At 67.8% G+C, this 45,071-nt stretch carries 48 protein-coding genes, 2 tRNA genes and 1 pseudogene (1 of these 51 only partly in view); 28 read left to right on the top strand and 23 right to left on the bottom strand.

Annotated features, from left to right (window positions below):
• The 6 genes and pseudogenes from NFU04_RS02035 to NFU04_RS02010 all read right to left on the bottom strand — a co-directional run.
• A pseudogene (locus NFU04_RS02035) lies at positions 1-296 on the bottom strand (electron transport complex subunit RsxC); the annotation flags it as partial.
• The gene (rsxB, locus tag NFU04_RS02030; RefSeq protein ID WP_251307868.1) at positions 293-871 is read right to left on the bottom strand and encodes an electron transport complex subunit RsxB; all 579 of its coding nucleotides are present in this window, start codon (positions 869-871) and stop codon (positions 293-295) included. The pseudogene NFU04_RS02035 and the gene rsxB, both read right to left, overlap by 4 nt.
• On the bottom strand, positions 871-1,455 hold the full coding sequence (gene rsxA / locus NFU04_RS02025) for an electron transport complex subunit RsxA (protein ID WP_251307860.1): 585 nt from the start codon (positions 1,453-1,455) through the stop codon (positions 871-873). Before rsxA ends, rsxB begins: the two co-directional genes overlap by 1 nt.
• A 43-nt stretch (positions 1,456-1,498) precedes the next feature.
• Positions 1,499-3,541, bottom strand: a complete 2,043-nt coding sequence (gene metG / locus NFU04_RS02020) for a methionine--tRNA ligase (RefSeq protein ID WP_251307859.1) — start codon at positions 3,539-3,541, stop codon at positions 1,499-1,501.
• 186 nt (positions 3,542-3,727) lie between these two features.
• Positions 3,728-5,197: a tRNA uracil 4-sulfurtransferase ThiI gene (gene thiI / locus NFU04_RS02015; protein ID WP_251307858.1), complete on the bottom strand. Its 1,470-nt coding sequence runs from the start codon at positions 5,195-5,197 to the stop codon at positions 3,728-3,730.
• 98 nt (positions 5,198-5,295) lie between these two features.
• The gene (locus NFU04_RS02010) at positions 5,296-5,760 is read right to left on the bottom strand and encodes an aminoacyl-tRNA deacylase (protein WP_251307857.1); all 465 of its coding nucleotides are present in this window, start codon (positions 5,758-5,760) and stop codon (positions 5,296-5,298) included.
• A gap of 139 nt (positions 5,761-5,899) precedes the next feature.
• Between NFU04_RS02010 and NFU04_RS02005 the strand changes: the two genes are divergently transcribed.
• Positions 5,900-6,229 (top strand): hypothetical protein, encoded by a 330-nt coding sequence (locus NFU04_RS02005; protein ID WP_251307856.1) that lies wholly within the window; start codon positions 5,900-5,902, stop codon positions 6,227-6,229.
• On the opposite strand, the gene NFU04_RS02000 is transcribed toward NFU04_RS02005, so the two are convergent.
• Together NFU04_RS02000 and NFU04_RS01995 are read right to left on the bottom strand one after the other, a co-directional pair.
• Positions 6,166-9,249 (bottom strand): transglycosylase domain-containing protein, encoded by a 3,084-nt coding sequence (locus NFU04_RS02000; RefSeq protein ID WP_251307855.1) that lies wholly within the window; start codon positions 9,247-9,249, stop codon positions 6,166-6,168. The genes NFU04_RS02005 and NFU04_RS02000 overlap by 64 nt on opposite strands.
• Positions 9,250-9,366: 117 nt before the next feature.
• A complete protein-coding gene (locus NFU04_RS01995) occupies positions 9,367-9,765 on the bottom strand; it encodes a ketosteroid isomerase-related protein (RefSeq protein WP_251307854.1) in 399 nt (132 codons plus the stop codon).
• 147 nt (positions 9,766-9,912) lie between these two features.
• On the opposite strand from NFU04_RS01995, the gene NFU04_RS01990 reads away from it, so the two are divergent.
• Together NFU04_RS01990 and NFU04_RS01985 are read left to right on the top strand one after the other, a co-directional pair.
• Complete coding sequence (locus tag NFU04_RS01990) at positions 9,913-10,122, top strand: DUF6494 family protein (RefSeq protein ID WP_251307853.1); 210 nt, start codon at positions 9,913-9,915, stop codon at positions 10,120-10,122.
• 110 nt (positions 10,123-10,232) lie between these two features.
• Positions 10,233-10,763: a DUF1269 domain-containing protein gene (locus NFU04_RS01985; protein ID WP_251307852.1), complete on the top strand. Its 531-nt coding sequence runs from the start codon at positions 10,233-10,235 to the stop codon at positions 10,761-10,763.
• Positions 10,764-10,782: 19 nt separating this feature from the next.
• On the opposite strand, the gene NFU04_RS01980 is transcribed toward NFU04_RS01985, so the two are convergent.
• The 3 genes from NFU04_RS01980 to NFU04_RS01970 form a co-directional block, all read right to left on the bottom strand.
• Positions 10,783-11,682: a YihY/virulence factor BrkB family protein gene (locus NFU04_RS01980; RefSeq protein WP_251307851.1), complete on the bottom strand. Its 900-nt coding sequence runs from the start codon at positions 11,680-11,682 to the stop codon at positions 10,783-10,785.
• Between the two features lie 78 nt (positions 11,683-11,760).
• Positions 11,761-12,726: a methylenetetrahydrofolate reductase gene (locus NFU04_RS01975; protein WP_251307850.1), complete on the bottom strand. Its 966-nt coding sequence runs from the start codon at positions 12,724-12,726 to the stop codon at positions 11,761-11,763.
• The gene (locus NFU04_RS01970) at positions 12,723-14,072 is read right to left on the bottom strand and encodes a glycine cleavage T C-terminal barrel domain-containing protein (RefSeq protein ID WP_251307849.1); all 1,350 of its coding nucleotides are present in this window, start codon (positions 14,070-14,072) and stop codon (positions 12,723-12,725) included. The genes NFU04_RS01975 and NFU04_RS01970 overlap by 4 nt, the downstream gene beginning before the upstream one ends.
• A gap of 162 nt (positions 14,073-14,234) precedes the next feature.
• Between NFU04_RS01970 and NFU04_RS01965 the strand changes: the two genes are divergently transcribed.
• Positions 14,235-14,663, top strand: coding sequence for a GFA family protein (locus tag NFU04_RS01965; protein ID WP_251307848.1), 429 nt, complete (start codon positions 14,235-14,237; stop codon positions 14,661-14,663).
• A gap of 38 nt (positions 14,664-14,701) precedes the next feature.
• Here NFU04_RS01965 and NFU04_RS01960 read toward each other — a convergent pair whose 3' ends face one another.
• A complete protein-coding gene (locus NFU04_RS01960) occupies positions 14,702-15,337 on the bottom strand; it encodes a phosphoribosyltransferase (protein WP_251307847.1) in 636 nt (211 codons plus the stop codon).
• 170 nt (positions 15,338-15,507) lie between these two features.
• Between NFU04_RS01960 and apbC the strand changes: the two genes are divergently transcribed.
• Both apbC and dcd read left to right on the top strand, forming a co-directional pair.
• On the top strand, positions 15,508-16,308 hold the full coding sequence (gene apbC, locus NFU04_RS01955; protein WP_251307867.1) for an iron-sulfur cluster carrier protein ApbC: 801 nt from the start codon (positions 15,508-15,510) through the stop codon (positions 16,306-16,308).
• Positions 16,309-16,389: 81 nt separating this feature from the next.
• Positions 16,390-16,956, top strand: coding sequence for a dCTP deaminase (dcd, locus tag NFU04_RS01950; RefSeq protein ID WP_146804000.1), 567 nt, complete (start codon positions 16,390-16,392; stop codon positions 16,954-16,956).
• Between the two features lie 108 nt (positions 16,957-17,064).
• Here the strand turns inward: dcd and purN are convergent, their stop codons facing one another.
• Together purN and purM are read right to left on the bottom strand one after the other, a co-directional pair.
• The gene (gene purN / locus NFU04_RS01945) at positions 17,065-17,796 is read right to left on the bottom strand and encodes a phosphoribosylglycinamide formyltransferase (protein ID WP_251307846.1); all 732 of its coding nucleotides are present in this window, start codon (positions 17,794-17,796) and stop codon (positions 17,065-17,067) included.
• Positions 17,793-18,875 (bottom strand): phosphoribosylformylglycinamidine cyclo-ligase, encoded by a 1,083-nt coding sequence (purM, locus tag NFU04_RS01940; protein ID WP_251307845.1) that lies wholly within the window; start codon positions 18,873-18,875, stop codon positions 17,793-17,795. Before purM ends, purN begins: the two co-directional genes overlap by 4 nt.
• A 127-nt stretch (positions 18,876-19,002) precedes the next feature.
• On the opposite strand from purM, the gene NFU04_RS01935 reads away from it, so the two are divergent.
• Together NFU04_RS01935 and hda are read left to right on the top strand one after the other, a co-directional pair.
• Positions 19,003-20,079: an AI-2E family transporter gene (locus NFU04_RS01935; RefSeq protein ID WP_251307844.1), complete on the top strand. Its 1,077-nt coding sequence runs from the start codon at positions 19,003-19,005 to the stop codon at positions 20,077-20,079.
• On the top strand, positions 20,076-20,777 hold the full coding sequence (gene hda, locus NFU04_RS01930) for a DnaA regulatory inactivator Hda (RefSeq protein ID WP_251307843.1): 702 nt from the start codon (positions 20,076-20,078) through the stop codon (positions 20,775-20,777). Before NFU04_RS01935 ends, hda begins: the two co-directional genes overlap by 4 nt.
• A 3-nt stretch (positions 20,778-20,780) precedes the next feature.
• Here the strand turns inward: hda and ehuB are convergent, their stop codons facing one another.
• Positions 20,781-21,650, bottom strand: a complete 870-nt coding sequence (ehuB, locus tag NFU04_RS01925; RefSeq protein WP_251307842.1) for an ectoine/hydroxyectoine ABC transporter substrate-binding protein EhuB — start codon at positions 21,648-21,650, stop codon at positions 20,781-20,783.
• Positions 21,651-21,744: 94 nt separating this feature from the next.
• Positions 21,745-22,278 carry a carboxypeptidase-like regulatory domain-containing protein gene (locus NFU04_RS01920; protein WP_251307841.1) on the bottom strand — a complete coding sequence of 178 codons (534 nt, stop codon included), beginning with the start codon at positions 22,276-22,278 and terminating at the stop codon, positions 21,745-21,747.
• Between the two features lie 172 nt (positions 22,279-22,450).
• On the opposite strand from NFU04_RS01920, the gene NFU04_RS01915 reads away from it, so the two are divergent.
• On the top strand, positions 22,451-23,833 hold the full coding sequence (locus tag NFU04_RS01915) for a class II fumarate hydratase (protein ID WP_251307840.1): 1,383 nt from the start codon (positions 22,451-22,453) through the stop codon (positions 23,831-23,833).
• Between the two features lie 8 nt (positions 23,834-23,841).
• Here the strand turns inward: NFU04_RS01915 and NFU04_RS01910 are convergent, their stop codons facing one another.
• Positions 23,842-24,648, bottom strand: a complete 807-nt coding sequence (locus NFU04_RS01910; RefSeq protein WP_251307839.1) for a DeoR/GlpR family transcriptional regulator — start codon at positions 24,646-24,648, stop codon at positions 23,842-23,844.
• A gap of 221 nt (positions 24,649-24,869) precedes the next feature.
• Between NFU04_RS01910 and NFU04_RS01905 the strand changes: the two genes are divergently transcribed.
• A tRNA-Val gene (locus tag NFU04_RS01905) sits at positions 24,870-24,946 on the top strand.
• A gap of 17 nt (positions 24,947-24,963) precedes the next feature.
• Positions 24,964-25,040 (top strand) — tRNA-Val (locus NFU04_RS01900).
• 214 nt (positions 25,041-25,254) lie between these two features.
• On the opposite strand, the gene NFU04_RS01895 is transcribed toward NFU04_RS01900, so the two are convergent.
• From NFU04_RS01895 to NFU04_RS01880, 4 genes are all read right to left on the bottom strand, one after another.
• Positions 25,255-25,716 carry a GAF domain-containing protein gene (locus tag NFU04_RS01895; RefSeq protein WP_459382057.1) on the bottom strand — a complete coding sequence of 154 codons (462 nt, stop codon included), beginning with the start codon at positions 25,714-25,716 and terminating at the stop codon, positions 25,255-25,257.
• 66 nt (positions 25,717-25,782) lie between these two features.
• A complete protein-coding gene (locus tag NFU04_RS01890; RefSeq protein WP_251307837.1) occupies positions 25,783-26,604 on the bottom strand; it encodes a MetQ/NlpA family ABC transporter substrate-binding protein in 822 nt (273 codons plus the stop codon).
• A 50-nt stretch (positions 26,605-26,654) separates the two neighbouring features.
• A complete protein-coding gene (locus NFU04_RS01885; RefSeq protein WP_251307836.1) occupies positions 26,655-27,308 on the bottom strand; it encodes a methionine ABC transporter permease in 654 nt (217 codons plus the stop codon).
• A complete protein-coding gene (locus NFU04_RS01880; protein ID WP_251307866.1) occupies positions 27,289-28,332 on the bottom strand; it encodes a methionine ABC transporter ATP-binding protein in 1,044 nt (347 codons plus the stop codon). Before NFU04_RS01880 ends, NFU04_RS01885 begins: the two co-directional genes overlap by 20 nt.
• Positions 28,333-28,876: 544 nt before the next feature.
• Here NFU04_RS01880 and NFU04_RS01875 point away from each other — a divergent pair.
• The 7 genes from NFU04_RS01875 (at position 28,877) to NFU04_RS01845 (ending at position 34,914) form a co-directional block, all read left to right on the top strand.
• Positions 28,877-29,509, top strand: coding sequence for a riboflavin synthase subunit alpha (locus NFU04_RS01875; protein WP_251307835.1), 633 nt, complete (start codon positions 28,877-28,879; stop codon positions 29,507-29,509).
• Positions 29,510-29,707: 198 nt separating this feature from the next.
• Positions 29,708-31,012, top strand: a complete 1,305-nt coding sequence (locus NFU04_RS01870) for an NCS2 family permease (protein ID WP_251307834.1) — start codon at positions 29,708-29,710, stop codon at positions 31,010-31,012.
• A gap of 8 nt (positions 31,013-31,020) precedes the next feature.
• Positions 31,021-31,566 carry an adenine phosphoribosyltransferase gene (locus NFU04_RS01865; protein ID WP_146804383.1) on the top strand — a complete coding sequence of 182 codons (546 nt, stop codon included), beginning with the start codon at positions 31,021-31,023 and terminating at the stop codon, positions 31,564-31,566.
• A gap of 36 nt (positions 31,567-31,602) precedes the next feature.
• Positions 31,603-32,094 carry a xanthine phosphoribosyltransferase gene (gene gpt / locus NFU04_RS01860; protein ID WP_251307833.1) on the top strand — a complete coding sequence of 164 codons (492 nt, stop codon included), beginning with the start codon at positions 31,603-31,605 and terminating at the stop codon, positions 32,092-32,094.
• 73 nt (positions 32,095-32,167) lie between these two features.
• Positions 32,168-32,872: a uracil-DNA glycosylase gene (ung, locus tag NFU04_RS01855; protein WP_251307832.1), complete on the top strand. Its 705-nt coding sequence runs from the start codon at positions 32,168-32,170 to the stop codon at positions 32,870-32,872.
• Between the two features lie 95 nt (positions 32,873-32,967).
• Positions 32,968-33,597 (top strand): uracil phosphoribosyltransferase, encoded by a 630-nt coding sequence (gene upp / locus NFU04_RS01850; protein WP_251307831.1) that lies wholly within the window; start codon positions 32,968-32,970, stop codon positions 33,595-33,597.
• Positions 33,598-33,672: 75 nt separating this feature from the next.
• Positions 33,673-34,914, top strand: a complete 1,242-nt coding sequence (locus NFU04_RS01845; protein ID WP_251307830.1) for a uracil-xanthine permease family protein — start codon at positions 33,673-33,675, stop codon at positions 34,912-34,914.
• 266 nt (positions 34,915-35,180) lie between these two features.
• Here NFU04_RS01845 and NFU04_RS01840 read toward each other — a convergent pair whose 3' ends face one another.
• Positions 35,181-35,762: a cupin domain-containing protein gene (locus tag NFU04_RS01840; protein WP_251307829.1), complete on the bottom strand. Its 582-nt coding sequence runs from the start codon at positions 35,760-35,762 to the stop codon at positions 35,181-35,183.
• A 235-nt stretch (positions 35,763-35,997) separates the two neighbouring features.
• Between NFU04_RS01840 and mobA the strand changes: the two genes are divergently transcribed.
• The 7 genes from mobA (at position 35,998) to NFU04_RS01805 (ending at position 41,194) form a co-directional block, all read left to right on the top strand.
• Positions 35,998-36,636 (top strand): molybdenum cofactor guanylyltransferase MobA, encoded by a 639-nt coding sequence (gene mobA / locus NFU04_RS01835; protein WP_251307828.1) that lies wholly within the window; start codon positions 35,998-36,000, stop codon positions 36,634-36,636.
• Positions 36,623-37,204 carry a molybdopterin-guanine dinucleotide biosynthesis protein B gene (gene mobB, locus NFU04_RS01830; protein ID WP_251307827.1) on the top strand — a complete coding sequence of 194 codons (582 nt, stop codon included), beginning with the start codon at positions 36,623-36,625 and terminating at the stop codon, positions 37,202-37,204. The genes mobA and mobB overlap by 14 nt, the downstream gene beginning before the upstream one ends.
• Positions 37,201-38,448, top strand: coding sequence for a molybdopterin molybdotransferase MoeA (gene moeA / locus NFU04_RS01825; protein ID WP_251307826.1), 1,248 nt, complete (start codon positions 37,201-37,203; stop codon positions 38,446-38,448). The genes mobB and moeA overlap by 4 nt, the downstream gene beginning before the upstream one ends.
• 13 nt (positions 38,449-38,461) lie before the next feature.
• Positions 38,462-39,262 (top strand): cyclic pyranopterin monophosphate synthase MoaC, encoded by an 801-nt coding sequence (moaC, locus tag NFU04_RS01820; RefSeq protein ID WP_251307825.1) that lies wholly within the window; start codon positions 38,462-38,464, stop codon positions 39,260-39,262.
• A gap of 2 nt (positions 39,263-39,264) precedes the next feature.
• Positions 39,265-39,720, top strand: a complete 456-nt coding sequence (moaE, locus tag NFU04_RS01815) for a molybdopterin synthase catalytic subunit MoaE (RefSeq protein ID WP_251307865.1) — start codon at positions 39,265-39,267, stop codon at positions 39,718-39,720.
• On the top strand, positions 39,717-40,709 hold the full coding sequence (gene moaA / locus NFU04_RS01810) for a GTP 3',8-cyclase MoaA (protein WP_251307824.1): 993 nt from the start codon (positions 39,717-39,719) through the stop codon (positions 40,707-40,709). Before moaE ends, moaA begins: the two co-directional genes overlap by 4 nt.
• A 197-nt stretch (positions 40,710-40,906) precedes the next feature.
• Positions 40,907-41,194: an H-NS family histone-like protein gene (locus NFU04_RS01805; RefSeq protein ID WP_251307823.1), complete on the top strand. Its 288-nt coding sequence runs from the start codon at positions 40,907-40,909 to the stop codon at positions 41,192-41,194.
• A gap of 69 nt (positions 41,195-41,263) precedes the next feature.
• Here the strand turns inward: NFU04_RS01805 and NFU04_RS01800 are convergent, their stop codons facing one another.
• On the bottom strand, positions 41,264-42,847 hold the full coding sequence (locus NFU04_RS01800) for a ribonuclease J (RefSeq protein WP_251307864.1): 1,584 nt from the start codon (positions 42,845-42,847) through the stop codon (positions 41,264-41,266).
• A gap of 233 nt (positions 42,848-43,080) precedes the next feature.
• Between NFU04_RS01800 and purU the strand changes: the two genes are divergently transcribed.
• From purU to NFU04_RS01785, 3 genes are all read left to right on the top strand, one after another.
• The gene (purU, locus tag NFU04_RS01795) at positions 43,081-43,935 is read left to right on the top strand and encodes a formyltetrahydrofolate deformylase (protein ID WP_251307822.1); all 855 of its coding nucleotides are present in this window, start codon (positions 43,081-43,083) and stop codon (positions 43,933-43,935) included.
• A 9-nt stretch (positions 43,936-43,944) separates the two neighbouring features.
• Positions 43,945-44,616, top strand: coding sequence for an energy-coupling factor ABC transporter permease (locus tag NFU04_RS01790; RefSeq protein ID WP_251307821.1), 672 nt, complete (start codon positions 43,945-43,947; stop codon positions 44,614-44,616).
• 250 nt (positions 44,617-44,866) lie between these two features.
• Positions 44,867-45,071, top strand: the 5' end (the start) of a protein-coding gene (locus NFU04_RS01785) for a TMEM165/GDT1 family protein (RefSeq protein WP_251307820.1). 380 nt of this gene lie beyond the right edge of the window; the window shows 205 of its 585 coding nt (coding positions 1-205); its start codon is at positions 44,867-44,869; its stop codon lies off the right edge, out of view.

The raw sequence follows: 45,071 nt of genomic DNA, 5'->3' as shown, positions 1-45,071 counted from the left end.
TCACCGCCCCCTGCCTGGTGATCGAGGGCGACGGGGCGCGGCTCGATGGCGCGGACGATGCCGCTGATGCTGGCGTGCAGGGCGGCGGAGACCCGGCCCTGGGGGCGGGCGATCACCTGGCCGGTGCGCACCCGCTCGCCGACTGCCACGCAGGGCTCGGCGGGCTGACCGCGGTGCTGGGTCAGGGGTAGCACGACGACGCGGGGCAGCGGCGCCTCGCGTAGCGGTTCCCGGGTGCTCCGGGCCTTGCGGGTGGGCGGATGGATACCGCCGGGAAAGTCGAAACGACGGCTCATCTGGATGCGGCTCCGGCAATGCTCGGCGGATCATGGCGGTCGCTGGCGATCAACTCGGGGCGTGGCCAGTGCCAGGCATCCGGCTCCCGGGGGCGCAACTCGATGCAGTCCACCGGGCAGGGCTCCAGGCAGAGGTCGCAGCCGGTGCACTCCTCGGCGATCACCGTATGCATCTGCCGGGCGGCGCCGAGGATGGCATCCACCGGGCAGGCCTGGATGCACTTGGTGCAGCCGATGCACTCGGCCTCGCGGATATAGGCCACCCGGGGCACATCCTGGGCCTCGCCGTCCAGGGGCTCGGGCTCGCGCCCCAGCAGGTCGGCCAGGGCGGCGATGGTGGGTTCGCCCCCGGGAGGGCACTTGTTGATCGCCTCGCCCCGGCCGATCGCCTCGGCATAGGGGCGGCAGCCCGGGTAGCCGCACTGGCCGCACTGGGTCTGGGGCAGCAGGGCGTCGATCTTCTCGACGACGGGGTCGCCCTCGACCTTGAAGCGCTCGGCGGCGAAGCCCAGCAGGGCGCCGAAGGCCAGCGCCAGGCCGAGCAGGACCAGAATGGCGGTGAACACGTCCGACATCATTGCCCTTGCACCAGCCCGGCGAAGCCCATAAAGGCCAGCGACATCAGGCTGGCGCTGATCATGGCGATGGCCGCGCCGCGAAAGGGGCGCGGCACGTCGGCCAGGGCCAGGCGCTCGCGCAGGGCGGCGAAGAGCACCAGCACCAGGGAGAAGCCCAGGGCCGCGCCCAGGCCATAGAGGCCGGCCTCGATCAGGCTCGACTCGCGGCGCACCGAGAGCAGCGCCACCCCCAGCACCGCGCAGTTGGTGGTGATCAGCGGCAGGAAGATGCCCAGCACCTGATGCAGCAAGGGGCTGGTCTTCTTGACCATCAGCTCGGTGAACTGCACCACGGCGGCGATCACCAGGATAAAGGCGATGATGCGCAGGTACTCGAGCCCCAGGGGCGCCAGCAACTGGTGATAGACCAGGTGGCTGGCCAGGGCCGAGAGGGTCAGCACGAAGGTGGTCGCCGCGGCCATGCCGAAGGCCGACTCCAGCTTGCTGGAGACGCCCATGAAGGGGCACAGGCCGAGGAACTGCACCAGCACGAAGTTGTTGACCAGGGCGGTGCTCACCAGGATCAGCAGGAAGTCGCTCATTAGCCTCCCCGGGGCAGCGCCCGGCGCCGCCCGCTACGTGGTCTTAACGGACTCGCTGACCCGGCTCGGCACCGGAATCCGGCGACAGCAGGTAGATGCCGTCGTCGTCGCCGGCGGCCAGCACCATGCCCTCGGAGACGCCGAAGCGCATCTTGCGCGGCGCCAGGTTGGCCACCATCACGGTGAGGCGACCCTCCAGGGCCTCCGGGGCGTAGGCGGAGCGGATGCCGGCGAAGACGGTGCGGCTCTCGCCGCCCAGGTCGAGGGTCAGTTGCAACAGTTTGTCGGCCTTCTCCACGTACTCCGCCTTGGCGATGCGGGCGATGCGCAGGTCCACCTTGGCGAAGTCGTCGAAGGCGATCTCGGGGGCGATGGGGTCGTCGGCCAGGGGACCCTTGGGGGTCTCCTTGAGTTTCTGTTCTTCCACCAGGTCCTCCTTAGATGCCGCCATCATGGCATCGATCTTGTCGCGCTCGACGCGGGTCATCAGCGGTTTGAACTTGGCGATCTCGTGATCCAGCAGCACCGACCGACGGCTCTCCCAAGCGAGGCTGTCGAGCTTCAGGAAGTTCCGTGCCCCCTCGGCCATGGCCGGTACCACCGGCGCCAGGTAGACCATCAGCTGGCGGAACAGGTTGATGCCCACCGAGCAGATATCCAGTACCTCCTGCTCGCGGCCCTCCTGCTTGGCCAGCACCCAGGGCTCGGCCTCGGCGATATAGGTGTTGGCCTCGTCGGCCAGCTCCATGATCAGGCGCATGGCGCGGCCGAACTCGCGGGCCTCGAACTGCTCGGCGATCTCGTCGCCGGCGGCGATAAAGCGCGCCACCCGCTCGGGCTCCGCACAGTGGGCGGAGAGCTTGCCGCCGCCGAGCTTCTTGACGAAGCCGGCGCAGCGGCTGGCGATATTGACCACCTTGCCCACCAGGTCGCTGTTGACCCGGGCGGCGAAGTCGTCGAGGTTGAGGTCCAGGTCATCGACCCGGGAGGTGAGCTTGGCGGCGAAGTAGTAGCGCAGGTACTCCGGGTTGAGGTACTCGGCGTAGGTGGCGGCCTTGATAAAGGTGCCCCGGGACTTGGACATCTTGGCGCCGTTGACGGTGACGAAACCGTGGCAGTTCACCGCCGTGGGGGTGCGGAACTCGGCGCCATGCAGCATCGCCGGCCAGAACAGCGCATGGAAGTAGACGATGTCCTTGCCGATAAAGTGATAGATCTCGGCGTCGGAGCCCGGCTTCCAGTAGCTGTCGAAGTCGAGGCCCTCGCGCTCGCATAGCGCCTTGAAACTGGCCAGGTAGCCGATGGGGGCATCCAGCCAGACATAGAAGTACTTGCCCGGGGCATCGGGGATCTCGAAGCCGAAGTAGGGGGCGTCCCGGGAGATATCCCACTCGTTGAAGCCGGCCTCGAACCACTCCATCAGCTTGTTGCGGATCTGCGGCTGGACATGGCCGTCGTTGATCCAGTCGTTCAGGAAGTCGGCGAAGTCGGGGAGCTTGAAGAAATAATGGGTGGAGCTGCGCACCTCGGGGGTGGCCCCGGAGATCGCCGAGACCGGGTCGATCAGCTCCGCCGGGGTGTAGGTGGCGCCGCAGGCCTCGCAGTTGTCGCCATACTGGTCGTCGGTCTTGCACTTGGGGCAGGTGCCCTTGATAAAGCGGTCGGCCAGGAAGAGTCCCTTGACCGGGTCATACATCTGCTCGATATCGCGGGTGGCGATATGCCCCTGGTCGCGCAGCCGGGTGTAGATCAGCTCGCTGAAATAGCGGTTCTCGTCGGAGTGGGTGGAGTGGTAGTTGTCGAAGGCCACCCCGAAATGGGCGAAGTCCCGCTGGTGCTCCTGGCTGACCCGGTCGATCAGCGCCTCGGAGGTGATGTCCTCCTGCTCGGCGCGCAGCATGATGGCGGTGCCATGGGCGTCGTCGGCGCAGACGTAGTGGCACTGGTGGCCGCGGCTCTTCTGGAAGCGCACCCAGATATCAGTCTGGATATACTCCAGCAGGTGGCCCAGGTGGATGGCGCCATTGGCGTAGGGCAGGGCGCTGGTGACCAGGATCTTGCGCGGAGCGCTGGCGGAATTCGACATGGTGACTCTGGGGTTCCCGTGCTTGGGTGGAGGGCACGCCCCCACGCGGAAAATGACCGTGAAATCAGGCGTCGATTGTAGCCGGCTTCGGGGCGGGCTGCACCCTTGGGCCGGTGATTAGCCGGCCCCATTGCAGCGATAACCATCCGCCGTTGCTGGCTCGGGGCTACCTGGTGGCAGGTCGCCCTAACGGCGATAGACGCCGAAATGGTCCAGGCCCTGGTCGGCCAGGTGCAGGGCCTGCATCCGGCTCATCACCCCCTGGTCGCAGTAGAGCAGGTAGTGGCGGTCCCGGGGCAGTGCCTGGGCGCGTTCCTGGAGCTCGTAGAAGGGAATCGCCAGCAGCTCGGTGTCGGGCAGCGACAGGGGCGTGGCTTCGCGCTCGTCCGGGTGGCGGATATCGATGACGCTGATCCTGGGCGCCTCGGCCAGGGCGGCTTCGCCATCCAGGGTGGTGATCTCCGGCAGGCTGGCCTGGTCGGCGATCAGGCGATCCGAGCGGGTGCGAGTGGCCGCCGCCAGGGCCGCGTCCAGCACGCTGAAGTCGAAGGCGGCCTCGGCCTCTTCCAGCTCGCCGCGCTTGACCTTGAGGCTGGGGCGGTTGGAGATCACCCCGCAGTACTCCGGCATGCTCTCGGAGAAGGCCGCGGTGCCGATATGGCGGGCCTCGTCGATGATCGTCTGCTTGTCGTCGGCGACCACCGGGCGCAGCACCAGGCGCTCGGTGACCCCATCGATCATCGCCAGGTTATGCAGGCTCTGGCTGGAGACCTGGGCGATCGCCTCGCCGGTGACCAGGGCGGGGATCCGTGCCCGGGCGGCGACCCGCTCGGCGATCCGCAGCATCATGCGCTTGAGCACCACCCCCATGAGGTGATCGGGAATGGTGGTGAGGATCTCCTTGACCACCCCCTCGAAGGGCACCGAGAGAAAGTTCACCTTGTGGGTGGGGCTGTAGCGCTGCCAGAGGTAGTGGCTGATGGCGCGCACCCCCTGTTCATGGGCGGGCCCGCCCAGGTTGAAGAACAGGAAATGGCTCTTTACCCCGCGGCGCATCATGCGATAGGCGGCCACCGGGGAGTCGTAGCCGCCGGACATCAACACCAGGGCGCTCTCCTGGGTGCCCAGGGGGTAGCCGCCGAGGCCCGGCCAGCGGCGGCCGATCAGCTGCAGGCGCTCGCGGTTGACCTCCAGGGCCAGGGTCACCTCGGGGCGGGTGAGGTCGACTCGGGCGTCGTCGGCACCGGTCAGCAACTTGCCCCCCAGGTAGCGCTCCAGGTCGGCGGAGGTGAAGTCGTGCTTGCCCTTGCGCTTGACCCGCACCCGGAAGGACTTGCCGGCGATACGCGGCAGCCACAGGGGCAGTACCCGCTCGGCGATCGCCTCAAAGTCTCCCAGCGGCGAGTTCTCCACCGCCAGCACCTCGTGGATGCCGGGCACCCGCCCCAGGGCGGACTCGAATTCGACCAGCGCCTCGGTGCCCAGCGGCTGGCTCAGGGCGATCTCGATGGCGTCCCAGGACGCGCTCAGGCGTGCCTCCCGGTCATAGTCATCCACCACCTTGCGCAGGTTGCGGCGCAGGCACTTGATCAGGTTCTTGCGGGCCGACTTGGACTTGATGGTGATCTCGGGAAACAGCTTGATCAGATAATTCATGGGGATCGACGAGCTTGGGCTGGCGGGTGGGGGCGGCATTCTACCCGCTCGGCCGTGGGCCCGCAAAAAGCGCCGCCACCCCGGGGTGGCGGCATGACTCAGTGATGCAGGCTGAAATGCCCGTGGGGCATGCTGGCCATCAGCTTCTGGAAATCGCGGCCGCTCATATGCACCAGGGTCTCGTGGTCGCCCGCCTCGAAGTAGATATCCGGCTCGGCGGTAAGGCGATCGTCGACCCACACCTCCAGGCCATAGGCCTGACCCAGGGGCGTGGTGGCGCCGGGGTCGCAGTCGTCGAAGTGGCGCTGGATCTCCTCCTCGGAGGCGAGGCGCAGGCGCTCATGCATCAGCTCGGTAAGGCGCACCATGTCGACATCGCAGCTGCCGGGCACCACCGCCAGGCGATTGCCGGTGTCGGCATGCAGCATCACCGCCTTGGCCAGCTGATCGCCGGTGATATGGGTCTGCTCGGCGATATGATCGGCGCTGACCGCGCGGGGGTGGCGCACTTCCTCGTAGTCGATATCCTGGGAGCGGAGGTACTCCCGAAGTGTCATTGCCATGGCCATGGCGGGGGCTCCTTCGGCCATCGGGCCGGGGTGAAGGGGGAATCGCCTCCCTGCGTGACACGAGGCCATGATGTCCTGGCCTCTCCTCAAGCATAGTCGGCCCGGCGTGATATGCGGGTGATCGGGAGGCGCAATGAAGGCGTGGACAAGCGGGCTGTTGATGCTGGCGCTGACGGGCTGTGGCGACCCGGCGCCGCGGGAGGCGCCCCTGCAGATGCTGGTGGCCGACCCCGGTTCCTTCGACGGCCAGCGGGTGGCGACCCGGGGGGTGGTGCGCCATTTCGAGGCGCCGCTGCACTACTGGATCGAGGACGCGGCGCTCAACCGGGTCGAGCTGTTTCCCCGGGAGGCGGCGGCGCCCCTGCTGGGGCATGAGGTGCGCGTCGTGGGGACCTTTCGTTATGCCCCTGGGGCGGGGCGCTCCCTGTCGCTGGAGACCATCAGGCCGCTGACGGCGGAGTGATCGCAGCCCTGCCGCAGATGGCGGGTCAGGATCGGCTCCATGCCCTTGAGGATCTGCACCGGCAGTGCCGAGGTGAAAGCGAAATCGTCGGCGCCGCGACCGGGCACGAAGGCGGTCAGGGTGCCGAAGTGATCGTCGCCGAGGAAGAAGACGAAGGTGGCGGTGCGGTTGCGGGCCCGGGAATCGAGGAGCTGTCCGCTGCGTCCCCGGGTCTCGATACGGTTGTCGCCGGTGCCGGTCTTGCCGCCCAGGGCCAGGGGCGTGCCGTCCTGGGTGGTGAAGCTGCCCGCCAGGCGCCGCGCCGTGCCGGCCTCCACCACCTGGGTCAGGGCGGCGCGCAGGGTGCGGGCCACCTCCGGGGCCATGACGCGCTCGCCGGCATCCTGGACGGGGGCCAGGCGGGTCTCGTAGGGGGTGTCGGCGGCGAAATGCAGGCCATCGATGCGCAGGGTCGGCAGCCGTTCGCCATTGTTGAGGATGATGCCCACCAGCTCGGCCAGGGACGCCGGACGATCCCCGGAGCTGCCGATGGCGGTGGCCAGGGAGGGCACCAGGCGCTCGAAGGGGTAGCCCAGGCGCGCCCAGCGTCGGTGGATCTCGTCGAAGGCATCCCGTTCCAGCAGGGTGCGGATGCGGCTGTCCCGGGCGCCGCGGTGGCGGGAGGTGAAGAGCCATTCATAGACGTGCTGGCGCTCGGCGGTGCTGGCGGCTACCAGTTCCCGGTAGGTGGCCTGGGGGTGCGTATGCAGATAGCCCACCAGCCACAGCTCCAGGGGATGGATGCGTGCCACATAGCCCTGGTCATTGAGGTCGTAGGCGCCGGGGCCGTAGTCATGGTAGAGGCGCTCGATGCGCTCCTCGGGCACGGCGTCGCCGAGGCGCTCGCGGAGAAAGGCGCGGAAGGTCGCGAGATCGGCATCGGGCAGCACATAGCGGTGGGCGGCGGCGAGTCGCGAGGCCAGTGGGCGGACGCCCTCGAAGAGCGTTTCCAGGCGCGCCTGTGGCGCGAGCGAACGGTACTCGCGCCAGAAGCGACTCAGGAACACCTGGCCCTCCTGATCGGCGAAGCGGCTCAGGTAGAGCATGCGCAGCGGGTGGTCGTCGTCCTCCAGCAGGCGGCGCCGGTCCGGATGGCGGTAGATATGGTGATTGACGATATCCCGCATCAGGCGCACGAAGGGCAGGTTGAGGGACTCGCGCAGGGCCTCCTCCAGGGTGGGGCGGCGACGGTCGTCCCGGCGGTTGAAGTTGCTGAAGGTGTGTTCGCCGCCGCCGGTGAAGAAGCGTTCATAGGGGCTCGCCGAATAGCGCCTTGCCATGGCCTCGGCCAGCAGGGCCTCCAGGGAGAGCTCCGGCTCGGCCCGCAGGCGGTCGATCACCCAGCGGCTCAGGGCGTCCTGGCGATCCACCGACACGGCACCCAGGGCCTCGGGGGGCAAGAGGCGGTACCGGGCATGGAGCTCGGCGAGGATCTCCAGGTAGGTGGCCAGCACGCGCAGCTTGGCGGTGGAGCCCAGCTCCAGCTTGCTGCTCTCGTTGAGGTCGAAGGGCTGGCCGGTATTGTCGGTCTGTACCCGCACCAGGAAGCCGGCCTCGCTGCGCTCGTAGAGGGTGAAGCTGTAGGTCACCTCGGCGGTGCGCTCGGCGTCGAGCAGGCGGTGCCCGAGGATGCCCAGCTCGGCGGCCACCTGGGGGTCGGCCAGGCTCGCCAGGTAGTCGGTGACCTCGCTCTGCAGCGCCCCGTTCAGGGTGGTGCTGGCCTCCAGGTCCAGGCGGTCCAGGTCATAGAAGGAGAGCCCCAGCAATCCCGCCAGCTGGGCCCTGGCCACTTGTCGTCCCTTGTCGCTGGGTAGGCGGTGGGTCACCGGGTCGCTGTCGAAATCGCGAAACTCGAGGCGCTGGGCCAGGGCGGCATCGCGGAGTTCGCCCTCCACCAGCCGGGCCTCGTGGAGCAGGCGCAGGTAGCTGTCGGTGAGGTGTTCCAGGTCGTCGCGACCGCCGTTGAGGTACCAGGCGGGGCGCCGCTGGGCGATCATCAGCGCCACCACCCGGCGTAGCGCCTGGCCCCGCTGGGGTAGCTCCTCCGGGGCGGCGAAGGCCGGCTCCAGCAGTCGGTTGACCTCGTCGAAATCGGCGCCGAACCAGACCCAGAGGCCGTCGCCCAGCCCGTGCACTTCGCCGTACCCCGGCGCCGCCGCCAGGGGCACCGAGTTCAGATAGTCTCGCGCCAGGTCCTGGCGGGCGGTCAGGGTCTCGGCGCCGCGGCGGTAGGTGCGCACGCTGGCGGAGAGCATCTGACGCAGCTTCTCCCGCGGCGAGGCGGTGCGCCCGCCCGGGGAGTGGCGGAACTTCTCCATCTGGGTCGCCAGGGTGCTGCCCCCGGCGCTCTGCCCCTCGAGCTCCAGGGCGCGGCCCACCTGGGAGAGGGCGGCGCGAGCGAAGCGCGGCCAGTCCACCGCCGGGTTGGCATAGCGGTGGGTGGTATCGAGCAGGCCGCGATTCTCGATAAACAGCAGCGATTCGAGGGCCAGGTCGGGGACGGCGGCGAAATGGGGATAGTGGCGCCTCGGGTAGCGCGCCGCGTAGTAGGGGTGGCCGCGACACTCCTCGACGGTCAGGCCGGTGCGGGTCTTCTCGGCATAGGGGACATAGAAGCCACGGCTGGCGTAGTCATGAAGGGCCGGGCTGAAGCGCACCTGGGCGGCGACCTCGTAGCCGCGCGCCTCGAGGCGCGCCTGGAAGCGTGGCAGGTCGACATAGCCGAAGCGTTGATCGAAGGGGCCGTGGCGGGGGAACTGCAGGCGATCGCTGGGTCCGGGGGCCAGGGTGTAGTCCAGGTCGGCGGCGAAGCGGGACAGCTCCCTGGCCTGCCAGCGGGAGGTGCGCGCCTCCGCCGCCAGCAGGGACACGATGGCGGCGACCAGCAGCGCCGTCAACGACAGCAGCAGCAGGCGCCAGGGCCATCTGGGCCCGATGTCGCTCTCGCGACGACGGCCGACCGCGTTCGGCACGCTCTCCATCCCCCACTCCTCGATGGCTACCGCCTGTGACTTATCAGCCTAGTGGGGGATGCGGCGAAGGGCAGGGGTATCTGGAGGGGCTCTCGATTCGGCCTGTCAACGCTCGGCGTGGCTGGCTCAGGCGACCTGGGCCAGCCAGTCGGTGAGGTTGTAGTAGTTGCTGATGCGCGCCACCTTGCCGTCGCGCAGGGTGAAGAAGGCGCCGGCCGGCAGCACATAGCGCTGGCCCCGGGCCTCGGGAAGCCCCTCGTCGGTGGTCAGGTACTCGCCATGCACCACGAATTCCGCCGCGGCCCGCTCTCCATCGGCATGGGGCAGGATCACCAGGTCCTCGAGGCGCTCCCGGTAGCAGCGGTTCATGTGCGCCATGAAGTCGGCGAAGGCGGCCTTGCCCACCTGGCGCTCGCCCTGGTTGATGTCATGGGCGACGTCCTCGGTCAGTAGCGCGAGGAAGGCGTCCATGTCGCCGCCATTGAAGGCGTCGTAGTAGGCCTGGATCACGTCCTGGGGATGCATGGGCAAGACTCCTGGTCGGGGTGGGTCGGTGGCGTGAATCGCTGCCATGCTAACAGGGTCGGCGCCATGCAAATGCCTGGTCGCGCCATGCGCGGCGCCGGTGACGACCCGGGTCACCCGGCCATGATCGACGCAGGAGGGTTCACCATGAACGAAGAAGTCTTCAACCTGAGCATCCGTCGCTTCCTCAAGCGCGCGGGGATCGGGGCGCAACGGGAGATCGAGCACGCGGTGGAGGCGGCCCTGGCCGAGGGGCGGATCTCGCCCCGGGAGCCCCTGGCGGCCACCATGACCCTGGAGGTGGGCGGCCTCCAGCTGCGGGTAGTGTTCGAGGGCGATATCGTCCTGGAGGAGTAGGGCGGCGGGGTCGGTGAATATTACCATTTGCTGCATCATTCGCGATGGGCGAACTTGTCAATAGGACATTTTGTCGCACTATCAACGCCGCGCTATCCGTGAGGTGCAAGATGCAGCGCTTATATTTTCTGACCTCGGACCTCGACACCACGGTCAATATCGCCCATGAACTCAGCGACCTGGCCCTGACCGAGGACGAGGTGCATGTGCTGGGCAAGGAGTGGGAGCCGCTTCGTGAGCGGGGCGTGCATAACGCCACCCTGCGGCAGACCTCCGATGTGGTCAACGCCGGGGTGCGCGGCCTCAAGTATGGGGTCGTGCTGGGCGCCCTGCTGGGATGGGCGGTGCACCTGGGGCTGGGCGATCAGGGCTTCGGCCTGGGCTGGACGGTACTGGTGATGACGGTCTTCGGGGCCCTGTTCGGGATCTGGACCAGCACCATGATCGGCGTCTCGGTACACGACGTGAAGATCGACAAGTTCGAGAAGGAGCTCGAGGCGGGGGCCTACCTGATGCTGGTGGACGTGCCCGAGGATCGCGAGCGGGAGATCTACTCGGCGATTCACCGCCACCACCCGGAGGTGGTGATCGACAAGGTGACCCGGGACGAGCGCCAGCACCACCTGGGCGTCGGCGACTAGCCGGGGGCTCCCTTCACTCCTATTCCACCCGGGTCACCGCCTGGCGACGCGGATCGACATGCCAGGCCAGTCCCTGGCGGGCATTGTGCTCCAGCTCGGCGATTACCTGGGCGCCCAGGAGCAGGATGATGGCGCCCGCCTCCAGGCTCAGCAGCACCACGATCAGGGTCGCCACCGAGCCGTAGACCACGTTCACCAGCGACAGCTGGGTGAAGTAGAAGAGCAGCAGCAGGCGAACCCCCTCCCATAGCAGGGCGGCCACGAAGCCCCCGGCCAGCGCTCTCTTCGGCGCCACCCGGACCACCGGCAGCACCTTGTAGATGGCACTGAATAGGGTGAAGACGCCGAGGAAACTCACCAGGTTGAGCATCGGGTCGGAGAGTCCGGCCAGGGGCAGGCGGTGCCCGGTCAGCGCCTGCCAGGCATCGCCGAGGGTGGCGGTGAGGCTGACCGAGAGGGTCAGCGCCAGCAGGCCCAGGCCGAGCATCAGCATAAAGGCGTAGGGCAGCAGTACCGAGACCCAGAAGCGGCGTTGCGGAGCGGCGAGGTCGGGCGCATGGAAGATGATCGCCAGGGCATCCTCGAGCATGCGAAAGGCGAAGGAGCTGAACAGCAGCAGCACGCCGAGTCCCATCAGCCCGATGCCGTCGCGCCCCTTGAGCAATCCGCGTACCGCGTCGAGCAGCAGGTCGGCATGGGCCGGCGTCAGGTGGTGGGCCTGGAGCGCCAGGAGTTCGAGTAGTTGCCTCTCGTCGACCAGATGAGAGAGCAGCACCACCAGCAGGGTGAACAGCGGAATGATCGACAGCAGGATGTTGTAGCCCACGCCGCCGGCCAGCAGGATGCCGCGATTGCGCAGGAAGGCCGACACTACCCGCAGGGCGAATCTCAGCAGGCGCGGCGTCTGGCTGGGGTGCATCGCGCCTCCCGGACGTCGTGGCATGCCTGACAGCGTAGACCAGCCAGGCTCGGCAGGGCGAGGGCGCGCGACCAACGCTCAGGGGTCGACGACTCGCAGCTCGTCGCCGCGCTCCTCGAGGGTGAAGCGTCCCTCGTCCAGGGCCTCGATCCAGTCCAGGGTCGCCGCAATGCCGCCGAACGGATAGAAGTGCAACCGCAGGCCCGCCGGAGGGGCCTCGGCCAGGGCCAGCACCTGGCGCGTCGGCGGTTGCGGGCGAGCCAGGCGCAGCAGCCGCTTGCCCTGCCGGGCCAGGGCGGCACGGGAGGCGCCGACCCCGCAGGAGAGGGCGTACTTGCCGAGGGTGGCGAGGCTCGCGGGGCCGGGCAGGCCGGCGCGGATCGGCAGATCCAGGGCCAGTTCCTCGAGGCGCCGATGCCAGGCCAGTAGTGGCTCGGCATCGAAGAGGAACTGGGTGACCGCCCAGGCCGACAGGCCGTGACGCTCGGCATAATCGCGTTTGCTGATCAGGGCCGCCTCCAGGGCGCCGGCGTCGGCCTGGGGGTGACCCTCGGGGTGGCCGGCCATGGCCAGGCGCCGGATGCCGTGATCGCGCAGGTCGATCGCCTCCAGCAGGGCCAGGCTGTCGGCATAGGGGCCGTGCGGCGCGGCCAGGCTGCCGGCCAGCAACAGCACCGCATCGACCCCGGCGCGGTGGGTCAGGCCCAGCAGCCAGCTCTCCAGGGTGGTGCGGTCGGGAATGGCACGGGCGACCAGGTGAGGGACGGGGTCATAGCCCTGGGTCTTGAGGCGCTCGGCGGTGGCGATCACCTCTTCGAAAGGGTGGCCCGGCAGGTGGGTGATATAGATCTGGGTCCCGGGGGGCGGCGCCCGCGAGGCCAGGGCCTCGACGGTGCGCGGGGTCACCTCCAGGGACCAGTCGTGCACCAGCCGGCGCAGGCGATCGCGGCGGGACGGCTGGGGCGCACCCGGCAGGGCGCCCCCCAGCCGTCCGGGGGCGAGCTCGTCGAAGCGGTTCATGGGGCGCAGCCTGAGATCGCTCATTGGGCGAAGTCCTGGCCGCGGGCCCGGGCGGCCTCCCGGGCGCTGGGGTTGACCGAGGCGCGGAAGGGCAGTTCCACCACCCGGGCGGCTACGGCCTCGCCCGGGCGCTCGGCATAGGGTTCCGGCAGCCAGACCCGTAGCGGGGTCTCCAGGGCCTGGTGAGTGACCGGGACATAGCCCATGGCGATGTTGGTGCCCAGTTCCGGCGAGTACCAGGGCGAGGTCACGTAGCCGATGGGCTCGTCACCCTGGGGGTCGGAGATCAGCCAGAAATCGGGGGCATAGTCGTCGATGGGGTGGCCGCCCAGCACCAGGCCCACCAGGGTCTGGCGGAAGGGGTAGCGGCCCTGATCCAGCTCGGCGCGCACCGCCTCCAGGGCGCGGCGACCGATATAGTCCACGGCCTTCTGGCGCGGCACCTGATAGCCCAGGTTGCACTGGAAGGGCAGGGTCTCCTGATCCATGTCCTGGCCCCAGGAGAGGATGCCGGCGGCGATGCGGCGATGGTGGGCGGGGGCGATCACCGCCAGGTTGTGCTTCTCGCCGGCCGCCAGCACCGCCTCCCAGAGGTTCTCGGCGTCCCGGCTGGCCTCGCGCAGGTAGATCTCGTAGCCCTTCTCGCCGGTGAAGCCGGTCTGGGAGACCACTACCGAGCAGCCGGCGATCGTCGCTTCCAGCAGGCCGTAGTAGGGCAGGGTGCGCACCGCCTCGCCCACCAGGTCGACCATCAGGGCCTCCGACCTGGGTCCCTGGATCTGCAGCGGCGCCACGTCGATCTCGCCGATGCTGACGTCATAGCCCAGCCCCAGGTTGACCCCGCGCAGCCAGAGCTCCAGGTCGCTGTCGGAGATCGAGAACCAGAACTCGTCCTCGGCCAGGCGCAGCAGCACCGGGTCGTTGATGATGCCGCCCTCGTCGTTGCAGAGGATCACGTACTTGCCGTGCAGCGGCGCGATGGCGCTGGCATTGCGGGTGATGACCTTGTCGACGAAGGCCTCGGCATCGGGGCCCTGGACGCGGATCTGGCGCTCCACCGCCACGTTCCACAGGGTCACGTCTTCCACCAGGGCGCGGTACTCCACCATGGCGCCACCGTCCTCGGGGCGCACATAGCCCCGCGGATGGTACATGCGGTTGTAGACGGTGGCCCGCCAGCAGCCCGCCTCCTGGGAGAGGTGCCAGTAGGGCGACTTGCGCACCCGGGTGGAAATCAGCAGCTCGGTGGGGGTGGGGCCGGACTGGCGCAGATTGATGGGAACGCGTCGCGGCGTCTGGTCGACGCTCTGGCACTGCTGGCGAGCGTAACGCAGGCGGGGGCTCAGATTGGTGATGCTGGCGTCGGACATGGCACACCTCCCGGGGGTTGCCGTGGCTCTCCTTGGCAGTGTGTGTCGCGGCGTGGGTTTTGGATGTGCTGATCGCGACACCCTTTGCCGCGAGGATGTCCTTATTGCGACCTAGACTGAGCAAGTGTGTCGATGATGGGGCCCGGCCCCGGGAGGTGAGACATGAGTGCGACCTACCTCGGTAGCTGCTTCTGCGGTGCCGTGACATTGGAGGTCAGCGGCGAGCCGGTAGCCATGGGCTACTGTCACTGCGACTCCTGCCGTCACTGGTCGGCGGGGCCAGTCAACGCCTTTACCCTGTGGAAGCCGGAGAGCGTCAGGGTGACCCGGGGGGCGGAGCGGCTCGGCAGCTTCGCCAAGACGCCGGCCAGTCGGCGCCAGTGGTGCACCCGCTGCGGCGGTCATGTGATGACCGAGCATCCGGCCATGGGGCTGGTCGATGTCTATGCGGCGGTTATTCCCGAGCTGCCCTTCGCCCCCAGGCTGCATGTGCACTATCAGGAGGCGGTGCTGCGCATCCATGACGGCCTGGAGAAGATGAAGGACGTGCCCGCGGCGATGGGTGGTTCCGGCGAGACCCTGCCGGAGTAGGTGGCGCGGGGCGAGGACGGGGGGCCGTCGCGCGGCTGCTAGCGCCCCAGCAGGCGCAGGACCTCCTCGTCGCTGGTCTGATCGAAGCGCCGGTACCACTGCCCCACGGCGCGGAATCGCGCCGGCTGATGCAGGCAGACCAGGGTGTCGACTCGGGTCGCCAGGCGCGCCAGGGCCTCGGGGGCGGCCACAGGCACCGCCACCACCAGCCAGGCAGGATGCGCCTGGCGTACCGCCATGACCGCCGCCTCCAGGGTGGCGCCGGTGGCCAGGCCATCGTCGACCAGGATCACCTGGCGATCCTTCAGGGGCGGCGGCGGGGCGTCGCCCCGGTAGCGCGCACGGCGACGCTCCAGCTCGGCGGTCTCGGCCGCGATCACCGCCTGGACGTCGTCCTCGGAGAGCCGCAGGGCCTGGATCATGGCATCATCGCGATAACAGGCCCCGCCCTCGGCGAGGGCGCCCATGGCCACTTCCGGGTTCCAGGGCAGCCCCAGCTTGCGCACCAGCCAGACCCCCAAGGGCGCCGTCAGGGCCTGGGCGATCTCCCAGGCCACCGGCACGCCGCCCCGGGGCAGCCCCAGGACGATGGGGTCGGGGCCCCGGGGCAGGGCGGCGACGCGTTCGGCCAGTTGGCGCCCGGCATCGTGTCGATCGGCGAAGGGGGTGGTCATGAGCTGGCTCTCGAGGGGGCCTGATTGGAGCCTATGCCAGGCGTCGCGGCTTGGCAAAGAGGCGGCGTGAAAAGTCGAGTGCGCCACTTGGTTATGCGCCGGGCGGCGGGGTTATACTGGCGGCGACCGGTGAGCCGGTCGCCATTTATAGCGAGATGGAGTCGACCGTGATCGAAGGGGTGAAGCATATCGTGGCCGTGGCGTCCGGCAAGGGCGGCGTCGGCAAGTCCACCGTGACCGCCAACCTGGCGCTGGCGATGGCCGCCGAAGGCTATCGGGTCGGCCTGCTGGATGCCGATATCTATGGGCCCAGCCAGGCGCGGATGCTGGGGATCGGCGAGGGGGTGCGGCCTCAGCAGGCCGGTGAGAACCGCTTCAAGCCGCTCGAGGCCCACGGCATCCAGGCCATGTCCATGGCCTTCCTGGTGGATATCAACGAGCCGATGGTGTGGCGGGGCCCGATGGTGGCCGGCGCCTTCCAGCAGCTGCTGACGCAGACCGCCTGGGATGACCTGGACTATCTGTTTATCGATATGCCGCCGGGCACCGGGGATATCCAGTTGACCCTCTCCCAGAAGGTGCCGGTAGCCGGGGCGGTGATCGTCACCACGCCGCAGGACATCGCCCTGCTGGATGCCCGCAAGGGCATCGAGATGTTCCGCAAGGTCAAGGTGCCGGTGCTGGGGGTGGTGGAGAACATGAGCCTGCACACCTGCTCCCAGTGCGGCCATAGCGAGCCGATCTTCGGCGAGGGCGGTGGCGAACGCCTGACCGCCCAGTACGAGACGCGCCTGCTGGGCCAGCTGCCCCTGGCCCTGTCGGTTCGTGAGCAGGCGGATGGCGGGCGTCCCACGGTGGTGGCGGAGCCCGACGGCGAGGTGGCGGCCAGCTTCCGGGCCATGGCCCGTCAGGTGGCCGGGGAGATCGCCGCCCAGGCCGAGGCGGGGCCGAGCATCTCCTTCGGCGATTGAGTCGCCGGCTGTGGTTTTTATTCCGGGGCAGGGCCGTTATCATGACGGCCCTTCTTCGTTTGCCACCCAGTGGATGACCCGATGAGCATCAAGTCCGATACCTGGATCCGTCGCATGGCCGCCGAGCATGGCATGATCGAGCCCTTCGAAGCCGATCAGGTGCGCTACGTCAATGACCAGCGGGTCATCTCCTACGGCACCTCCAGCTACGGCTACGATGTGCGCTGTGCCGACGAGTTCAAGGTGTTCACCAATATCCACTCGGCGGTGGTGGATCCCAAGGCCTTCGACGACAAGAGCTTCGTCGACGTCAAGGGGGATGTCTGCATCATCCCGCCCAACTCCTTCGCCCTGGCGCGTACCGTGGAGTACTTCCGCATTCCGCGCAGCGTCCTGACCATCTGCCTGGGCAAGTCCACCTACGCCCGCTGCGGGATCATCGTCAACGTGACGCCGCTGGAGCCGGAGTGGGAGGGGCATGTGACCCTGGAGTTTTCCAATACCACCAACCTGCCGGCGAAGATCTATGCCAACGAGGGCGTGGCACAGATGCTCTTCCTGGAGTCCGACCAGGTCTGCGAGACCTCCTACAAGGACCGCGGCGGCAAGTACATGGGCCAGCGCGGCGTCACCCTGCCACGTACCTGACCAAGAAGCTTGAAGAGCGGCGCGTCGCGCCTGGAAGCTTGAAGAAAAACCGCCTCCGAGGATTTGCCTCGGAGGCGGTGTTATTTGGGCTGCGATCCAGCTTTCCGCTTATTCGTCGGGATCTTCGTCCAGCTCCTCGGCGGCGTCCTGGTGTGACAGCCTGAGGCCCTGGGGAGGCAGGGGGGTGCCGTCCAGGGTGGGGCCCTGCGCCTCCAGGCGCAGGCGCCCCTCGAGGAACCAGCGCACCGCGATGGGGTAGATCAGATGCTCCCTGGCGTGGACCTTCTCCTTGAGGCTGGCCTCGTCATCGCCCTCGGTCACCGCCACCGCGGCCTGCAACACCACGGGGCCGCCATCCAGTTCCTCGGTGACGAAGTGCACGCTGCAGCCGTGCTCGCTGACGCCGTCGGCCAGGGCCCGGGCGTGGGTATCCAGCCCCTGGTAGGCGGGCAGCAGCGAGGGGTGGATATTGAGCAGGCGACCGTAGAAGCGCTGCACGAAGCGCGGCGTGAGGATGCGCATAAAGCCCGCCAGCACCACCAGGTGGGGCTCATGTCGCTCGATCACCTTGATCAGGGCGCCATCGAAGGCCTCGCGGCTGTCGTATTCCCGGTGGGGCAGGGCCACCGCCTCGATGCCCGCCTCCTTGGCGCGCTTGAGGCCGTAGGCGTCGGGCTGGTTGGAGACCACCGCGACGATCTTGCCACCGCCCAGCTCGTCGTAGCCCTGGGCATCGATCAGCGCCTGGAGGTTGCTGCCGGAGCCGGAGATCAGGACCACGACCCGGGGCGGCTCCGCCGCCTCCGGGGTAAAGCCATTGAGGGTGTCGCCGTCGCTCATGCCTCGAGGTTCTCCAGCCGTACCTGGGGCGCCTCGCCGTCGCGGGCGACGATCTCGCCCAGGCGGTAGACGCTCTCGCCCTGGGCCTGCAGGTGAGCGCGGGCCTGGTCGGCCTGATCGGCGGGGACCACCAGCACCATGCCGATGCCGCAGTTGAGCACCCGGTACATCTCCTCCTCGGCCACGTTGCCCTGTTCGCGCAGCCACTCGAAGACCGCCGGGCGGGTCCAGCTGGCGACATCCACCTTGGCGGCAAGGGTCTCGGGCAGCACGCGGGGCAGGTTCTCGGTGAGGCCGCCGCCGGTGATATGCGAGAGGGCGTGAACCGCCACGCCGCTCTCCTTGATCAGCGACAGCAGCGGCTTGACGTAGATGCGGGTCGGGGCCATCAGCGCCTCGGCCAGGGGGCGGCCGTCGATGGCGGTGTCGAGGTCGGCGCCGCTGACCTCGAGGATCTTGCGGATCAGCGAGTAGCCGTTGGAGTGGGGGCCGGAGGAGGCCAGGCCCAGCAGCACATCGCCCTCGGCGACGCGGCTGCCGTCGAGGATCTCGGATTTCTCCACCACGCCGACGCAGAAGCCGGCCAGGTCATAGTCGCTGCCCTCGTACATGCCGGGCATCTCGGCGGTCTCGCCGCCGACCAGGGCGCAGCCGGCCTGCTCGCAGCCCTCGCCGATGCCGCTGACCACGTCGGCGGCGATATCCACGTCCAGCTTGCCCGTGGCATAGTAGTCGAGGAACAGCAGCGGCTCGGCGCCGGCCACCACCAGGTCGTTGACGCACATGGCCACCAGGTCGATGCCGATGGTGTCATGCTTGCCCAGGTCCATGGCCAGGCGCAGCTTGGTGCCGACGCCATCGGTGCCGGAGACCAGCACCGGCTCGCGGTAGCCGCTGGGCAGCTGGCAGAGGGCGCCGAAGCCGCCCAGGCCGCCCATCACCTCGGGACGGGCGGTGCGTTTGGCGACGCCCTTGATGCGCTCCACCAGGGCATTGCCGGCATCGATATCGACGCCGGCATCCTTGTAGCTCAGCGAGGTGGGTTGAGTAGAGGAGGAGTCGGACGGGCTGCGGGTCATGACGAGTCCTGTGGAGTAGATTGAGCCAATCAATAGGCGCAAGATTGTAGCACTCCCCGGCGAGGCCCGCATCGCCCAGCGTGCCGGAGAGTCACAGGGACGAAGCGATCAGCGAGGGAGGGGAAAGATGCCGAGGTATTGGTGGTTGGTGTTGGTGGCGGTGGCCCTGGTGGCGCTGCTGGTGGCCTTGCAGTCGATGCTGATGCCATTTTTCGCCGCCATGGTGGTGGCCTATCTGAGCGATCCCCTGGCCAATCGCCTGGAGCGATGGGGGATGTCGCGCCCCGTGGCGGTATGCGGCGTCTTCCTGGTGCTGCTGCTGGTGGTGGCCGTGGCGCTGCTGATCCTGATTCCCCTGATGGTGCAGCAGGTGCGTCAGTTCACCCAGTCGGTGCCGGCGATCATCGACTGGGTACAGACGGTGCTGGGGCCGCAGATCCGGGGCTGGACCGGCTATGACCCGAGTGCCGAGCTGGACAACCTGCGCGAGACCCTCGCCGAGCACTGGCAACAGGCGGGAGGCACCCTGGCCCAGGTGCTGGGCCAGGTGGGGCGCTCCGGCATGGCCTTCGTCACCTGGGTGACCAACGTCTCGCTGGTGCCGGTGGTGGCCTTCTATCTGCTGCTCGACTGGCGGCGCCTGATCGATAGCCTGCAGAATCTGTTGCCGCGCCAGTGGGAACCCCAGGTGATGCGACTGGCGCGACGCTGCGACGAGGTGCTGGCGGCCTTTATGCGCGGCCAGCTGCTGGTGATGCTGAGCCTGGGGGTCTTCTATGCCCTGGGGCTGACCCTGATGGGGGTGCGCTTCGGCCTGCTGATCGGGCTGATGGCGGGGCTGGCCAGTATCGTGCCCTTCCTGGGCTTTATCGTCGGGATCGCCGCGGCCTTGATCGTGGCCTTCTTCCAGTTCGGCAGCTGGCTGGCGCTCGCCGGCGTGGTGGTGGTCTTCGCGCTCGGTCAGTTGCTGGAGAGCACGGTGCTCCAGCCCAAGCTGCTGGGGGATCGCATTGGCCTGCACCCGGTGGCGGTGATCTTCGCCGTGCTGGCCGGGGGGCACCTGTTCGGCTTTACCGGGGTGCTCTTGGCGTTGCCGGCGGCCGCGGTCATCATGGTACTATTGCGCGAGGTCAATGACCGCTATAAAAACAGTGCCTTATATGATGCCGCCCAGCACGGGAACGGCGACGAGGAGAGTCGATGAAACCTGGGGCCGCGCAGCTGCCTTTGGGGGTGGGGATGCGCGACGATGCCACCTTCGCCAACTTCCTGCCGGGCGATAACGCCGCCCTGGTGGAGGCGTTGCGCCATCAGCTCGACGACGACGGCGAACCCTTGTTGTTGCTGTGGGGCGGCGAGGGCGTCGGCCGTAGCCATCTGCTGCAGGCGGCGTGCCACGCCGCCGGCGACCGGGATCGCCGCGCCCTCTACCTGCCCCTGTCGGAGCTGTGGCACTTTCCGCCGCATATGCTCGAGGAGATCGAGCGCCTCGATCTGGTGGCCATCGACGATCTGGATCGGGTGCTGGGGCGCAAGCGCTGGGAGGAGGGGCTCTTCCATGCCTTCAACCGCCTGCGCGATGCCGGCAAGCGATTGATCATCTCCGCCCCGGCGGCCCCCCGGCAGTTACCCGTGACCCTGCCCGACCTGGCGTCGCGGCTGACCTGGGGCATGACCTTCCACGTCAAGCGCCTGGACGACGAAGGGCGCCTGGAGGCGCTCAAGCTGCGTGCCCGGGTGCGGGGCATGCAGCTGCCCGATGAGGTGGCGCGCTATATCCTGCATCGCGGTCCGCGGTCCCTAGGCGAGCTGTGCCAGGCCCTGGAGACCCTGGATCGGGCGTCGCTCTCCGCCCAGCGCAAGCTGACCATTCCTTTCGTCAAGCAGGCCCTGGGCTGGTAGCCATCATTCCCGGCCACACAGCCACTCGGTATCGAAGCGGAAGGCGTTGAGGATGTCGTCCTGGGTGAAGCCGTGGCCTTCCAGGGTGTCCTCCCAGGCCTGGGTGTTGCGATAGCCGATCAGTATCGCGTCGAAGGCGTCGCGCAGGAGTTCGGCATCAGGCGGGAAGGTGAAGGCCCCCCAGCTGCGCACGATCTCGCCGTCGATCACCGGGTCCTCGAAATTCTGCACTACCTCGACCCCGGGGTGTTGGGCTTCCAACTGGCTCACGGTGAGGCCGGTGCCGGCATAGCCGTCGGCTTGGTCGTTCAGCAGGGTATCGATGGCCGCCGTGTTCTCGGTGATCGGTATGACCCGCCCGTCGGGTACGCCTAGGGCTGCCATTATGCCGAGCTGGGTGGCGCCTTCCAGCACGGCGATTCGGAGGTCGTCGCGTTCGGCGAAATCCGCGTAGCCGCCGATCTCGAGCGGGTTGGCAGCCCGCACCAGCAGGCCCTCGCCATAGGAGGTGTTGGGCGCCGAGAACAGCACTCGTTGGCAGCGGGCCGGGCGGATCGCCATCTCGGCGGCGGCCATGTCGAAACGCCCCTCCCTGAGTCCCGGGATCAGGTCGCCGAAGGAGGTGGCCACCCACTCGATGTTCTCGATGCCCAGTTCGTTCAGCACATGGTGCGCCACCTCGGGGCCGGCGCCTCGTCCCTCGCCATTCTCGTCCAGGTAGCCATAGGGGACCTCGTTGGCCACCGCGACGCGGATGCTGCCCTGTTCACGAAGCTCGTCCAGATCGGCGGCCTGCGCCGTGGCCGTCAGGCCGAGCAGTAGGGCGGCCCGGGCCAAGAGTGGCGCCTTGGTGATCTGCGCGTCGATACGCATGGTCAATCCTCCCAACGCAAAGCGGCCCTCCTCGGTGTGGAGTGTCGCCATCCTGGCCTCAACATAGGCGAGGGGAGAGGTGAGTGCCAACGGCTCAGCGGCGCAGGTTGACCCGGGTCGTCTGGCCGTTGCGCAGGCGTACCTGGTGGAGGATCAGCGGGCCGCGTCGCCCGTCGGGCAGGGTCACGCTGCCGGAGACATAGAAGTCTCCCGGCGGTAGCCGGGAGGCCTCGAAGCGTCCCTCGCCATCGGTGCGCACCCGGTGGGTGTAGGCCTGGGCGCGGGGATCGGCGCGCTCCACCGCTCGCCCGGCCAGCGCCTGCTCGGCGGCCTCCGCGGAGTAGGCGGTGACCGGGGCGATGGCGACCGTCTCGTGGCGACCATAGATGCGTCCGCCCGGGGCCTCGTAGAAGAGCTGGCCGCTGAGTCGCGCCGTGCCCTGGGTGGGCAGGGCGCGGTACTGGGCCTCGGAAAAGGCCACGCGGCGCGGTACCCGGCCCGGCTCCGGAGGCGTTTCCGGCGTCACCTCGCGGACCTCGATCCGGCGGGTCCCGGTATCCATGGGAGGCAGCATCTGGCAGCCGGCCAGGATGGCCCCCAGGGCGATGATGGCAAGGGGCTGGCGCATCGTGACTCCTTCGGGTGGTGGGGGTTTTCCATGGCTCATGAGTATTGCAGCCCGGGGCCTCGCTGAGTAGGCCGGGCGGCTATGCTATTGATAAGTTTCCTCGATTGTCCGGCCCTCGGCGAGGCGTTAGGTTGGGGTAAATCTGTTATTCCTAAAGTAGGAGGAGGGGGAGATGAGCCGCACCCGTATCGAACGTGACAGCATGGGCGAGTTGCATGTGCCGGCGTCGGCCCTCTACGGGGCCCAGACCCAGCGGGCGATCAATAACTTCCCGATCAGTGGTCAGCCCATGCCCCTGGCCTTTATCCGGGCGGTGGCGCGCATCAAGGCCGCCTGCGCCCGGGTCAATGCCGACCTGGGGCTGCTCGACCCGCCCCGGGCCGAGGCGATTGGCGAGGCCGCCGAGGCGATCCTGGCCGGCGACCACGATGACCAGTTTCCGGTGGACGTCTACCAGACCGGCTCCGGCACCTCCACCAATATGAATGTCAACGAGGTGATCGCCCATCTGGCCAGCCGCGATGGCCTGGAGGTGCGCCCCAATGATCATGTCAATATGGGGCAGTCCAGCAATGACGTCATTCCCACGGCGATCCATCTCGCGGCGGCGCTCGGGGTCCACGATGAGCTGCTGCCGGCCCTGGTGGGGCTGCGCGAGGCCATCGACACCAAGGCCGGGCAATTGCACGAGGTGATCAAGACCGGGCGCACCCACCTGATGGATGCCATGCCGGTGCGGATGGGCGACGAGCTGCGCGCCTGGTCGGCCCAGGTGGCGGCCAGCGAGGCACGTTTCGAGGGGGCTCAGGCGAGGCTATGCCGCCTGGCCCAGGGCGGCACCGCGGTGGGCAGCGGCATCAACGCCCCCCCCGAGTTCGCCGAACGGGTCGCCCGGGCGCTCTCCGAGACCACCGGCCTGGCGCTGAGGCCCGCGGAGAGCCACTTCGCGGCGCTGGCCTCCCAGGACGCCGCGGTGGAGCTCTCCGGCGCGCTGCGGGGCCATGCCTGCGTGGTGATGAAGATCAGCAATGACCTGCGCTGGATGAATTCGGGCCCCCTGGCCGGGCTCGGCGAGATCGAGCTCGAGGCCCTGCAGCCGGGCAGCTCGATCATGCCGGGCAAGGTCAATCCGGTGATTCCCGAGGCCGCCGCCATGGCCGCCGCCCAGGTGATCGGCCTGGATGGGGCGGTGACCCTGGCCGGGCAGAGCGGCAACTTTCAGCTCAATGTGATGTTGCCGCTGATCGCCAATAACCTGTTGTCCGGGATCCAACTGATGAGCAACGCCAGTCGCCTGCTCGGCGAGCGGGCCATCGCCGGCTTCCGGGTGCGCGAGACGAGCCTGGCCGAGCCCCTGGCCCGCAATCCCATCCTGGTGACCGCCCTCAATTCGGTGATCGGCTACGATGCCGCGGCGGCCATCGCCAAGCGGGCCTACCGGGAAGGGCGGCCGATCCTCGAGGTGGCCGAAGAGGCCACCAACCTCCCCCGGGAGGAGCTGGAACGGCTGCTGGATCCGGCCAGGCTGGCCGATGGGGGGCTCCCCGGGGCCTGAACTCGGGGTCAGGCCTCGCCGGCCTGGGCCGGTGAGGCGGGGTCGCTTTGCTCATCACCGGCGATATGCAGCGCCACATCGTGGCTGGCCATCAGCTGGCAGACGGCCTGGGGCGGCCGGCGGTCGGTAAAGAGGGCGTCGATCTGGGTGATGCGGCCCTGGCGGACCACGGCGTTGCGGTGGAACTTGGAGTGGTCGGCGATCAGGTAGACCTGGCGGGAGTTATGAATGATCGCCTGGGCCACCCGCACCTCCTGATAGTCGAACTCCAGCAGGGAGCCATCCTCGTCGATGCCGCTGATGCCGATGATGCCGTAGTCCACCTTGAACTGATTGATGAAATCGATGGTCGCCTCGCCGATGATGCCGCCGTCCCGGGAGCGCACCTGACCGCCGGCGATGATCACATTGAAATCCTCCTTGTGCTGGAGGATGGCCGCCACATTGAGGTTGTTGGTGATCACTTCCAGCCCCTGGTGGTCGAGCAGGGCCTCGGCCACCACCTCGTTGCTGGTGCCGATATTGATAAACAGCGAGGCGCGATCGGGGATCTTGCCGGCCAGCAGGGCGGCGATGCGCCGCTTGGCGTCCAGGTTGAGGGTCTTGCGGGTCTGATAGGCGGTGTTCACCGTGCTCGACTCCAGGCCGGCACCGCCGTGGACGCGGCGTACCAGGCCCTCATCGGCCAGGGCATTGAGGTCGCGGCGAATCGTCTGGGGCGTGACGCCGAACTCCTGGGTCAGCTGCTCGATGGAGGCGTAGCCCTGACGCTTGATCAGGCTCAGGATGGCGTCGTGTCGCTTGTGCGGAATCATGGCATCGTCGCTGTCGGTCGTTGGGCGGCATGGCGCCACTATATTAGCAAGCTTGGCGGCATTGGTGAGCGGGGGAGGGCCGTGCCTGGCCGGACGCTATCACCATTTGGGGCCCAACTGCCTGATCGTAGAGATTTTTTATTCCGGGGCTTGCATTTTGTCGGCGACTGCGTAGAATACGCATCCGTTGCCGAGGCAAGTCCCCGGCGGCAGCGAGACGTAGGACCATAGCTCAGTTGGTTAGAGCGCCACGTTGACATCGTGGAGGTCAGCGGTTCAAATCCGCTTGGTCCTACCAAGTATCGCACCAGTTTCAGGACCATAGCTCAGTTGGTTAGAGCGCCACGTTGACATCGTGGAGGTCAGCGGTTCAAATCCGCTTGGTCCTACCAGATCGCGACGCCCCGTGACTTCGGTTACGGGGCGTTTTCGTATGGGCGAAGAAGATCTCGTATAAACGAGGGGCCGGCCTCGAAGGGCCGGCCGAGATCGCTCGACGAGGCGGTGCGGTGGCGCTAGAGGCGCTCCGGGTCGCTATGCGCCTGGGAGCTGGAGGGTCGCCACCAGGGCCTCGACCCCTGTCTGGTTGTTCGTGGGGTGGGCTCCTTAGAGCCGTTCCAGATCGGTCTGTGCCTGGAAGATCGCCACCAGGGCCTCGATCCCTGTCTGGTCCTGCGGGGTAAAGCGCCCCTGGCGGGGACTATCCAGGTCGAGCACGCCCCATACCTCGCCGTCGTGGAGGATGGGAACCACCAGCTCGGCCCGGGAGGCGCTGTCGCAGGCGATATGATCGGCCACGGCGTGGACGTCGTCGATGCGCTGGGTCGCGCGGCTGCGCGCCGCGGCGCCGCAGACACCCTGGCTGAAGGGGATCGGGGTGCAGGCCGGCTTGCCCTGGAAGGGTCCCAGCACCAGGGTCTGGGGGCGGCGCTGCAGGTAGAAGCCGGCCCAGTTGAGGTCGGGGACCTCCTGCATCAGGAAGGCGCAGGTCTGGGCGCAGTTGGTCAGGGGGTCGCGCTCGTCGAGCAGGGCGGCCAGCTGGCGCCCCAGCAGGGCATAGTCACTCATCATTTATCTCCTGAAACGCCAGGGCCGACCCCGCTGGGGTCGGCCCTGGGCGCCTGGCGGTGGGGATTACTCCCAGCCGGGTACCGCGCCGCCGTCGAACAGCTCCAGGGCCTTCTCGGCCACCTCGTCGCTCTGGTAGGCGGAGACCAGTTGTTGAATCTCCTCGCGCTCCTGGTCGCCGGCACGCACCGCGATCAGGTTGACATAGGGCGATTCCGGGCCCTCGCGGAGCAGGGCGTCTTCCAGCTGCAGGCCGGCGGGCTGGGCGAAGGTGTTGTTGATAAAGGCCAGGTCCACGTCCGGCAGGACCCGCGGCAGCTGTGCCGCCTCGATCTCGCGGAATTCGAAACCCTGGGGGTTGTCCACCACGTTGACCGGGGTGGCCTCGAGGTTCTCCGGGTCGTCCAGGGTGATCAGGCCGCTGTTGTGCATCAGGATCATCGCCCGGCCGCCGTTGGTGGGGTCGTTGGGCAGGGCGATCAGCGCGCCCTCCGGCAGGGCCTCGATGCTGTCGTGCTTCTCGGAGTAGGCGCCGATCGGGTAGACGAAGGTGTAGCCGGCGACGGCCAGGTCGTAGCCGCGGTCCTCGATCATGCTGTTGAGGTAGGGCGCATGCTGGAAGGCGTTGGCATCCAGGCTGCCGTCGGCCAGGGCGGCATTCGGGGAGACGTAGTCGGTGAACTCGATGATCTCCACGTCCAGGTCGTAGCGCTCCTTGGCCAGGTTGACCGCCACTTCCATGACCTCGGATTCCGGGCCGGACATGGTGCCCACCTTGATGCTGCGGGTCTCGGCGTCGTCGCTGCCGCAGCCGGCCAGCAGGGTGCTGCCGAGCAGGGTGGCGCCGGCCAGGGTCGGGCGCAGCCAGCGGGTCAGGGATGCTTGCATGGTCTGTCTCTCCTTGAGTGCCAGGGAAAAGCCGGCGGACCGGCGGGGGATTACTTGTGGTTGGTGCGGCGCACCAGGGCATCGCCGAGGCTCTGGAAGCCCTGCACCATGACCACCAGGATCGCCACGGTGATCAGCATCACCAGGGGATCGAAGCGATTGTAGCCGTAGCGGATGCCCAGATCGCCCAGGCCGCCGCCGCCCACGGCGCCGGCCATGGCGGAGTAGCTGACCAGGGTCACCACGGTGATGGTCAGGCCGGTGATGATGCCGCCCCTGGCCTCCGGCAGCAGCACCTTGGTGATGATCTGGTAGGGGGTGGCGCCCATCGACTGGGCGGCCTCCACCAGGCCCGGAGGAATCTCGTTGAGCGAGCCTTCCACCAGGCGCGCCACGAAGGGGATGGCGGCCACGGTCAGCGGGACGATGGCGGCATTGGTGCCGATGGAGGTGCCGACGATCACCCGGGTGAAGGGGATGATCGCCACCATCAGGATGATAAAGGGCACCGAGCGACCGACATTGGTGGCTATGCCCAGCACCTGGTTGAGCAGCGGCCGGGCGAGGATCTGCCCCGGGCGGGTCACGTAGAGCAGCACCCCCAGGGGAACGCCCAGCAGGGCGGCGATCACCCCGGAGATGCCCACCATATAGAGGGTGTCGAGGGTCGCCTCGAGAATCAGTTCAAGCATCGCGCTGGACATGGCCGAGCACCTCCACGTCGAGATCATGGGTTTCGAGATAGGCGATGGCCCGGGCGGTCTCCTCCGCGCCGCCGATCAGCTCGGCGATCATCAGCCCCAGGGTGCGTTCCTGGATCGACTCCACCTTGGCCTCGAGGATGCTGACATCGATGCCGCACTCCCGGGCCAGCCGCGAGATCAGCGGCGTGGCGACGGCGTCGCCGCCGAAGGCCAGGCGCACCACCGGATGGGTGTGCGCCCCGGGGTCGGGCTCCAGGCGTTCCACCAGGGCCGCCGGCGGCTCCAGCTCCAGGAAGTCGTTGAGGAAGTGGCGCCCCAGCTCGGTGCGCGGCGCGGTGAAGAAGTCCCCCACCTCGGCCTCTTCGACCAGCTCGCCGCCGGAGATCAGGCCGACCCGGTGGCAGATGCGCTTGACCACTTCCATCTCGTGGGTGATCAGCAGGATGGTCAGCCCCAGGCGCCGATTGATGTCCTGCAGCAGGTCGAGGATGGCGCCGGTGGTGTGGGGGTCCAGTGCCGAGGTGGCCTCGTCGCAGAGCAGAACCTTGGGACGACTGGCCAGCGCGCGGGCGATGGCCACCCGCTGCTTCTGGCCGCCGGAAAGCTGGGAGGGGTACTGGTCGCGCTTGTCGGCCAGGCCGACCAGGTCCAGCAGGGGGGCGACCCGCTCGCGGATCTCGGTCTTGCTCACGCCCATCAGCTCCAGGGGCAGGGCCACATTGGCAAAGACGCTGCGCGAGGAGAGCAGGTTGAAGTGCTGGAAGATCATGCCGATCTGGTGGCGGGCCTGGTTGAGGGCGGGGCCGCTCAGTTCGGTGAGCTCCTGGCCATCGACGCGAACGCTGCCGGTGGAGGGGCGCTCCAGCAGGTTGACGCAGCGAATCAGCGTCGACTTGCCGGCCCCGGAGAGGCCGATCACGCCATGAATGGCGCCCTCGGGGACCTCCAGGTCGATGGTCTTCAGGGCCTGGACGGCGCCTGGGCCGCTGCCGTAGGTCTTGGAGAGATTGCTGAGCTTGATCATGGGTCCCGTGGACTGGGTGGGGGCGCCGGGGCGGGCGAGCAGTCGCAGGGCAAAAAAAAGGCCACCCTGACGGGTGGCCATCAACGCTGGACACACCCTTTTAGCTGCACTTACCACCTCTCCGAGGAGGGGTGGCGGCGCCCGCAATCCGGGTACAAATCGGCGCCTGAAATGAATGAGCGAATGCTAGTGGTAATTGAATGGGCTGTCAACGACTCGGCGGGCCAAGTTACGGCGGATGACGCTTATCTGTAGAAAATCTTGCTGCCAACCGTGGGGGGCTCCAAGGAATCCGGTAAGGGAAGCACCGCACAACTGTCTGCACGGGCGAATCGCTGCGTTACGCGCTGCTCAAAATCCTCACCTATACCCCATAGGCTCCGGTTTCTGCGCTGCGGGCGCCTTGCGCTTCACACCGCTCGCCGATTTGTTCAGCGCTTCCTAAGTTGCCGGGGGTGGCGCGGCGGCCAAACGGGGCTGGTAAACTAGCGCTTCAATTGACGGCCGCGATGGCCGCCCCCATCACCCAGGTTCGGGAGTCGAGATGTTTACTGGAATCGTACAGGGCACCGCCACGCTGGTCGAGGTCATCGAGAAGGAGGCCTTTCGCACCCATGTGGTGGCGTTGCCGGCGGAGTTGCGCAAGGGACTGGCCCTGGGCGCCTCGGTGGCCCACAACGGCGTCTGCCTGACGGTGACCGCCATCGACGGCGAGCGGGTTAGCTTCGACCTGATGCGCGAGACCCTGCGCCTGACCAACCTCGGCGATCTGGCGGTGGGGGAGAGCGTGAATATCGAGCGGGCCGCCCGCTTCGGCGACGAGATCGGCGGCCACGCCATGTCCGGGCATGTGATCTGCATGGCCGAACTGAGCGCCATCGAGGAGGCGCCCAACAATCGTCGGCTGTGGTTCCGGCTGCCCGAGGCCTATGGGCGTTTCCTCTTCGACAAGGGCTATATCGGCGTGGATGGCATCAGCCTGACCATCGGCGAGGTGCGCCAGGAGGCGGGCGGGCCGAGCTTCTGCGTCAACCTGATTCCCGAGACCCTGAGTCGCACCATCCTGGGGGGACGCGGCGTCGGCGACCGGGTCAATATCGAGATCGATCCCCAGACCCAGGCGATCGTCGAGAGCGTGGAGCGTATCCTGGCCGCGCGCCAGGCCCCGGGCGCTTGACCGGGTCGTCAAGTCTGCGTTTGTGGCCTGGGATGGCGCCCGCCGCGGGCATTGTTTATACCTGTATAACGCCGGAAAACCTGGCCGATACCGGCGGTGGCTGACGAGCATTTGCATCTCGCGTCGGGCCACCGCTTTGGGTAGTATGTGCGGCTTTTCCGCCTCTTGACCACTTACGCAAGCGCACGGGGCCCTCCGATGCTGAAACGATTGCTGGACAACCACTTCAAGCTCAGCGAGCACCACACCACGGTTCGCACCGAGGTCATCGCCGGGATCACTACCTTCCTGACCATGGCCTATATCATCTTCGTCAATCCGAGCATTCTCTCGGAGACGGGGATGGATTACGGGGCGGTCTTCGTGGCCACCTGCCTGGCGGCGGCCATCGGCTCACTGATCATGGGGGTGTGGGCCAATTACCCCATCGCCCAGGCGCCGGGCATGGGCCTCAACGCCTTCTTTACCTATGGCGTGGTGCTGGGCATGGGTTACACCTGGGAGGCGGCCCTCGGTGCGGTCTTCTTCTCCGGTTTCACCTTCCTGCTGCTGAGCATCTTCAAGGTGCGCGAGTGGATCATCAACTCCATTCCGCTCTCCCTGCGCCTGGGGATCGCCGCCGGTATCGGCCTCTTCCTGGCGATGATCGCGCTGAAGAATGCCGGCATCGTGGTGGCCAATCCGGCCACCTATGTGGCCCTGGGGGACATGACTCAGCCGTCGGCCCTCTATGCGCTGCTGGGCTTCTTCGTGATCACCGCCCTGGCCTATCTCCAGGTCACCGGGGCGGTGATGATCGGCATCCTGGGGATCACGATCCTGGCCATGGTGCTGGGGCATAACGACTATGCCGGCCTGATGTCGATGCCGCCGTCCATCGCGCCGACCTTTATGGCGCTGGATCTGGCCGGGGCCTTCGACGTGGCCATGCTCAGCGTGATCTTCGCCTTCCTCTTCGTCGACCTCTTCGACACCTCCGGCACCCTGGTGGGGGTGGCCCATCGCGGCGGCCTGCTGGACAAGGATGGCAAGCTGCCGCGCCTCAATCGGGCGATGATCTCCGACAGCAGCGCCTCCATGGCCGGCGCCTTCCTGGGCACCTCCACCACCACCAGCTATATCGAGTCCACCGCGGGCATCGCCTCCGGCGGGCGCACCGGCCTGACCGCCGTGGTGGTGGCGATCCTCTTCCTGGTGAGCCTGTTCTTCGCGCCCCTGGCCGGCTCGATTCCCGCCTATGCCACCGCCGGGGCCCTGCTCTATGTGGCCTCGCTGATGGCCGGCAGCCTGGCTCACGCCAACTGGGAGGACGCCACCGAGGCGGCCCCGGTGCTGATCGCCGCCCTGGCCATGCCGCTGACCTTCTCGATTGCCGAGGGCATCGCCCTGGGCTTTATCAGCTATGTGGCCATCAAGGCCCTGTCCGGTCGCTTCCAGGACCTCAACCCGGCGGTGGTGATCCTGGCGCTGCTGTTCGCCCTGAAATTCCTCTTCCTCGATTGAGAGAGCCGATGAGCATCTACGGTGATTACATCAAATCGGTGATTCGCACCGTCCCCGACTGGCCGCAGCCGGGGGTCAACTTCCGCGATATCACGCCGCTGCTGCAGAACAGCGCCGCCTTTCGCAAGCTGATCGACAGCTTCGTGCATCGCTATCAGGAGATGGATCTGGACGCCATCGCCGCCATCGATGCGCGGGGCTTTATCATCGGCGCGCCCCTGGCCTATGAGCTCGGCTGCAGCTTCGTGCCGGTGCGCAAGAAGGGCAAGCTGCCGTTTCGTACCGTCAGCGAGACCTATACCCTGGAGTATGGCCAGGCCGAGGTGGAGCTCCACGCCGATGCCTTCCGGGCCCATGATCGCATCCTGATCATGGACGACCTGATCGCCACCGGCGGCACCATGCTGGCCGCCGCCAAGCTGATCACCCGCTGCGGCGGTCAGGTGGTGGAGACCGCCACCATCATCGACCTGCCCGAGCTCGGCGGCTCCCAGAAAATTCGCGAGGCCGGCCATAATGTCTTCGCGGTCTGTTCCTTCACCGAGGACGAGTAACCTCGTCCTCTCCTCTGCTTTACCGGGTTATCGATCATGAGCGCCAACCGCTATCAGCAACACTTCACCGTCTCCTGGGATCAACTGCACCGGGACGTCCGAGCCCTCTGCCATCAACTGGTGGAGCGCGATTTCAAGGGCATCGTCGCCATTACCCGGGGCGGCTTGATTCCCGCCGCCCTGATCGCCCGGGAGCTCAACGTGCGCCTGATCGATACCGTCTGCATCAAGAGCTATGACCATATGGACCAGGGCGGCCTCGATGTGATGAAGGGCGTCGATCACGACGGCGATGGCTGGCTGCTGGTGGACGACCTGGTGGATACCGGCAAGACCGCCCGCAAGGTTCGCGAGATGCTGCCCAAGGCCCATTTCGTCACCGTCTATGCCAAGCCGGAGGGTCGCCCCCTGGTCGATCAGTGCCTCACCGAGGTGGCCCAGGACTGCTGGATCCAGTTCCCCTGGGACATGGGCATCGCCTATGTGCAGCCGCTGGTGGAGCAGGTGCGCAAGGACGACAATGCCTGAAGCTGCCTGCGGCGAGTCGGCGTCGGGTCGGCGCGCCGGGCCCGATCAAGCCGCTACCGAAGAGACCCCGTTGATGTCAGGATCCCCGCTTCCCGAGGACTGGAACCGCTTCCTGGGCCAGGAGCTCCAGGCAGCCTATATGCGGCAATTGCGCGACTTCCTCGCCGCCGAGAAGGCCGCCCGCAAGGTGATCTACCCGCATTCGCGTCACTGGTTTCGTGCCTTCGAGCTGACGCCGCTGGCCTCGGTGAAGGTGGTGATCCTGGGGCAGGATCCCTACCACGGGCCTGACCAGGCGCACGGGCTCTGCTTCTCGGTGCGTCCCGGGGTGCCGACGCCGCCCTCCCTGGTCAATATCTACAAGGAGCTGGCCGGCGACCTGGGGACGACGCCGGTCGATCACGGCTTCCTGGAGTCCTGGGCACGCCAGGGCGTGCTGATGCTCAACAGCGTCTTGACGGTGGAGCAGGGCAACGCCGGTGCCCACCGGGGGCGGGGCTGGGAGACCTTTACCGACCGCGCCATCGCCACCGTCAACGAGCAGTGCGAGGGGGTGGTCTTCCTGCTGTGGGGCAGCTATGCCCAGAAGAAGGCGGCCTTCGTCGATCGCGATCGCCACCTGGTGCTGCAGTCACCCCATCCATCGCCGCTCTCCGCCCACCGCGGCTTCTTCGGCCAGCGTCACTTCTCCCGGGCCAATGCCTTCCTCGAGGGACGCGGGCGGGGCGGCATCGACTGGCAGCTACCCGCCCGGCCACCCCAGGAGCTTTCGGCGTGACAGCCGGGCCGCCGTCGACGACCCTTAGTTCGACGGCACCAGGCGGCGCGCGCCGCCGCTTTCGATCCAACCATTGCTATCTTCAAGGGCCACCTATGAGCGTTCATGCCATCCAACACCCCCTGGTCAAGCACAAGCTGGGCCTGATGCGGGTCGCCGATATCAGTACCAAGAGCTTCCGTGAGCTGGCCGGCGAGGTCGCCAAGCTGCTGACCTATGAAGCCACCCAGGATCTGGAACTGGAGTCCATCGAGGTGCCGGGCTGGAGCGGCGAACCGCTGGCGGTGGAGCAGCTCAAGGGCAAGAAGGTCACGGTGGTGCCCATCCTGCGTGCCGGCCTGGGCATGCTGGACGGCGTCACCGACCTGATTCCCAGCGCGCGGATCAGCGTGGTGGGCCTCTATCGTAACGAAGAGACCCTGGAGCCGGTGCCCTATTTCGAGAAGTTCACCAACGATATCGCCGAGCGCCTGGCCATCGTCATCGATCCCATGCTGGCCACCGGCGGCTCCATGGTGGCGACCCTGGATATGCTCAAGGAGCGGGGTTGCCAGCAGATCAAGGTGATCGTGCTGGTGGCGGCGCCGGAGGGGATCGCCCGGGTCGAGGCCGCCCATCCCGACGTGGAGCTCTATACCGCGGCCGTCGACGAGCGCCTCGACGAGCACGGCTATATCGTGCCCGGCCTGGGCGATGCCGGCGACAAGATCTTCGGCACCCGCTGAGCCACTCTCGCCCCGAACGCCCTCGTCGCCCCCCTCGAGGGCGTTCTTGTATCCCCCGTCACTGGAGAGAACTGCATGAAGGAGTCCCTGACGGCCAGGCCGTCATCCCTCGATCTGCCTCGTACCCTGCTGACCGGCGCCCAGATGCTCTTCGTGGCCTTCGGCGCCCTGGTGCTGGTGCCCCTGCTGACCGGCCTCGACCCCAGCGTGGCGCTGTTTACCGCCGGGGTCGGCACCCTGGTCTTCCATGCGGTGACCCGGGCCACGGTGCCGGTCTTCCTGGCCTCGTCCTTCGCTTTCATCGCCCCCATTCAGGGGTCGGTGGCCAATTTCGGCATTCCCGCAACCCTGGGCGGCCTGCTGGTCGCCGGCCTGGTCTATGTGGCCATTTCCCAGGCGGTGCGCCTCAAGGGTACCGCCTGGCTGCATCGCCTGCTGCCGGCGGTGGTGGTGGGGCCGGTGATCATGGTGATCGGCCTGGCCCTGGCGCCGGTGGCGGTGAGCATGGCCAGCGGCGAGACCAGCGAGCAGATCGGCTACGGTCAGGCGATCACCCTGTCGATGATCAGCCTGCTGGTCACCCTGGTGCTGGCGGTGTTCGGCCGCGGCCTGCTGCGCCTGATTCCGATCATGGGCGGCATCGTCAGCGGTTATCTGCTGGGGCTGGCCATGGGGGTGATCGACTTCACGCCGGTGCGGGAGGCGGCCTGGGTGGCGATGCCGGCCTTTACCCTGCCGAGCTTTCACTGGGCGGCGATCCTGTTCATGATTCCGGTGGCCATCGCCCCGGCGGTGGAGCATATCGGCGATATGGTGGCCATCGGTTCGGTGACTCGCCACAACTACCTGGAGAAGCCGGGGCTGCACCGCACCCTGCTGGGGGATGGCCTGGCCACTTCCACGGCGGCCTTGTTCGGCGGCCCGCCCAATACCACCTACTCCGAGGTCACCGGGGCGGTGACCCTGACCCGCGCCTTCGATCCGCGGATCATGATGGTGGCCGCCGGGGTGGCCATCGTGCTGGCCTTCGTGGCCAAGCTGGGGGCCCTGTTGCAGACCATTCCGGCGCCGGTGATGGGGGGCATCATGACCCTGCTGTTCGGCTCCATCGCGGTGGTGGGCATGAATACCCTGGTGCGCGCCGGCCACTCCCTGACCGCGCCCCGCAATCTGGTGGTGATCTCGCTGATCCTGGTCTTCGGCATCGGCGGCATGCAGCTGGGCGGCGGGCAGTTTACCCTTCAGGGGGTGAGCCTGGCGGCCCTGGTGGGCATCGTCCTGAACTGGGTGCTGCCGCCGGCCAACGAAGAGGCGTAAGTATCCTGTCCCGGGCTCATTCGGAGTGGTGACGTCTCGTATCATTGAGGCCCGGGACTAGCCTGAGGGCAGGCACTGCGCGAAGACGCTGTGAACCCCTCCCTGGGCGCTCGACTTTTTCGTCCCTGAAAAAGACGCTTCGCTCCGGCCTGCCCCCAGCGCCCCTAAGCCATTCGCCTTATGGCGGTTTCGGTGATTTACGTGCGCGGGGTTCTCGCAGGCATGATGCTGCTCGGTGCCGCCGTCGGAGAAGGAGGGCGGCGGGCTCAGGCGTGATGCTGCTCGGTGCCGCCGTCGGAGAAGGAGGGCGGATTGTTCGCACTGACGATCACGCACTCGTTGTCGCTCTTGTTGCGGAAGCGGTGAGGCAGGCGGGAGTCGAAGTAGTAGGCATCGCCGGCGGTCAACAGCTGGACCTCGCCACCCACGGTGAGCTCGATGGTGCCGGAGATGATCACCCCGCCTTCTTCCCCCTCGTGCTCCAGCATCTCCTCGCCGGTATCGGCCCCCGGGGGATAGTGCTCATGGATGATCGACATGCTGCGGTTGGGGCGGCGCGCCCCCACCAGCTTCCAGGAGAGGGTGCCGTCGCCGATGTCGGTGAGCTCCTCGGCCCGATAGAAGACCTGTTCCTGGCTGAGCTCCTCGCCGGCGAAGAATTCGCTGATGGAGACCGGCAGCGCATCGAGAATCTTCTTCAGGGAGCTGACCGAGGGGCTGACGCTGTTCTGCTCGATCAGGGAGATGGTGCTGTTGGTCACGCCGGCCCGCTTGGCCAGTTCTCGCTGGGAGAGCTGGCGGGCCAGCCGCAACTGCTTGAGACGCTCGCCGACGTCGAATCCACCCATGGATTGGGGTCCTTATGTTGAAGATCTTTTACATAGCATACCCGGTTACGTGACCGAACTTAAGCGCCATGCGCCAGTGCGTGGATTTCACGGGAAAAGTCGTCTGCGGTGATGAGTCCAACGGTGCCATGGGGTAGGCTGAGGGCAGCAGTCCGTCGGCCGCGGGATGTCCTCCTGAGTGACTCCGGCCGATGGGCGCCTAGCCAGATGATGCCTTGGATGCTAAGTTGACCAAATGGACAAGTTTTCGCAGATACCCCCCCGCCAACTGATCACCGGCCTGATCCTGGCCGGCGGCCAGGGGCGGCGCATGGGCGGGCTCGACAAGGGGCTGGTGGAATTCGCCGGTCGCCCGCTGGTCGCCCATGCTCGCGCGCCCCTGGCGGGGCGGGTGGCCGAGTTGCTGATCAATGCCAATCGCCACCCGGCGGCCTATGCGGACTGGGCGGACCGGGTCGTCGCCGACCGCGAGTCCGGCTACCAGGGGCCGCTGATGGGCATCTGGAGCGGACTCTGTGCCGCGACCACGCCCTGGGTGCTCGTCGTGCCCTGCGACAGTCCCGGGCTTCCGCTGGACCTGCTCGAGCGGCTCTGGGCGGGGCGTGGCGAGGCGGCCATCGCCACCGCCTTCGATGGCCAGCGGGATCACCCGGTGGTGGCGTTGATCCGCCGTGACCTGGCCGACGACCTGGGCCAGGCGCTGGCCGCCGGCGAACGCAAGATCGACCGCTGGTATGCGCGTCACCCCTGGGTCCGGGTGCCCTTCAAGGAAGGGCCCGAGGCCTTCGCCAACCTCAATACCGAGGAGGAGCGGCGACGCCTGGAGGCGCGGCGCGCGGCCGGCGACCGGGAGGTGCCCCATGAGTCGCCTTGACCGAATTGGCTTCGCCGACGAGCCCCTGCCGCTGTTGGGCATCGCCGCCTGGAGCGGCACCGGCAAGACCACGCTGCTGGAGGCACTGCTGCCGCGGCTGGCCGAGCGTGGCCTGCAGGTGGCGGTGATCAAGCACGCCCATCACGAGTTCGAGGTGGATCGCCCCGGCAAGGACAGCCATCGCCTGCGCCAGGCCGGTGCCGCACCCATGCTGGTGGCCTCGCGGCGCCGGGTCGCCCTGATGTACGAGACGCCGGGGCAGGAGGAGCCGGAACTGCCCGAACTGATCGATCTGCTGCGCCCGCGTCGCCCCGACCTGGTGCTGGTCGAGGGTTTCAAGGCCTGGCCCTTACCCAAGCTGGAGTTGCATCGCCCCGAGCTCGGCAAGCCGCTGCTGGCCCCCCAGGATCCCTGGGTCCGGGCGGTGGCGAGCCCCGTGCCCCTGGCCCTGCCGGCGGCTGTCGAGGGGCTGGATCTCAACGATCACCGGGCGCTGGCCGACTGGGTGGCGGCCTGGCCGGCTCGCTGGCCCCAAGTCGCGCGCCCGGACGGGGAGGCGTCGCCATGAGCCTCTCCTGTTTCGATCTCGGCGAGCGCATGCTCGCGGTCGACGAGGCTCAGCGCCATCTCGAAGGCCTGGTCGCGGCGCCCCTGGCGAGCGAGTCCTGCCCCCTGGCCGAGCTGCCGGGGCGGGTGCTGGCCGATGCCATCCGCTCGCCCATCGACGTGCCCCAGAATACCAATGCCGCCATGGACGGCATCGCCCTGGCCTGGCCCGCCGCCGACGACACCCTGGCCCTGGTCGGGACGGTGCTGGCGGGAAGCCACGCCGAGCGTGGCCTGGCGGCGGGAGAGGCGGTGGCCATTACCACCGGTGCGCCCCTGCCGGCGGGGGCCGATACCGTGATCATGCAGGAGCAGTTGGCGTTCCCCGCCGGCGACCGGGTGAGGGTGACCCGCCCCGAGACGGTGCGTCGCGGCCAGCATGTGCGCCAGGCCGGCGAGGACGTGTCCCGCGGCAGCCTGGCCCTGGCCGCCGGCACCCGCCTGGGACCGGCCCAACTGGGCCTGCTGGCCTCCCTGGGGGTGGCCGAGGCGCGGGTCCATCGCCGCCCGCGGGTGGCGATCTTCTCCAGCGGCGACGAGGTCACGGCGCCCGGGACGCCGCTGCCCATGGCGGGCATCTATGATGCCAACCGCTACTCCCTGCGCGGCCTGCTCGACGGGCTCGGCTGCGAGCTCCTCGATCTGGGCATCCTGCCGGATGATCGCGAGACCATGGCCGCCGCCCTGAGCGATGCCGCTGCCCGGGCCGATATGGTGATCACCAGCGGCGGGGTCTCGGTGGGGCGTGCCGACTGGATCAAGGCGGCCCTCGGCGAGGTCGGCGAGCTGGGCTTCTGGCGCATCGCCATGCGCCCGGGGCGGCCCCTGGCCTGCGGCTGGCTGGGGCCGGAGCGTACTCCCTTCTTCGGCCTGCCCGGGAACCCGGTGGCGGTGATGGTCACCTTCCTGCAGTTCGTGCAGCCGGTGCTGCGCCGGCTGATGGGGCAGCCCGGGTGGCAGCCGCGGCGCCTCACCGCCCTGGCCGCCGCGCCCCTGGCCAGCCGTATCGGGCGGGTCGACTATCTGCGCGGCAGCTACCACAGTGACAGTCAGGGGCGACTCTGGGTGACCCCCACCGGCCGTCAGGGCTCGGGCATCCTCACCTCCATGGTGCGGGCCGACTGCCTGATCGAGGTGGACGCCGAACGCGAGGCGGTGGCCGAGGGCGAGCCGGTGACCCTGCAACTCCTCAACGATTTCAGCTAGACAGGAAACAGCCATGAGCCTGACCCATCTCAATGCCCGCGGTGAAGCCCATATGGTGGACGTGGCCGACAAGGGCGAGACCCGCCGCGAGGCGGTGGCCAGCGGATGTATCACCATGCGCCCCGAGACCCTGGCGCTGCTGGCACAGGGCGGGCTGCCCAAGGGCGACGTCCTGGCCACGGCGCGTATCGCCGGCATCCAGGCCGCCAAGCGCACCCATGAGCTGATTCCGCTCTGCCATGCGCTGCCGCTCTCCAAGGTGGCGATCGATTTCCACCTGAATGAGGCGGCCGCCTGCGTGGAGGTCACCGCCACCTGTCGCCTCAACGGCCGCACCGGGGTCGAGATGGAGGCCCTGACCGCGGTCTCGGTGGCCTGCCTGACCCTCTATGACATGTGCAAGGCGGTGGACAAGGCGATGCAGATCGAGGCGCTGCGGCTGGAGTCGAAGAGCGGCGGCCAGTCCGGCGACTACCGCCGCGGGGTGACGCCCCCCACGCCCATCGTCACCGGCAGCGGCGAGCCCGGGGTGGTGGCCCTGGGAGAGGCGGCCCAGGGGAGCCTGCTGAGGGTCAAGTGCCTGGCGGAGCTGCGCGAGCGCCTCGAGGTCAGCGAGGTGGAAATCGCCCTCGATGCGCTGCCCAGTGCCGATGTGGCCGGGCTCAAGGCGGCCCTCGAGGCGCGTGACGCCGGTTTCGCCCTGCTCAAGGAGGCGCGCATCCTGTGTGCCGTCAACCAGGTGATGGGGGGCGACGAGACGCCCCTGACCGAGGGCGATGAGGTGGCCTTCTTTCCGCCGGTGACGGGGGGGTGACGATGATTCGTGTGCAGCAGGCGCCCTTCGATGCCGGGGCGGAAATGGCGTCCTTGAGCGCGGGGCGTACCGATATCGGTGCCCTGGTCAGTTTCGTGGGTCAGGTGCGCGATTTCAATGAGCGTCCGGACGTCGAGGGGCTGACCCTCGAGCATTATCCCGGCATGACCGAGGCCGCCCTGGGCGAGATCGTCGCCGAGGCCGAGGCGCGCTGGTCCCTGCAAGGGGTGCGCCTGATCCACCGGGTGGGCCACCTGACGCCCGGCGACCCCATCGTCCTGGTGGTAGTGGCCAGTGCCCATCGCCGCGCCGCCTTCGAGGCCTGTGATTTCATCATGGACTACCTCAAGACCCGGGCGCCTTTCTGGAAGAAGGAACACACCGCCAGCGGTCATTACTGGGTGGCCGAGCGCCACAGCGACCACCAGGATGCCCAGCGCTGGGAGGAAACACCATGACCCCATCCCTGATCGATGACTTCGGCCGGCGGGTCGACTATGTGCGGCTCTCGGTCACCGACCGCTGCGACTTTCGCTGCGTCTATTGCATGAGCGAGGAGATGACCTTCCTGCCTCGGGCCCAGGTATTGACCCTGGAGGAGCTGGCCCAGGTGGCCCGGGCCTTCGTCGAGCTGGGCGTGGCCAAGATTCGTCTCACCGGTGGCGAGCCCCTGGTGCGGCGTGGCATCGATACCCTGGTGGAGGAGGTCGGGGCCCTGGATGGCCTCAGGGATTTCGCCATGACCACCAACGGGGCCGGGCTGCGTAAATGGGCGCCGGCACTGCGTCGCGGCGGCCTGGGGCGGCTCAATATCAGCCTCGACTCCCTGGATGCCGACAAGTTTCGCCGCCTGACCCGCACCGGTGACCTGCACAAGGTGATCGACGGCATTCATGCCGCTCAGGACGCCGGCTTTCGGGGAATCAAGCTCAATGCGGTGATCCTCAAGGGGCGCAACGACGACGAGGTGCTCGACCTGGTGGAGTTCGCCCGTCGCGAGTCTCTGGATATCAGCTTTATCGAGGAGATGCCCCTGGGGCAGGTCTCCGATCATGGTCGCGACGAGACCTACTGCTCCAGCGACGAGGTGCAGGCGCTGATCGAGGCGCGTTATCCCTTGACGCCGACCGCGGAGGTCACCCCGGGCCCCTCGCGCTATTTCCGCATGGCCGATCACGCCAGCCGCATCGGTTTTATCTCTCCCCATAGCCACAACTTCTGTGCCAGCTGCAACCGGGTACGTGTCACGGTGGAGGGGCGCTTACTGCTCTGCCTGGGCAATGAACACTCCGTGGATCTGCGGGCGGTACTGCGCCGCTATCCCAATGATCTGGAGCGACTCAAGGCGGCCATCGTGGCGGCCATGCCGCTCAAGCCGGAGCGCCATCACTTCACCACCGACGGTGACGTTCAGGTGGTGCGCTTTATGAACATGACCGGCGGTTAGGGGCGTCGACGGGGCTCGGGAAAGAGGAGACGGGGGAGGCCAAGGCCTCCCTTTTTCTTGCGCCAAGCAGAGGGAATTGCTCCTGTCATGGGCGGTTTTTCCACGGCCATATCGCTTGCTAAACCGTCATGGGCGCATATACTGCCAAGTTAGTAAGGCTATCAATCCCACCCAGTTTCCTGAAATGGAGGAGGCCAATGTCCGCCGAGTCTCTCGAAAAAATCGCTCGCAACAAGAATGTCGCCCGGGCCGCGGCGCGTCAGCTCAGCATGGAGCAGCTGCATAAGTTGGCCGAGGTGATCGGGGAAGTTATCGAGCAGAAGCAGGAAGATGAATTGCGTCGCGAGCAGGAAGAGGCGATGAAGGAGCGCAAGCTGGCCGAGATTCGCGAGGCGATCAACGAGGCGGGGCTCTCCCTGGACGACCTGGTCTCCGAACAGCCCAAGCGCCGGGGCCGTCCGCCGAAAAAGAAGTCGGGCTCCTGATTCCCGACGCGAGCATAGCGATCGATGAGACACCAAGGCGAGCCCCAGGCTCGCCTTGGTGTTTTTGGCTCAGTCGCCCTGGGGGTCGGCGGCGAAAAGCTGCAGGTGCAGGGCGACGGGGCGGCGCAGGTGATCCTGGAAATAGCGCAGCAGCCCCGGCTCCAGCTCGCCGCGCAGGGCCACCAGGGTCTCGCCGCCGGCCCGGGCCAGATGCTCATCCAGCCAGTCGCCGAAGGCCAGCTCGTCCAGGGGGAGCTCCTCCGGGGCGTCGAGCAGCAGGCGGCCGATGCGTGCCCAGCCTTGGCCCTCGCGGGGCAGCACCGGCAGGGCCAGGAACAGCGCCGGGTGGCGGGACGATGCCCCGCCGCTGCCCTTCGACGGGCGCGGGCCTCCGCCATGTTGGGGAACCAGGCAGGGAGGCTCGGGATGGCGGGCCTGGCGATGCAGGCCCTCGCCATCCAGGCGAATCAGGTCGCCGTTGCTGGGGATCAGCGGTGCCTCGATGCCCAGGCCCTCGGCCAGCCGCCGGTGGGCCTCCTGGTGGCGATGCTCGCCATGTACCGGCAGCAGGCGCCGCGGCCTGACCCAGTCGTAGAGGGCGGTAAGCTCGTCCTGGGCCGGGTGACCGGAGGCGTGCAGTTCGGGGTGGTCGCTCTCGTCGAGGATCGCTACGCCGAGCCGCTTGAGGCCCGCCTGCAGGCGCTCGATCAGCAGCTCGTTGCCGGGGATGGCCTTGGCGGAGAAGATCACGCTGTCGCCGGCCCCCAGTTCCAGGTGCGGATGACGCCCCATGGCGAGCCGGGAGAGGGCGGCCCGGGGCTCGCCCTGGCTGCCGGTGGCGATCACCAGCACCTCCTCGGGGGGCAGGTAGCCCAGGTCGCGGGTCGGCACCAGGGGCGGCAGATCGTCCAGGTAGCCCAGTCCCCGGGCCACCCCCACCATGCGCTCCATGGCGCGCCCCATCAGGCTGATGCGGCGACCGCAGCGGGCCCCGGCCCGGGCGATGGAGAGCACTCGGGCCAGGTTGCTGGCGAAGCAGCTCACCACCACTCGCCCCCGACAGTCGGGCAGCAGTCGCTCCAGGGCCTCGGCCACTTCGCCTTCGCTGCGCGAGTGGCCGGGCAGGGGGGCATTGGTGGAATCGCCCACCACCAGGTCCACCGGCGCCAGGGCGCGATAGAGGGCCTCGTCCACCGGCTCGCCGATCACCGGGGCCGGGTCGAGTTTCCAGTCGCCAGTATGCAGGATGCGCTGCTGCGGGGTGGTGATCAGCAGGGCGCAGCTCTCGGGGATGGAGTGGGTCAGCGGCAGCAGACGAAGGGTGAAGGGGCCGCTCTCGTAGGCTTCCCCCGGCTCGATCACCCGAATCGCCTCGCAGGCCAGGCCCTGTTCGACGAACTTGGCTCGCAGCAGGCCGGCGGCCAGGGGCGTGGCATAGATGGGGCAGCCCAGCTTGGGCCACAGCCAGGCGGCGGCGCCGATATGATCTTCGTGTCCGTGGGTGATGTAGAGCGCCTTGGGGCGGATGCCCAGAGTGGTCAAGGCCGCCAGGTTGGGCACCTGGAGGGGGGCGTCGGGGAGATCCTGGCGGATCATCATGCCGCAGTCCACGGCGATCCAGTGGTCGTCATGCCCGTAGAGGTTGAGGTTCATGCCGATCTCGCCACAGCCTCCCAGGGGCAGAAAATAGAGGGGTGGCTGGCTGCGGGGGCGGATCTGGACTCGAGGGCGTGACATGGGCAAGGCGATCGTCTGACGGAATCGTGCATCATACGGGAAGGGCGGCGGGGTCCACAATGCGGGCTCGGCGAGCGTGTTCCGCCGGGGCGGAATTGGTTACACTCTGCGTCCCTTATGGTTTGATTCTAAAGACGGATACGCTGTCCATGTCGCACTACTATCGCCTGGTGGTCTCCTGCCCGGACCGGGTGGGGATCGTCTCCCGAGTCTCCGGTTTTATCGCCAGCCAAGGCGGTTCCATCACCGAGGCCAACCAGCACTCGGACCTGGAGACCGGTCGCTTCTTTATGCGCTACGAGATCCAGGCCGACTCCATGCCGCTGGATGCCGACGGCTTCCGCGAGGCCTTCGCCCCCATCGCCGAAGAGTTCACCATGACCTGGGCGCTGACCGATACCGCCCGCCGGCGGCGGGTGGTGCTGATGGTCTCCCGGGCCTCCCACTGCCTGGTGGACCTGCTCTATCGCTGGACCGCCGGTGAGCTGGAGTGCGATATCCCCTGCGTGATCTCCAACCATGACGACCTGCGTGCCCTGGTGGAGTGGCACGGCATTCCCTATCACCATGTGCCGGTGGATCCCGTCGACAAGGCCGGCGCCTTCGCCGAGGTGGAGCGCCTGGTGGAGGCCGCCGAGGCGGACTCGGTGGTGTTGGCCCGCTATATGCAGATCCTGCCGCCGGGCCTCTGCGAGCGTTATGCCGGTCGGGTGATCAATATCCACCACAGCTTCCTGCCCTCCTTCGCCGGGGCCAAGCCCTACCATCAGGCCTATGAGCGGGGCGTCAAGCTGATCGGTGCCACCTGTCACTATGTGACCTCAGAGCTGGATGCCGGCCCCATCATCGAGCAGGACATCCATCGGGTCAGCCACTGCCATACCCCCCAGGATCTGGTGCGCTTCGGTCGCGACGTGGAGAAGGCGGTGCTGGCCCGGGGCCTGCGCTGGCACCTGGAGGATCGGGTGCTGATCCACGGCAACAAGACCGTGGTCTTCGCCTGAGGCGACACCATGACCTTCACCGAGACGCTCCTGGTCCCCTGGATACTGGTGGCCGGCTGGCTGCTGTCGGCGGCGGTGCTGGGGCTGGCCCTGACGCAGCGCCCCTGGCGGGCGCTGGTCGCCCGACCCGCCGCCCAGCATCGTCTGATGGCCGCCGCCGTGGCGGTGATGCTGCTCTGGCAACTGCGCGCCCAGGCGGTGGACTGGCTCTCCCTGCACTTGATGATGACGGCGTTGCTGACGCTGATGTTCAAGGCGCCGCTGGCGCTGCTGGTCAATCTGGCCGTCAATCTCGCCATGCTGGCGGTGGGCAAGGTGGCCTGGCCCCTGCTGGGGGTCAATGTGCTGGTCAGCGGAGTGGTGCCGGCCCTGGTGATGGTGTTGGCCTGGCGCCTGGTGGATCGCTGGCTGCCGGATAACCTGGCGGTCTTCCTGTTCCTCTGCGGTTTCTTTGGCAGCGCCCTCGCCACCCTGGCGTCGGGGCTCGGGGTGCTGGCGATCGTGGGCCTGGGCACCACCGATCCCCAGGCCTGGTTCCTGGCCACCGAATATGCCCGCTTCCTGCCGCTGCTGATGCCCTCCGAGGCCTTTATTACCGGCATGCTGCTTAGCCTGATGCTGGTCTATCACCCGGAGTGGGTGGCCACCTTCAACCGTCATCGCTATATCGACACCAAGTAGGGCGGGGCAGATAGGCCTTGGCGGCTATCGCCCAAGTGGCTATAGTGGCAGGCGTTTTGGGGGAGTAGTCACTTTCCCGCCGCCCCTGGGGCGGCCCCGGAGAAAGGCCGGTATCAACAGCTTTGGTCACCCTCGACCATGGTGCCGGCGGCCACGCCAGTGGCTCGACGAGACTCAGGACATGGGCGCTTCCGAGGCCGGCGGCGACCCGTGTTCTGTCTGTGCGAGCCGGCCGTGGAGTCCAGATCCCTTGGAAGCCCTGATCACCTCGACCCTGGCGGTGGGTCTCGCCGAGATCGGCGACAAGACCCAGCTTCTGGCCCTGCTGCTGGTGGCGCGCTTTTCTCGACCCTGGCCCATCTTCTGGGCGATTCTCCTGGCGACCCTGATCAATCACGGCGCCTCGGCCTGGCTGGGTGCCTCCCTCTCCGCCTGGATCGATGCCCAGTGGATGA

The sequence above is a fragment of the Halomonas sp. NCCP-2165 genome (genome assembly GCF_023708045.1).
GTDB lineage: Bacteria > Pseudomonadota > Gammaproteobacteria > Pseudomonadales > Halomonadaceae > Bisbaumannia > Bisbaumannia pacifica.
The sequence above is the reverse complement of the archived record's forward strand: the minus strand, read 5'-3'. Positions and strand labels throughout refer to the sequence as shown.

Coding starts and splice junctions, on each gene's coding strand:
- NFU04_RS01920 (WP_251307841.1), bottom strand. CDS start 22,278: ATGCGCCAGCCCCTTGCCATCATCGCCCTGGGGGCCATCCTGGCCGGC.
- mobA (WP_251307828.1), top strand. CDS start 35,998: ATGGACAAGTTTTCGCAGATACCCCCCCGCCAACTGATCACCGGCCTG.
- moaE (WP_251307865.1), top strand. CDS start 39,265: ATGATTCGTGTGCAGCAGGCGCCCTTCGATGCCGGGGCGGAAATGGCG.
- NFU04_RS02010 (WP_251307857.1), bottom strand. CDS start 5,760: ATGGCAATGACACTTCGGGAGTACCTCCGCTCCCAGGATATCGACTAC.
- purM (WP_251307845.1), bottom strand. CDS start 18,875: ATGACCCGCAGCCCGTCCGACTCCTCCTCTACTCAACCCACCTCGCTG.
- moeA (WP_251307826.1), top strand. CDS start 37,201: ATGAGCCTCTCCTGTTTCGATCTCGGCGAGCGCATGCTCGCGGTCGAC.
- NFU04_RS01800 (WP_251307864.1), bottom strand. CDS start 42,847: ATGAACCTCAACCTCTACGGGCATGACGACCACTGGATCGCCGTGGAC.
- metG (WP_251307859.1), bottom strand. CDS start 3,541: ATGTCGAATTCCGCCAGCGCTCCGCGCAAGATCCTGGTCACCAGCGCC.
- NFU04_RS01985 (WP_251307852.1), top strand. CDS start 10,233: ATGCAGCGCTTATATTTTCTGACCTCGGACCTCGACACCACGGTCAAT.
- NFU04_RS01980 (WP_251307851.1), bottom strand. CDS start 11,682: ATGCACCCCAGCCAGACGCCGCGCCTGCTGAGATTCGCCCTGCGGGTA.
- mobB (WP_251307827.1), top strand. CDS start 36,623: ATGAGTCGCCTTGACCGAATTGGCTTCGCCGACGAGCCCCTGCCGCTG.
- purN (WP_251307846.1), bottom strand. CDS start 17,796: ATGAGCGACGGCGACACCCTCAATGGCTTTACCCCGGAGGCGGCGGAG.
- rsxA (WP_251307860.1), bottom strand. CDS start 1,455: ATGAGCGACTTCCTGCTGATCCTGGTGAGCACCGCCCTGGTCAACAAC.
- NFU04_RS01805 (WP_251307823.1), top strand. CDS start 40,907: ATGTCCGCCGAGTCTCTCGAAAAAATCGCTCGCAACAAGAATGTCGCC.
- NFU04_RS01790 (WP_251307821.1), top strand. CDS start 43,945: ATGACCTTCACCGAGACGCTCCTGGTCCCCTGGATACTGGTGGCCGGC.
- NFU04_RS01935 (WP_251307844.1), top strand. CDS start 19,003: ATGCCGAGGTATTGGTGGTTGGTGTTGGTGGCGGTGGCCCTGGTGGCG.
- NFU04_RS01990 (WP_251307853.1), top strand. CDS start 9,913: ATGAACGAAGAAGTCTTCAACCTGAGCATCCGTCGCTTCCTCAAGCGC.
- NFU04_RS02005 (WP_251307856.1), top strand. CDS start 5,900: ATGAAGGCGTGGACAAGCGGGCTGTTGATGCTGGCGCTGACGGGCTGT.
- moaC (WP_251307825.1), top strand. CDS start 38,462: ATGAGCCTGACCCATCTCAATGCCCGCGGTGAAGCCCATATGGTGGAC.
- gpt (WP_251307833.1), top strand. CDS start 31,603: ATGAGCGCCAACCGCTATCAGCAACACTTCACCGTCTCCTGGGATCAA.
- NFU04_RS01895 (WP_459382057.1), bottom strand. CDS start 25,716: ATGAGTGACTATGCCCTGCTGGGGCGCCAGCTGGCCGCCCTGCTCGAC.
- NFU04_RS01880 (WP_251307866.1), bottom strand. CDS start 28,332: ATGATCAAGCTCAGCAATCTCTCCAAGACCTACGGCAGCGGCCCAGGC.
- NFU04_RS01890 (WP_251307837.1), bottom strand. CDS start 26,604: ATGCAAGCATCCCTGACCCGCTGGCTGCGCCCGACCCTGGCCGGCGCC.
- ung (WP_251307832.1), top strand. CDS start 32,168: ATGTCAGGATCCCCGCTTCCCGAGGACTGGAACCGCTTCCTGGGCCAG.
- NFU04_RS01960 (WP_251307847.1), bottom strand. CDS start 15,337: ATGACCACCCCCTTCGCCGATCGACACGATGCCGGGCGCCAACTGGCC.
- upp (WP_251307831.1), top strand. CDS start 32,968: ATGAGCGTTCATGCCATCCAACACCCCCTGGTCAAGCACAAGCTGGGC.
- thiI (WP_251307858.1), bottom strand. CDS start 5,197: ATGAATTATCTGATCAAGCTGTTTCCCGAGATCACCATCAAGTCCAAG.
- hda (WP_251307843.1), top strand. CDS start 20,076: ATGAAACCTGGGGCCGCGCAGCTGCCTTTGGGGGTGGGGATGCGCGAC.
- NFU04_RS01995 (WP_251307854.1), bottom strand. CDS start 9,765: ATGCATCCCCAGGACGTGATCCAGGCCTACTACGACGCCTTCAATGGC.
- NFU04_RS01845 (WP_251307830.1), top strand. CDS start 33,673: ATGAAGGAGTCCCTGACGGCCAGGCCGTCATCCCTCGATCTGCCTCGT.
- purU (WP_251307822.1), top strand. CDS start 43,081: ATGTCGCACTACTATCGCCTGGTGGTCTCCTGCCCGGACCGGGTGGGG.
- NFU04_RS01885 (WP_251307836.1), bottom strand. CDS start 27,308: ATGTCCAGCGCGATGCTTGAACTGATTCTCGAGGCGACCCTCGACACC.
- NFU04_RS01865 (WP_146804383.1), top strand. CDS start 31,021: ATGAGCATCTACGGTGATTACATCAAATCGGTGATTCGCACCGTCCCC.
- NFU04_RS01965 (WP_251307848.1), top strand. CDS start 14,235: ATGAGTGCGACCTACCTCGGTAGCTGCTTCTGCGGTGCCGTGACATTG.
- NFU04_RS01910 (WP_251307839.1), bottom strand. CDS start 24,648: ATGATTCCGCACAAGCGACACGACGCCATCCTGAGCCTGATCAAGCGT.
- NFU04_RS01875 (WP_251307835.1), top strand. CDS start 28,877: ATGTTTACTGGAATCGTACAGGGCACCGCCACGCTGGTCGAGGTCATC.
- ehuB (WP_251307842.1), bottom strand. CDS start 21,650: ATGCGTATCGACGCGCAGATCACCAAGGCGCCACTCTTGGCCCGGGCC.
- NFU04_RS01975 (WP_251307850.1), bottom strand. CDS start 12,726: ATGAGCGATCTCAGGCTGCGCCCCATGAACCGCTTCGACGAGCTCGCC.
- NFU04_RS01870 (WP_251307834.1), top strand. CDS start 29,708: ATGCTGAAACGATTGCTGGACAACCACTTCAAGCTCAGCGAGCACCAC.
- NFU04_RS01970 (WP_251307849.1), bottom strand. CDS start 14,072: ATGTCCGACGCCAGCATCACCAATCTGAGCCCCCGCCTGCGTTACGCT.
- NFU04_RS01915 (WP_251307840.1), top strand. CDS start 22,451: ATGAGCCGCACCCGTATCGAACGTGACAGCATGGGCGAGTTGCATGTG.
- NFU04_RS01840 (WP_251307829.1), bottom strand. CDS start 35,762: ATGGGTGGATTCGACGTCGGCGAGCGTCTCAAGCAGTTGCGGCTGGCC.
- NFU04_RS02000 (WP_251307855.1), bottom strand. CDS start 9,249: ATGGAGAGCGTGCCGAACGCGGTCGGCCGTCGTCGCGAGAGCGACATC.
- rsxB (WP_251307868.1), bottom strand. CDS start 871: ATGTCGGACGTGTTCACCGCCATTCTGGTCCTGCTCGGCCTGGCGCTG.
- moaA (WP_251307824.1), top strand. CDS start 39,717: ATGACCCCATCCCTGATCGATGACTTCGGCCGGCGGGTCGACTATGTG.
- dcd (WP_146804000.1), top strand. CDS start 16,390: ATGAGCATCAAGTCCGATACCTGGATCCGTCGCATGGCCGCCGAGCAT.